The following is a 57341-nucleotide window of genomic DNA, read 5'->3' as shown; positions in this document are numbered from 1 at the left end:
CCGGAGCCTTAGTCACAGCCTTCTTGGCCGGAGCCTTAGTCACAGCCTTCTTGGCCGGAGCCTTAGTCACAGCCTTCTTGGCCGGAGCCTTAGTCACAGCCTTCTTGGCCGGAGCCTTGGTGGCAGCCTTCTTGGCCGGAGCCTTGGTGGCAGCCTTCTTGGCCGGAGCCTTCTTGGCCGCCGTCTTCTTGGCCGCGCTGGCAACCACGCCGCGCTTCACTGCGGGGCCTTCGGCCGGGAGCTTTTGTGCGCCAGCCACAACGGCTTTGAATTGAGCTCCGGGACGGAACGCCGGAACAGACGTCGGCTTAACCTTCACCGTCTCACCGGTGCGCGGGTTGCGGGCTACGCGAGCCGCGCGGCGACGCTGTTCGAAGACACCGAAACCGGTGATGGTGACGCTGTCGCCCTTGTGGACGGCGCGCACAATCGTGTCGACGACATTCTCGACAGCGGCGGTCGCCTGCCGACGGTCTGAGCCCAATTTCTGTGTGAGCACATCTATGAGCTCTGCTTTATTCATCCAACCCTCCGAGGCCAGTGGTCCTCTTTTGGAACCGACTAGTGCACTACGGTAAACCCTCAACTGGCAAATTGCCAAGAGCCACGCGCAATTTCAGGCCCCAATTGCCGGCGCGAGGCGGCCATTTCGGCAATCCGATTGCCTCCCTTGGCCGCTGGCGCCGCCGCAAAATGGCCCCGGATTGGCGCGCGAATTCGTCGTTTGCCGACGCTTCAGGAGGTCGGCAAAGTTCGCGGTTTCCACGCCGGGCGGGTCGCCTCGAACGCCTCGATTTTTTCGAGTTTCTGCAGCGTAAGGGCTATATCGTCTAGTCCGTGCAGCAACCGGAAGGCGGTGTGATCGTCAATCCTGAACGGCAGCACCGCTGTTCCTGCCGTGACATTTCGATCTTGTAGATTGACAGTGATTTCCAGCCCGGGGCTCTGCTCGATGAGCTTCCACAGAAGCTCGATGTCATCTTGGGCTACTTCGGCCGCCAACAGCCCCGCCTTGCCGGCGTTGCCGCGAAAGATGTCAGCGAACCGGGATGAGATAACCACCCGGAATCCGTAGTCCATCAGCGCCCAGACCGCGTGCTCGCGCGAGGATCCCGTGCCGAAATCCGGTCCCGCAACCAAGACCGAGCCACGGTCAAAGGGGCTGAGGTTGAGCACGAATGACGGATCTGACCGCCAGCTCGAGAACAAGCCGTCCTCGAAACCAGTTCGGGTGACGCGCTTCAGGTAGACCGCGGGAATGATCTGATCGGTGTCGACATTGGACCGCCGCAGTGGGACGCCGATACCTGTGTGGGTGTCAAAGGCTTCCATGCTCTTCCCCTAATCCTCGATGTGAATTCAAATCGGCTAGTTCAAATCCGCCGGCGCGGAAAGCCTGCCGCGCACCGCGGTAGCTGCCGCGACCGCAGGCGAAACCAGGTGCGTACGACCGCCCTTGCCCTGCCGCCCTTCGAAATTGCGGTTGGACGTCGCGGCGCAGCGCTCACCCGGGGCAAGCTGATCGGGATTCATCCCCAGGCACATCGAACAGCCCGCCTGCCGCCACTCGGCCCCAGCGGCGCTGAAGATCTCGCCGAGGCCTTCGGCCTCCGCCTGAGCACGAACCCGCATCGAGCCCGGAACCACGAGCATCCGCACGCCCTCAGCGACCTTGTGACCACGCAGAATATCGGCCACCACCCGCAAATCCTCGATCCGTCCGTTGGTGCAAGACCCGACGAAGACGGTGTCGACGGCGATATCACGCATCGGCATCCCGGGCTGAAGGTCCATGTACGCCAAGGCTTTCTCGGCGGCCTGACGCTGCGCGTCATCGGTCATCAGCTCGGGATCGGGCACGGCGGCACTCAACGGCACCCCCTGGCCCGGATTGGTACCCCAGGTGACGAAGGGGCTCAGCGAGGCGGCGTCGAGGTACACCTCTGTGTCGAAAACCGCTCCGGGATCGGTACGCAGCTGCTTCCAGTAAGCCAGCGCCGCGTCCCAGTCGGCACCGGTGGGCGCATGCGGGCGGCCGCGCAAGAATTCAAAGGTGGTCTCGTCCGGCGCCACCATGCCGGCCCGCGCGCCGGCCTCGATGCTCATGTTGCAGATCGTCATCCGGCCTTCCATGGACAGCGATTCGATGGCGCTGCCCCGGTATTCGATGACATGTCCCTGCCCGCCCCCGGTCCCGATTTTGGCGATCAGCGCGAGAATGACGTCCTTCGCCGTGACTCCGGCCGGTAAATCCCCGTCGACATTGACCGCCATCGTCTTGAACGGGCGCAGCGCCAGCGTCTGAGTGGCGAGCACGTGCTCGACTTCAGAAGTGCCGATACCCATGGCGATTGCGCCGAATGCCCCGTGGGTGGAGGTGTGAGAATCACCACACACGACCGTCATCCCGGGTTGGGTGAGGCCCAATTGCGGCCCGACGACATGCACGATGCCCTGTTCGATGTCGCCCATCGGGTAAAGCCGGACACCGAATTCGGCGCAGTTGTGCCGCAACGTCTCCACCTGCGTGCGGGAGACCGGGTCGGCGATCGGCTTATCGATGTCGACGGTCGGAACGTTGTGGTCTTCGGTGGCGATCGTCAGATCGGTCCGCCGCACCGGCCGTCCGGCGAGCCGCAGACCGTCGAACGCCTGGGGGCTGGTGACCTCGTGCACCAGATGCAGATCGATGTAGATCAGGTCCGGCGCCTCGTCGCCGCCAGGCACCACAACGTGGTCCTCCCAGACCTTCTCGGCCATCGTGCGCGGCCGGCCTGCAACGGGGTTGTGCGTCTGCGATGCCATCTTCAACTCGATTCGTCCGTTCGCGGCTCGCTGATCCGTCGGGGCTGTCTTCTCACTATGCGAGACGCTAGTATCTCTTTGTGAGACAGCATAGCGGCATCGGAGTCCTCGACAAAGCCGTCGGCATACTGCACGTGATCGCGGAATCTCCCTGCGGGCTGGCCGAACTCTGCGAACGCACGGGCCTGCCCAGGGCCACCGCCTACCGCTTGGCCGCGGCGCTGGAGGTGCATCGCCTGGTCGGTCGCGACGAGGAGGGCCGGTGGCGGCTGGGACCCGCGGTCACCGAACTCGCGGCGTACGTCAGCGACCCGCTGCTGGCCGCGAGCGCCGCGGTGCTCCCCCAACTGCGGGAGACCACCGGCGAAAGCGTGCAGTTGTATCGCCGCGAGGGAACTTCCCGTGTCTGCATCGCCGCCCTGGAACCGCCTGCGGGCCTTCGCGATACCGTCCCGGTCGGAGCCCGGCTGCCGATGACCGCCGGCTCAGGCGCCAAGGTGCTGTTGGCTCACAGCGACGCGGCTACCCAGAAAGCGGTGCTGCCCAAGGCGATGTTCACCGACCGGGTGCTCGCCGAAGTCCGCAAGCGTGGCTGGGCGCATAGCGTCGCCGAGCGCGAACCGGGCGTGGCAAGCGTTTCCGCCCCGGTACGCGACGGGCGCGGGGTGGTCATTGCCGCGATCTCGGTCTCGGGTCCGGTGGACCGGATGGGCCGGCGACCGGGCGCGCGCTGGGCCGCTGACCTTCTGGCCGCCGCGGAGGCGCTGACGCGGCGGCTGTAACCCCCGAGGCGCGGAATCGAGCCCGCGGCCAGGGTCAATAATGGTTGCTTGGGCCGAGCCTGAGCGCAGCGTCGGCGCCACCAGAGCAGAGTCGGCGCACAACCACCTGACAAACTGACGCCATGGGAACGAACCAACGCGCGAGCATCGTCATGTCCGAGGCCGAGATCACCGACTTCGTCAACAGCAGCCGGACCGGCACCCTGGCCACCATCGGGCCGGACGGACAGCCCCACCTGACGGCGATGTGGTACGCAGTGGTGGACGGCGAAATCTGGCTGGAGACCAAAGCCAAGTCACAGAAGGCCGTCAACCTCAAACGCGACCCACGGGTCAGCTTCCTGCTCGAAGACGGGGACACCTACGACACCCTGCGCGGCGTGTCATTCGAAGGCGTCGCCGAGATCGTCGACGACCCCGACGCGCTGCACCGGGTCGGAGTCAGCGTCTGGGAGCGCTATACAGGCCCCTACAGCGACGACATGAAGCCGTTCGTGGACCAGATGATGAACAAGCGGGTAGGGGTGCGCATCGTCAGCCGGCGCAGCCGATCCTGGGACCACCGAAAGCTGGGGCTACCGAGCATGCCGGTGGGCGGCACCACCGCGCCGGCCGCGAAGGCCGGCGGTCAGTGATTTTGTAGCCCCGATGGGATTCGAACCCACGCTACCGCCGTGAGAGGGCGGCGTCCTAGGCCGCTAGACGACGGGGCCGGACATGATCCGAGCAGTCAGCATAGCTCAACCCGGATACCCCACCTAATCGTTGCGACCGGTGGAGCTTTGCTGGGGTACCAGGACTCGAACCTAGAATGGCTGAACCAGAATCAGCTGTGTTGCCAATTACACCATACCCCATTTGCGGCCTGAAACTGCTGGTCAGAGCGCATTTCCCCGGGTCTACACCCGCGTCCTGGCGCCACTGGGGCCAACCGAGTCAAGCCTTTGAAGCCGCAGTGCACACTACCAAAGACTTCCGGCGCGCAACGCACGCCTACGGTGTGCCGACCTTCTCCCGCGCCGATCGCAACCGGCCCAGGCTGCGGTCACGCCCCAGTAGTTCGAGCGACTCGAACAACGGCGGGCTGACCGTGGTGCCGGTGGCGGCCACCCGAATCGGCCCGAATGCCTTGCGCGGTTTGAGCGCCAAGCCGTCGATCAGAGCGCTTTTCAGCGCGCCTTCGATGTGCTCCGTCGTCCAGTCGGTGATCCCGTCGAGCGCCGTGATGGCGGCGTCCAGCACCGGACCGGCGTCGGGGCCCAATTCCTTGCCGACGGCCTTGGGATCGAGCGCATACTCGTCGTCGTTGAAGAATTTCAGCAGGTCCCAGGCATCGCCGAGCACGACGATGCGGGTCTGCACCAGCTCGGCGACGGTCTCGAAAGCCGCGTCGTCCAAGGCAAGTCGATGGCCGTGGGTGTCCAGGTAGTCGCGCAGCCGGGCGGTGAAGTCCTCGAGCGTCAGCCGCCGGATGTGTTCGGCGTTGATGGCGTCGGCCTTCTTCTGATCGAAGCGCGCCGGGTTGGAGGTCACGTTGACGACGTCGAAGGCGGCGACCATCTCCTCGATACTGAACAGATCGTGGTCGTCGGCGATTGACCAACCCAGCAGCGCAAGATAATTCAGCAATCCCTCGGGAATGAAGCCACGGTCGCGGTGCAGGAACAGGTTCGACTGGGGATCGCGCTTGGACAGTTTCTTGGTCCCCTCCCCCAATACCGGTGGGAAGTGACCGAATTCCGGGGTTCGCTCGGCTACACCGATCCGGATCAACGCCTGGTACAGCGCGATCTGGCGTGGCGTCGAGGGCAGCAGGTCCTCGCCCCGCAGCACGTGGGTGATCTTCATCAACGCGTCGTCACACGGATTGACCAGGGTGTACAACGGATCCCCGCTGGCACGGGTCAAGGCGAAATCGGGCACCGAGCCTGCCGCGAACGTCATCGTCCCGCGCACCAGGTCTTCCCAGGCGAGGTCGGCATCCGGCATCCTTAGCCGCACCACGGGCTGGCGGCCCTCGGCCAGATATGCCGCACGCTGCGAGTCGGTGAGGTGACGGTCGAAATTGTCGTAGCCGAGCTTGGGATTGCGCCCGGCGGCCACGTGCCGGGCCTCGACCTCCTCCGGCGTCGAGAAGGCGTAGTAGGCCTCCCCGGCCGCGAGCAGCCGGGCCACGACATCGCGGTAGAGATCCCGACGTTGCGATTGCCGGTACGGCGCATACGGCCCACCGATTTCGGGGCCTTCGTCCCAGTCCAGCCCGAGCCAGCGCAGGGCATCGAGCAGTGCCAGATAGCTTTCCTCGCTGTCCCGTTCGGCGTCGGTGTCCTCGATGCGGAAAACGAAGGTGCCGCCCGTATGACGGGCGTAGGCCCAGTTGAACAGCGCGGTGCGAATCATCCCGACATGGGGTATGCCGGTGGGAGACGGGCAGAACCTGACCCGAACGTGCTCTGCGTTGGTCACGACTTTCCTTTGCGGACAACGGGGTTGGTAAGAGTGCCGATACCCTCGACGGTGACCGAGACGGTGTCGCCGTCCTCGATCGGCCCGACACCCGCCGGGGTCCCGGTGAGAATGAGATCCCCTGGCAGCAAGGTCATTACCGCCGAGATCCACTCGACGATGGCGCCGACGTCGTGAATCATCAACGAGGTACGGGCGTCCTGCTTGACTTCGCCGTTGACGTCGGTGCGCAAGGCCAGGTCAGCCGGGTCGAGGTCGGTGACGATCCACGGCCCGACCGGGCAGAACGTGTCGTGCCCCTTGGCCCTGGTCCACTGGCCGTCGGACTTCTGCTGATCGCGGGCCGAGACGTCGTTGCCAATGGTGTAGCCGAGGATGTTGTCGGCGGCCTGGCTGGCGCTGACGTCCTTGCACGCCCGGCCGATCACCACTGCCAGCTCACCCTCGAAATGCACAGGCGATGCGTTGGCGGGCAATCGGATCGGCACATTGGGCCCGATGATTGCGGTGTTGGGCTTGAGGAACATCACCGGGTCGGCCGGCGCCTGGCCGCCCATCTCGGCAATATGGTCGGCGTAGTTCTTGCCGATGCAGACGACCTTGCTGGCCAAGATCGGGGCCAGCAGCCGGACGTCGGCCAGTGGCCACGACCGGCCGGTGAAGCTCGGCGTGCCGAACGGGTGCTCGGCGATTTCGCGGACCGTCATGCCGTCCGGGTGGTCCAGGTCTCCTTCGATGCTGACAAAAGCGACACCGTCCGGGCTGGCGATTCGTCCAAGGCGCATTCGGATGAGCCTAAAGCGTCCTGATGTAGCCGAACGCTTCGGCCTGCATGAGCAAATCCCGCAGAGCACGTCTGTCCAGCGAGAACGACCGGTGGGCGTTAGCCGCGTGATCCGCGGTTTGTTGGCCACTCGGGCAATTCGCGGCCGTCGCAGAGACCGCCGGGATGAAATCGATGTGTTAAATTCCGCCGGTGGAGGACCTTCACCGGCTCTGCGGTGACCTTGCGGACCGGTTGGCGTTGTTAGCGCCCGGCGAGGACGACTTTCGTTTCGACGCCTCTTCGGTCCCGTCGCTGCCGCGATCTCTGAGCACCGATGGCCTCGTCATCAACCGCGGTCGGCACGACTACAACGGTTACTGGCAGGTGGATGTACTGCACCTGTACGCCAGCCGAAAGACGTTGGCGAGGTTGGGTGTACTCGTATTGGCGTCGTTGTTCGCCACTCCTGGCAACGTCACCGACATCGCCATGACGCATCCCGACAGCGACATCCGCACCCTGCGATTGAGCACACCGCGGGAATTCACAGGCGCGTCGGTCATGCGGGCGCCGCCACTGTGGTGTGACTACTGCCCCAGCGAGCCGGCCAAGTTTCCTTGGTACACGGAGCACCCCGACCCCGTTGAGCTGCCCGCCGTGTACCTGACCGACGCTTCGGAACTCGGCTGGGACGAACCCAGTGGCACCACATCCGCAGAAAAGGACACGGTAGTCGGCTTCGGGAGCCAGGATGGCATTGCCCGTTTCGGGCAGCTGTTGCTCAATGTCGCTCACCCCGCCCACGAGGGCGTGGAGTACTGCCTCGAAGGAGAGGCGGGGTTCCGCGGGGTGGCACCGCAGAGCGCCGAGCTGCAGTTGTGGCTACCGGGCTCCTTCGATTGGCACAGCGAATATGGATTGAGCTGAACGCGCGTAGTTCTCGTGCAGCACGCTACTGTTCGGCCCCTGTGCAAGCATGAGTAGATGTCTCGCGGTCCGACCAGCGCGGTCGCACGCTGGACGATCGTCGCGGTCTCCCTGTTCGCGACGACGAGCTCCTTTCTTTTCATCAACGGCATCGCCTTCTTGATCCCAAGGCTGGAAGCGGCACGCGGAACGCCCTTGGCCCAGGCCGGTCTGTTGGCGTCGATGCCGAGTTGGGGCATGGTCGTGACCCTGGTCGCCTGGGGCTATGTCCTGGACCGCGTCGGCGAGCGCATCGTGTTGACCGTCGGCTCGGCGTTGACGGCCGCCGCCGCCTACGCCGCCGCGTCGGCCCACTCGTTGCTGCTGATGGGTCTGTTCCTGTTCCTGGGCGGGATGGCGGCGGCCAGCTGCAACACCGCCGGCGGCCGGTTGGTGTCGGGGTGGTTTCCGCCCGAGCAGCGCGGCCTGGCCATGGGCATCCGTCAGACCGCGCAGCCGCTGGGAATCGCGTTGGGCGCCTTGGTGATTCCCGCGCTGGCTGAGACCAGCGCGCATGCGGGTTTGATGTTTCCGGCGGTGATGTGTGGGATAGCCGCGCTGGTCAGCCTCGTCGGTGTGATCGATCCGCCACGCAAGTCCCGGCAGACGGCCAGCCACGCAGAACTGGCCAGTCCCTATCGCGGCTCATCGGTGTTGTGGCGAATCCACGCGGCGTCGGCGTTGCTGATGGTGCCGCAGACGGTGACGGTCACCTTCATGCTCGTCTGGCTGATCAACGAGCATCACTGGTCGGTTACGGCCGCCGGCGGTCTGGTGACCATCTCGCAGCTGATCGGCGCGGTCGGCCGCATCATGGTCGGACGCTGGTCGGACCGGGTCGGCTCGCGGATGCGCCCGGTGCGCATCATCGCCGTCGCGGCCGCGCTGGCCCTGTTCCTGCTGTCGTTCAGCGACCGAGTCGGGTCCCGCTTCGATGTCATGTTGATGATGACTGTCTCGGTGCTGGCGGTGCTCGACAACGGGCTGGAAGCCACCGCCATCACCGAATTCGCCGGACCCTACTGGAGCGGACGCGCGCTGGGCACCCAGAACACCACGCAGCGGCTGATGGCCGCCGCCGGGCCGCCGATGTTCGGCGCGCTGATCAGCGCGGCCGCCTACCCGCTGGCCTGGGGGTTGTGCGCGTTGTTCCCGCTGGCCGCGGTGCCGTTGGTGCCGACCCGGGTTTTGCCGCCGGGCCTGGAAACTAGAGCCCGGCTGCAATCCGTTCGCCGACACCGCTGGTGGCAGGCCGTTCGTCACCGCGAGTCGCCAGATAGGCCGCAACCGCGCGATCTACCCGCGCAGCCGCCTCGTTCTCGCCTAGATGGGCCAGCAGCAACGCCACCGACATGATCGCCGCGGTCGGGTCGGCAATGCCCTGCCCGGCGATGTCGGGGGCACTGCCGTGCACCGGCTCGAACATCGACGGATTGGTCCGGGTGGCGTCGATATTCCCGCTGGCCGCCAATCCGATGCCGCCGCACACCGCGGCGGCCAGGTCGGTGATGATGTCGCCGAATAGATTGTCGGTGACGATCACGTCGAATCGTCCGGGGTCGGTGGCCAAGAAGATGGTCGCCGCGTCGACGTGCTGGTAGGCGACCTCGACGTCGGGGTACTGCTCACCGATCTCCTGCACGGTGCGCAACCACAGTCCGCCGGCGAACGCCAGCACGTTGGTCTTGTGCACCAGCGTGAGGTGTTTGCGGCGTTTGGCAGCCCGCTCGAAAGCGTCTTTGACCACCCTGCGCACGCCGAAAGCGGTGTTGACGCTCACCTCAGTGGCGACCTCGTGGGGCGTGCCGACGCGGATCGCCCCGCCATTTCCGGTGTAGGGTCCCTCGGTCCCTTCGCGCACCACGACGAAGTCGATGTCAGGGTTTCCGGCCAGCGGACTCTGGACGCCGGGATACAACCGGGCCGGCCGCAGATTGACGTGATGGTCCAGCTCGAAGCGCATGCGCAGCAACAGCCCGCGCTCGAGCACGCCGCTGGGTACCGACGGGTCGCCGATCGCGCCGAGCAGGATGGCGTCGTGCTGGCGCAGCTCGGGTACCACCGATTCCGGCAGCACCTCGCCGGTGGCGTGGAAGCGTCGGGCGCCCAGGTCGTATTCGGTCGTCTCCACCCCGGGCAGGACGATGTCGAGGACCTTGATCGCCTCGGCGATGACCTCCGGACCGATCCCGTCGCCGGCGATGACGGCGAGCTTCGTCACGAGAAATCAACCACTTCGAGTTTGTTCGCACCCACCGACTCGGTGATCGCCGACCGCACTTCGGCGGGGACGTCCTGGTCCAGGCGCAGCACGACGGTGGCGCTCGGGCCCTCGGTGTCCTCTGACAGCTGCGCCGCCTGGATGTTCACCCCGCCCGCGCCGAGCAGCGTCCCGATCTTGCCCAGGGCACCGGGCTGATCGGCGTAGTTGATCACCAGGTTGATGCCCTCGGCGCGCAGGTCGTAGCTGCGGCCGTTGATCTGGACTATCTTCTCGACGAGCTGCGGGCCGGTGAGCGTGCCCGCGACATTGACCACCGAGCCGTCGGCGCCAACGGCCCGCACGTCCACCACGCTGCGGTGGTTGGGGCTTTCGGTGGCCTTGCTGATCTCGGCGGTGACGCCGCGTTCGGCGGCCAGCGCCGGCGCGTTCACAAAGGTGACGGGCTCGTCGATGACGGCCGAGAACAGGCCGCGCAACGCCGACAGCTTCAGCACCTCAACGTCCTCGGCCGCGAGCTCGCCGAGAACCTGTACCGATAGCGACGCGGGGAACTCGTCGGATAGTGCTGAGGCCAGCACGCCGAGCTTGCGGACCAGGTCCAGCCACGGGGCGACCTCTTCGTTGACCACGCCACCGCCGATGTTGACCGCGTCCGGGACGAACTCGCCGGCCAGGGCCAGCCGCACGCTCTCGGCGACGTCGGTGCCGGCCCGGTCCTGAGCCTCGGCTGTCGAGGCGCCCAGGTGCGGCGTGACAACAACCTGCGGCAGCTCGAACAGCGGGCTGTCGGTGCAGGGTTCGGTGGCGAACACGTCCAGGCCCGCGCCACGCACGTGGCCGCTGGTGATGGCCTCGGCCAGGGCGGCCTCGTCGATCAGGCCACCGCGGGCGGCGTTGACGATGATGACGCCGGGCTTTGTCTTGGCCAGCGCTTCCTTGCCGATCAAACCCGCCGTCTCCGGCGTCTTGGGAAGGTGCACGGAGATGAAGTCGGCACGTCCCAGCAGCTCGTCCAGCGGCAGCAGTTCGATGCCCAGCTGAGCGGCGCGAGCATGCGACACGTACGGGTCGTAGGCCACGAGGTGTGCGCCGAAGGCGGCGATCCGCTGGGCGACAAGCTGCCCGATGCGGCCCAGGCCCACCACGCCGACGGTCTTGCCGAAGATCTCGGTGCCGGAGAATTTGGAGCGCTTCCAGGTGTGCTCGCGCAGCGTGGCGTCCGCGGCCGGGATCTGGCGGGACGCGGCCAGCAGCAGCGCGATTGCGTGCTCGGCGGCGCTGTGGATGTTGGACGTGGGGGCGTTGACCACCAGCACGCCGCGCGCGGTTGCGGCGTCGACGTCGACGTTGTCCAGGCCGACACCGGCGCGGGCGACGATCTTGAGCTTGGGGGCCGCGGCCAGCACTTCGGCGTCGACGGTGGTGGCCGACCGGACCAGCAGCGCATCGGCCTCGGGCACCGCGGCCAGCAGTTTCTCGCGGTCGGGCCCGTCTACCCAGCGCACCTCAACCTGGTCTCCCAGGGCAGCGACGGTTGATTGGGCGAGTTTGTCGGCTATCAATACAACAGGCAAGTTCACGCGGACAGCCTAACGGTGCGACGATGCGGGCCCTACGGGCCCGTTGAGGAGCGCCGCCATCGGGTCCCGCGGGGATCGCGAGCGCGGCGCAGCCGGGCGAAGCGGGTCCCCGCCATCAAGCCCCGCGGGGATCGCGAGCGCGGCGCAGCCGGGCGAAGCGGGTCCCCGCCATCAAGCCCCGCGGGGATCGCGAGCGCGGCGGTCGGCTGTAGTCACTGCGCGGCGGTCGGATCTAATCAGTAGATGGATGTCACCGTCGTCGGCAGCGGGCCCAACGGGCTGAGCGCCGCCGTGATCTGTGCCCGTGCGGGACTGAAAGTGCGGGTTCTCGAGGCACAACCCACCTTCGGTGGCGGTGCGCGCACCGCTGCCGACACCAAATTTCCCGGCGTCTCACACGATGTGTGCTCCGCGGTACACCCCCTCGCGCTCGCATCGCCCTTCTTCGCGGAATTCGATCTGCGTGGGCGCGGGGTCGCGTTGACCGTGCCGGAGATTTCCTATGCCAACCCGTTGCCGGGGCGACCTGCGGCGATCGCCTATCGCGACCTCTCGCGAACTTGCGCTGAGTTGGACGAGGGCGAGTCCTGGCGACGCTTCCTCGGACCGCTGGTGTCGAATGCTGACGCGGTCGTGGCATTCCTACTCGGCGATAAACGGTCGGTGCCCAAGTCCTTGCCCACCGTTGTCCGCCTCGGGTTGCGGATGTTAGCCCAAGGCACCCCGGCGTGGGGCGCACTGGCCGGCGAGGACGCCCGCGCCTTATTCACCGGCGTTGCGGCGCATGCGATTACACCTTTGCCGTCGCTCGCCTCCGCGGGCGCGGGGCTGATGTTGGCGACGCTCGCCCATTCGGTCGGATGGCCCATTCCGGTCGGCGGCACTCAGGCGATCTCCGACGCGCTCATCGCTGATCTGCGCGCCCACGGCGGCGAGCTCACTGCCGGCGTGGAGGTCACCGAGGCGCTCGACGGTGTCACTGTTTTCGACACCGCCCCGACCGCGCTATTGGAGGCTTACCGTGACTCCATTCCGGGTCGGTACGCTAATGCATTGCGTCGCTACCGGTTTGGCTCCGGAGCGGCCAAGGTGGATTTCGTCCTGAGCGACGACATCCCGTGGTCGGACCCGCGGCTCAACCAGGCACCGACCCTTCACCTCGGCGGCACCCGGCAGCAGATCGCACAGGCCGAGTCGGACATCGCGGCCAGACGTCACGCTGCCACGCCGATGGTGCTCGCCGCTCTGCCGCACCTCACCGATCCCGGCCGAATGGATGCCCAGGGGCGTCGCCCGTTCTGGACTTACGCGCACGTGCCCGCCGGATCATCGCAAGACGCAACGGAATCGGTGACGCGGGTAGTGGAACGGTTCGCGCCGGGTTTTCGTGACGTCGTGCTGGCGGCTCGCAGCGTGCCGGCCGCACGGATGAGCGACCACAACGCGAACTATGTCGGCGGCGACATCAGTGTGGGCGGCAACTCGGCGGTGCGTGCGCTGGCCGGGCCCACCCCACGGTTGAACCCTTGGAGCACACCGATCCCCAAGGTGTACCTGTGTTCGGCGGCCACGCCGCCCGGCGCCGGTGTGCACGGCATGGCCGGTTACTACGCGGCCCGGACGCTACTGCGTCGCGAATTCGGCATCCGGGAAATGCCCGACCTGGCTCCGTGATTCCTTGACGCGAGGTGGCCGGTCCAGCGACGTGAGCTCCGCGGGAAACCCTTACTGTTCGAGCATCTCGACGTGACAATTGGTGGCATAAGTCGTCATGCACGCGTTGCGCCCGAGAGCGGACTCGGCGGCCAAGAGTTGTCGTACCCCTCTGTGATGATGGGGTTATGTCGGTGACCTACCCGGTGAGCTTTGCGGAGCGGCCTCCTGTCAAGCGGTTGGAGGTGTTGTTCGAGGAGTTGGCAGAGTTGGCCGGGCAGCGCAACGCGATCGATGGGCGCGTTGTGGAGATCGTCGCGGAGATGGAGCGCGACGAGTTGTGTGGGTCGACGGGCGCGCGCTCGGTGGCGGCGTTGGTGGCCTGGAAGCTGGGGGCGTCTTCGGGCAACGCGCACACGATCACCACGGTCGCGCGGCGGGTGCAGGAGTTTCCCCGCTGTGTGGAGGGGTTGCGGGAGGGGCGGCTGTCGCTGGATCAGGTGGGGGTGATCGCCGCCCGAGCGGCGGACGGGTCTGATGCGCACTACGAGCAGCTGGCGCGTCATGCCACGGTCAACCAGCTACGCACCGCGCTCAAGTGCGAACCGCGCCCCACACCCGATCCGCGGCCTCAACCGGCGATCACCAAGACCACCAGCGAAGACTCCACAAGTTGGCGGATCACCCTGCCGCACACCGAAGCAGCCAAGTTCGAGGCGGCACTGTCCTCGCACCGGGAGGCCCTGATCGCCCAGTGGAAGCATGAGCGCGGCGCAGAGGTCTCGGAGTCCGCCCCGCCAATGCCAGACACGATGGATGCGTTCATGAGCTTGGTCGAGGCCGGCTGGGATGCCGCCGCTGCCCGCCGCCCACACGCCGCGCACACCACGGTGGTGGTGCACGTCGATGTCGAACAACACACCGCCGCGCTGCATCTGGGTCCGCTGCTGACCGAGGCCGAACGCCAATACCTGACCTGTGATGCCACCTTCGAGGTGTGGTTTCAACGCGACGGCCAGCCCATCGGCGCCGGGCGAACAACCCGCCAGATCAACCGGCGGCTACGCCGCGCCCTGGAACACCGCCACCCCACCTGCGCAGTGCCCGGCTGCGCGGCCACCCGCGGCCTGCACGCCCACCACATCCGGCACTGGGAACACGGGGGCCCCACCGAACTGATCAACCTGATCCTGCTCTGCCCCTATCACCACCGCCTCCACCACCGCGGAGAGATCACCATCTCCGGTGACGCCGAGCACCTCACCATCACCGACAGCGACGGAGACCTGCTGCACCCCGGCTCCCTGGCCCGACCACCCACCACCACCCCACCCCAGGTCCCGGCCTACCGCGGGCCCAGCGGCGAACGCGCCCAATGGAAGTGGTACGACCCCTTCCAACCAAAGGCGCCACCCACCACCAACTAGGGCGATTTTCGCAGCCTCGCCTTGAGGCTGAAACGTGTTGCAGCGTTGTGGATGTCTGCCCGATACCCAGCGCTCGTATCAAGAGCGCAGCCGTGCACGCTGGGGTGACCAAGTCGTGTTTACTTGAGCACCCGTGTGATTCAAGGTTTTTTGACTCGGACATGAAACTGATCGGGCAATCATCCAGACGGGCTAGGCGGACTCTGGTGGAACGTCTCTCGCCAGGTTTCCGCGACGTCGTGGTGGCGGCCCGCTGCGTGGCGGCCGCGCGAATGGGCGACCACGACGCCAACTACGTCGGCGGCGACATCAGTGTGGGCGGCAATTCGACGGTGCACTCGCCGGCCCCACCCCACGGCTGAACCCTTGGAGCACGATGATTCCCGAGGTGTGCCTGTGTTCGGCGGCCACGCCGCCCGGCGCCGGCGTGCACGTGATGGCGGGTATTACGCGGTTCGCACGTTGCTGCGACGTGAGTTCGGGATCCGGGACGTCCCGAGCCTGGCTCCATGATTCGATCAGGCTCCCAGACCGCATGTCACCGAAGTAAGGCACTGCATCCAAGACGTGGCAGACGCTGCCCCGGTCATAAATGGTCGACCTGGGCCTCGCCGCGGCGTTGTCCGATGACGAAGAGGGCGGATGTCGACATTGCGGGGTGCCCATTCTTGGTGCGCACGCTCGTTTTGGAGATCTCTTCTACCCGTTAGCGCCCTTGGGTCCGCCGATTTCCAGCAGATCAAGAGCGAACACGTGCGAGGCCCAGGCCCAGTAGCCACACCGCCCGGAACGGAAAATTCCTGATGTCAGCGTCCGGAATTCCGTGTCTGATAACCACAATCCTGGGAATTGCGTGACCGCTGACAGACACGATCGGACACAAGCCGGCCGAGCACACTGGACAGACCCGGAAACGCGCCCCGCAGCACATACCGCGGACAGGGCGCGGGCTATTGGCCCTGAATGCTGGATGTGTTTGTCGGCGGCAACGCGAAGTCGCTCATGACCATCATCGAGACGATGTCCTCAGATTGAGGACCGCGACTCTGATTGCGTAGTGCCAAAGGCGGTTCAGCCGATCCCACTGGTGAAGTGCGAGCGTCGAAGAGGGCGGCTACGCTGCCGCCGTGCAGCAGCATCTCCTCGTCGATCCCGGTGCTGTGCAGACTCTGACCACCCGATGGGGCGCGTTGGTGGACGACCTTAACCAGACGACGGCGCCGGCGGGGCTGGATTTCTCGTGTCAGGCCAGCGCTGCTGCAGTCAGCGGCTCCTACTGCGATGTCAAAGCATTTTCAGCGGCGCTGGCCGCTCGTGTGGACCTCCGGGCCGGCTACGTCGCCGAGGCTGACACCGTCTACCTGGCCAACGAGGCCGCTTCGGCGAACATGCTGGCCGCTGTGGCGCAGCCGGCGAACCGCGACTAGCAATGTCGGCGGTCTCTGCGTTTCCCACCCTTGCGCGGCTGTTGGCCTGGCCCACCGAACATCTCACCGAGGCCGCTGACCATTGGGAGGCTGTCGCCGGACGCTGCTACGGGGTGGCCAACCAGGTCTGGCGAGACGCGCTAGCAGTGGATTGGCAAGGCGCAGCAGCCGATGGGCTTCGCGCCGAGACGCATTCCGACATGCTCACCACCAGCGCGGCGGCCGATCAGTTGCATGAGGCGGCCAAGGTGGCCCGCAGTGGAGCCTCAGACTTGTATGCGGCGCGCTCGCGGGTGCGTTACGCGGTCGAGGATGCCCGCACCGCCGGATTCGATGTCGGCGAAGACCTTTCGGTCACCGACCGCTCCAGGAGCGAGTCGACCGCGCAGCGCCTCGCCCGCCAAGACCAAGTGCAAGCCTTCGCCGGCGAAATTCGGCAGCGTGCCGCTCAACTGGTCGGAGTCGATCAGCGCGTGGCCGGTAACGTCACCGCTTCCGTAGCTGGCATCCGCCACGTCTTTCCGCCGATACCTGCCCGCGCTATCCCGCCAAAGCACCGCGTCCAGGCCGTCGACCACCACTAGAAACAGGAGCCAGCGCCGGCACCCACGCCAGGGCCGAGACCGGCCAACGGCCCAACTGCCGACGATATCCGCCGAGTGCTGGACAAACTGCCACAAGGTGGGAATCCGCGGGTCAGGGAAGTCCGTTCACCGGCGGATCTTGAAAACCTGTGGAAGTGGGCCCAACAAAACGGGGTGGAAATCCCGAACGGCTACGGCGATCCCAACAAGGGGATTCGATACCGACTACCCGACGGAACCGTCATCGGACAACGCTGGTCCGCCGAGTCGACTGGACAGCCCGTCATTGATGTCCGCTACCCGAGCAAGGGTGACTACACAAAGGTGCACCTAAACCCCAGGGGCGGCGTACCCGACATTCCCGCACCCCTCATGCCGGCGCCACCCGCGACACCACGGGCCGCACGCCGGTCGAACCCCCAACCGCTACACGTCCACCCGCCGCGCCGGCGCCCGGCCGCGCACCGCCAATAATCGGTATCGGCCCGGTACCGCCAGAATCCGTCCCACACCCTGTTCACCCACCGCACAGCCACCACGGACCCCCGGTGCTGGGCAAAGACGAGCTTCCCGACTTGGACGAATTCACCCCGGGATGACGCCAACGCCGTTGACTTCCCTTGGTCCCGCAACCACGACAGCCTAAACACAGTGCCCAAGCATGGAGAATCATGACGCAACCCGATCAGAACAGGCACGCAGCGAGCCAGCCTGGATCGACCGTACAAGACAGGCTGCGCGCCGAGCTGCTCACCAGTGCGCTCTACGATCTGGTGCCGCTCGCGGAGGTTGAATCGGTGATCATCCACGACAACCTCGCTGCGACCCTTTCGGCCCGACAAGAGTTGGCTTTGCGAACCATCCGATCGCTCCTGGAAGAGGAGCTGATGCAACTCGGGGACCTCCCCTACCCGGGCGAAAAATTCGCAGGATGGGACCTCTCGATCGACGCCGCGATGGGCCGCGTCCACGATCTCTTCGTCGGCAAGTACGAACAACCTGATCTCTGGGAATTCACGATCTGGCTGGGACTGACTCCCGCTGGAGAACGCCAAGCCCATAGGCTCAAGGGTGAAGCAGCCAATTAATGCGCCTAACCCCCCGAAGGGTTACCGCGACGGTTTCGCCCTCCGCGTTGTCGACAGCGTGTCATACACCGGCGTCAACTAGTTCTTGTCGGTGACTCCCGCGGCGGCGTTACGGCATATCTCGCGGCGGTCGGGGTTGGGCTCTTTGTTGTCGGTGATACATCCCGGCCACGCAAACCACATCACCGCCGCTCAACACAGCCGTCGCCGAGGTTGAGGGCAATCCCGCCACCAATAAGATCGCCTTGAGTCACCGGCTCATATCGGTTGATATCACCGACTGATAAGTGACGTGCTGATCCGCGATGTTCCTGACGATGTGCTTGCTGGGCTCGATGCGCGGGCTGCCGAGTTGGGCTGTCGCGCGTTGAGTACATTCGCCGTCGCCTTGCTCAAGACGCTCGCACGCCACATGTGTCGGTCACGCGCGAAGACCTACATCGGATGGGGCGTACCGTCGCGGGCCTCGCCGACGACGACCTGATGCGCCAGGCCTGGCGATGACGGAAGCGTCATGGCTGATCGACAAGTCGGCCCTGGCGCGCCTCGCGCATAGCCACGAGCCAGAGATCTGGGGCAAGCGAATCGAGCGCAGCCTGGTCCATATCAGCAATCTGACCCGTCTGGAATTCGGGTATTCGGCTCAGTCCGGTGACGTCGCTCGACGTGAGTTCCGCGAATCGCCCTTGGCTGCAATGCCCGTCGAGTATCTGACGCCGAAAATTGAAGACCTCGCGTTGGAAGTCCAACTGCTGCTAGCAGATCGCGGCCAACACCGGGGGCCGTCGATCCCCGATCTCATCATCGCGGCCACCGCCGAGCTGGCGGGATCGACCGTCCTGCACGTCGACACAGACTTTGACACCATCGCCGCGATAACTGGACAACCCGTAACGCGGCTTGCCTACACCAGCAGCAGTCCGTAACTGGCGACCGCCGGCTTCGCCGAATCGCGGCCAGAACAGGAAGGTCATGACATCACGCGGCCTTACCCTGGGCGAGGAGACGCTATCCGACATGGGACTGGCTGAAGCGATCGAATGCCCGATTGAATCAACCGCTTTCTGCTTGTTCGCCAGATTCGTAGCCCCTCCGCGTACACCATGAAGGCGTACCGGCAAGACTTTCCGGCCATCGCGAGTCTGATCACCGCCGGCCAACCAGCGAGCATGAATGTAGTTGACGTAAATAGAGATTCGATACGGGATGCGTTCGCCGCTCTACGCGCAAGGGCACTAAGCGGCCACGACTGCGACTGACTATCAACGTATTCGGGCCCGGGCAGGGGGATCGCGGGCGCAGACTGCCCTCGAACTGCCGAGGACCGGTTCATCTAACAGGCCGAGCATGCGGCTGAGCTCGGAGCCACCGGTCTGCTTAGGCTGAGCCCATGACGAAACTCGCGATCATCTACTATTCCGCGACCGGCCACGGCACCTCCATGGCCAAACGCGTCGCCGCGGCCGCCGAAACCGCCGGCGCCGAAGTCCGAGTCAGGCACATCGCCGAAACCCGCGACCCCGCGTCGTTCGCACAGAACCCGGCCTGGATAGCGAATTACGCAGCGACCAAGGATCTTCCGGCGGCCACCGGTGCAGACATCGAGTGGGCCGACGCGGTGATCTTCGGCTCCCCCACCCGCTTCGGCTCGGTCGCCTCGCAGCTGCGGGACTTTCTGGACGGGCTCGGCGGACTGTGGGCCGCGGGCAAGCTCGCGGACAAGGTTTATGCCGGCTTCACGTCGAGCAACACGCTGCACGGCGGCCAGGAGACCACGCTGCTGACGCTCTACGTCACGCTCATGCATTTCGGCGGCATCATCGTGCCGCCCGGATACACCGACCCGTCGAAGTTCGTCGACGGCAACCCGTATGGGGCGAGCCTGGTTTCGACGCACGACAACATCACCGAGTTCGACGAGGCCACGGCCGACGCCCTGGACCACCTCGCCCGCCGGGTCGTCTCGATCGCCGACCGGCTCATCTGAGGCTACGCGAGCAGACGCAAAAGCCCCTTGGAACGCGCGTTCCAAGGGGCTTTTGCGTCTGCTCGGCCTACTAGGCCGTCTCGGTGATCGGCCGGTCGACCCAGCTCATCAAGTCGCGCAGCTTTTTACCGGTGACCTCGATGGGGTGCTCGGCGTTCTCCTTACGCAACTGCTCGAGCTGCTTGTTGCCGCCCTCGACGTTGGCCACCAGCTTCTTGACGAAGTCGCCATTCTGGATGTCGCGCAGAATCTCCCGCATCCGCTCCTTGGTGCCGGCGTCGATGACGCGCGGGCCCGACAGGTAGCCACCGAACTCCGCGGTGTCGGAGACCGAGTAGTTCATCCGGGCGATGCCGCCCTCGTACATCAGGTCGACGATCAGCTTGAGCTCGTGCAGCACCTCGAAGTACGCCATCTCCGGCGGGTAGCCCGCCTCGACCATCACATCGAAGCCGGTCTTCACCAATTCCTCGGTGCCACCGCACAATACGGCCTGCTCACCGAACAGGTCGGTTTCGGTCTCGTCCTTGAAGGTGGTCTTGATGACGCCGGCGCGGGTGCCGCCGATGGCCTTGGCGTAGGACAGCGCCAGCGCCTGGCCATTGCCGGTCGGATCCTGCTCGACGGCGATCAGCGCGGGCACGCCCTTGCCGTCGACGAACTGACGGCGCACCAGGTGGCCGGGGCCCTTCGGCGCGACCATTGCGACGGTGACGTCCGCGGGCGGCTTGATCAGGCCGAAGTGGATGTTGAGGCCGTGGCCGAAAAACAGTGCGTCGCCGGCCTTCAGGTTGGGCTCGATGTCGCCTGCGAAGATTTCGGCCTGCGCCGTGTCGGGCGCGAGCAGCATGATCACGTCAGCCCACTTGGCCACCTCGGCCGGGGTGTCGACCTCAAGGCCCTGCTCCTCGACCTTGGCGCGCGACTTCGAGCCCTCCTTCAGGCCCACCCGAACTTCGACGCCTGAGTCACGCAGGCTCAGCGAGTGCGCGTGGCCCTGGCTGCCGTAACCGATCACACCGACCTTGCGGCCCTGAATGATCGACAGATCAGCGTCGTCGTCGTAGAACATCTCTAATGCCTGCGGCACGGGTATTACTCCTTCTTGTCAAACAGCTGGAAATTACTTGGCGGTGCCGATGCCACGCGGCCCGCGAGCCATCGACACCACACCGGACTGCACGATCTCGCGGATACCGAACGGCTCCAATACTCGCAACAGCGCCTCGAGCTTGCCGCGGTTTCCGGTGGCCTCCACGGTCAATGACTCTGGCGATACGTCAATCACGTTGGCGCGGAACAGGTTGACCGCCTCGATCACCTGGCTGCGGGTGCCGGCGTCGGCGCGCACCTTGATCAGCGCCAGCTCCCGGTCCACCGAGTTGTCGGCGTCCTGCTCGACGATCTTGATCACGTTGATCAACTTGTTGAGCTGTTTAGTGATCTGTTCGAGCGGGGTTTCCTCGGCGGAGACGACGATCGTCATCCGCGACATGTCCTTCTGCTCGGTGGCGCCGACGGCTAGGGACTCGATGTTGAACCCCCGCCTCGAGAACAGCGCTGCCACGCGGGCGAGGACACCCGGCGTGTCCTCGACGAGAACCGAGAGTGTGTGCGTCTTCGGCGAACCGTTGGTCATCAGGCGTGCCCTTCGGTGATGTCGTCGAACAGGGGACGGATGCCGCGTGCGGCCTGGATCTCGTCGTTGCTGGTGCCGGCGGCGACCATCGGCCAGACCTGCGCGTCGGCGCCGACGATGAAGTCGATCACCACCGGCCGGTCGTTGATCTCGCGCGCCCGGTTGATCATCTCTTCGACGTCTTCCTCACGCTCGCAACGCATTCCGACGCATCCCAGCGCTTCGGCCAGCTTGACGAAATCCGGGATGCGGTGCGAGTGGGTGGCCAGGTCGGTCTGCGAGTAGCGCTCTTCGTAGAACAGCGTCTGCCACTGCCGCACCATGCCCAGGTTGCCGTTGTTGATCAGCGCCACCTTGATCGGGATGCCCTCGATGGCGCAGGTGGCCAGTTCCTGGTTGGTCATCTGGAAGCAGCCGTCGCCGTCGATCGCCCACACCTCGGTGTCCGGCAGGGCGATCTTGGCGCCCATAGCCGCCGGGATGGCAAAGCCCATGGTGCCCAGTCCGCCGGAATTCAGCCAGGTACGCGGCTTTTCGTACTTGATGAACTGCGCCGCCCACATCTGGTGCTGACCGACGCCGGCCACGTAGATGGCGTCCGGACCGGCGATCTGACCGAGCTTCTCGATCACGAATTCCGGGCCCAGGCTGCCGTCGCTCTGCGGGTCGTAGCTCAGCGGGTAGGTCTTGCGGACGCTCTCCAAGTATTCCCACCAGTCCGCCATGTCGAGGTTGCCGGGAGTGTCATAGTGCCGCAGCATCTCGATGAGGTCGGTGATGACGTTCTTGACATCGCCGACGATCGGCACATCGGCGTGCCGGTTCTTGCCGATCTCGGCGGGGTCGATGTCGGCGTGGATGACTTTGGCTTCGGGAGCGAACGACTCGAGCTTGCCGGTGACCCGGTCGTCGAATCGGGTGCCCAGCGCGATCAGCAGGTCACTGCGTTGCAGTGCGGCCACCGCGCCCACCGTGCCGTGCATGCCGGGCATGCCCATGTTCAGCCGGTGACTGTCCGGGAATGCGCCCCGCGCCATCAGCGTGGTGACCACCGGGATACCGGTGAGCTCGGCCAGCTGCAGGAGTTCCTGGGTCGCCTCGCCGCGGATTATGCCGCCGCCGACGTACAGAACCGGCTTGCGCGCGGCCGCGATCAGCTTGGCGGCTTCACGGATCTGCCGGTTGTGCGGTTTGGTGTTCGGCTTGTAGCCAGGCAGTTCCATCCGCGGCGGCCAGCTGAACGTGCACTGGCCCTGCAGAACGTCTTTCGGGATGTCCACCAGCACCGCGCCCGGGCGCCCGGACGCGGCGATGTGGAACGCCTCGGCGATCACCCGGGGAATCTCGTCACCGGTGCGGACCAGAAAGTTGTGCTTGGTGATCGGCATGGTGATGCCCGAGATGTCGGCCTCCTGGAAGGCGTCGGTCCCGATCAGCTGCCGTCCGACCTGGCCGGTGATGGCCACCACGGGGATGGAGTCCATCTGCGCGTCGGCCAGCGGAGTCACCAGGTTGGTGGCGCCCGGGCCCGAGGTCGCCATGCACACCCCGACCCGGCCGGTGGCATGCGCGTAGCCGCTGGCGGCGTGGCCGGCGCCCTGTTCGTGGCGGACCAGAACGTGGCGCAGCTGCTGGGAGTCGAACAGCGGGTCGTAGACCGGCAATACCGCGCCACCCGGGATGCCGAAGATGACATCGACGTCGAGTGCCTCCAACGACCGGATGACGGCTTGAGCACCAGTAAGCTGGTGCGGCGCAATGCGTTTCGGTTGGCCAGTGGCCGGCTTGGCGGTGGCTTTCCCGGCGTCCGAGGCGATTTCGGCCGCCTCTTGCGAGGCGGGCGTCGCGTCCGGTGCCGCTGGCTTGGTGGGTGCGCTCACTGTTTCCTCTTCGGTTTTTTCGTGTGTGGCGTCTCGGGGCATTAAAAAACCCCCGTCAGCTCAGCTGCTGTACGAGGGTCGCGTTGGTGCTCGATAGAGCTAGTCAGGCACCAACGCGCCGACTAATTACTACGAGCATTCCGAACTCCATAGCGTCCGACGGTAGCCTTCGCACTGCTCAACCGTCAAATCCGGTCCGCTCCGTGACCCGCGCCCGCGCGCGGTGCAATGATGCGAGGGTGGTTACCGAGTCGCCCGTCGTCATCAAGCTCTCGCCGATGGCGCATCTCGCCGTCGGGTTTTTGACCCTGTGCCTGCTGGTCCCGGTGACGGCCTTCCCGTTCACCGCCCCGATATTGGTGATTCCGGTGTTGTTGTCCGCCTTGATCATCCGATTCCGCACGGTTGCCGACGACCGCGGCGTGACGGCGCGCACGCTGCTGGGCAGCCGGTCGGTAGCCTGGGAGGACATCGATGGATTACGGTTCCACCGCGGCAACTGGGCACGCGCGCACCTGAAAGACGGATCGGAGCTGCGCCTGCCTGCGGTCACCTTTGCCACGCTGCCGCAGCTGACCGAAGCCAGCGCGGGCCGGGTGCCCAACCCCTACCGCTGACCGATCGCGCGAGCATCAGGCCAGCGGGTTCACACCGTTCAGCAGTACCCACACGGCGATTCCCGCGGCGATACCGGCCAGCAGCGCCACGAACGACCCGATGAAGGGTCGGTGGGCCCAGCCACGACCGGCGTCCAGGCCGTAGCGCCCCGGACCGGCCAAGATGACGGCGACGGCCATGACGATCAAGCTGATCTGGTACTCGTGCCCGTCCGGCAGGAAGTAGGTGAAGGTGTTGGTGCGCGGCCGCGCTGAGGCGGACGCGAGTAGACCGTTGAGCAGGAAGGCCAGCGCTCCCGCGGCCGCGATCGGGGTGAAGAGCCCCAGCACCAGCAGCACCCCGGCGACGATCTCACCGCCCGCACTGACGTAGGCCAGGATGTCGGCGTGCTGGAAGCCGATGTCGTGCAGCGAGTTTCTGAATCCGTGCAGGCCGGACCCGCCCCACCAGCCGAACAGCTTCTGCAACCCGTGCGCGATCAGCACCGCGCCGAGTCCGACGCGCAGGACCAGCAGGCCGAAGTTCTGGGTGCCGCGCCGGCCGGCGGCGCGCTGGCGCTCCTCTTCCTCGTCGATGTCGATAGCGACGGGAGCGGCCGGGATGTGCCGGCTGGCCGGTTGTGGTTGCACGTACGGCAACGGCTCCTGCGCGTCCAGCAAGTTGTAGGACGAGCCGCCGGTCTGAGGTTCGTACGGCGGGATGATCGTCGTGGTGCCGGTGTTGGCGAAGTTGCCCGAGTATCCGGCGGGGGTGAGGTCGTCTTCGGGGTCGACCAGGCTTGCCGAGGCAGGACGGCTGGAGGTTGGCACCGCGGGACTGTCCGGCCGCTGCCAATGCGAATCATTCGAACTGGTCACTCGTGTCAGGGTAAGGGCAATTCGGCCTGAAGCTGGGATTTGAGCGGCGCTTTCGCCGGTTAAATCCGCAGTTGGACCACTGGAAGGTTTCGATACGCCCCAGAACCGACCCGCTATCGGCCAAACACCGGCATTCCGGCGGTCCGGCCGATTGCTGCCGGACCCTGCGGAACCGCCGGGCAGGCCCCGGTGACGCAGACGCCGCCGCACCGGGGAGACCAGTGACAGCCCTTACGTCGCCGCCCTGAACACCGCGGATCACCCGCGTACTCAGCGAGGCATAACGTCGCGGTGAACGGCCCGTTCCGGCGGCAGGTGGCGGCCCTGACCGCAGATTCCGTAGCCTGTCGGTCATGCGGATAAGGCGGTCGGTTCGGTGCGCGCTGGCTGCGCTGTGTGCGGCGGTGCTGGTGTCGAGCGGCTGCGCGCGGTTCAACGACGCCCAGTCCCAGCCGTTCACCACCAATCCGGAACTCAAGCCGCAGCCCAGCTCCACGCCTCCTCCGCCGCCTCCTCTGCCGCCCACGCCATTTCCCAAGGCATGCCCGGCGCCCGGGGTGATGCAGGGGTGCCTGGAAAGCACCAGCGGCCTGATCATGGGCGTCGACAGCAAGACCGCCCTGGTCGCCGAGCGGACCACCGGCGCCGTGAAAGAGATCTCCGTCAGCGCCGAACCCAAGGTCAAGATGGTCATCCCGGTCGATCCGTCCGGCGACGGCGGCCTGATGGACATCGTGCTGTCGCCCACCTTTTCCCAGGACAGACTGATGTACGCCTACATCAGCACGCCCACCGACAACCGTGTCATCCGCATCGCCGAAGGCGACGTCCCCAAAGACATCCTGACCGGAATCCCGAAAGGCGCCACCGGGAACACCGGTGCCCTGATCTTCACCACCCCCACGACGCTGGTCGTGATGACCGGCGACGCCGGCAACCCGGCCATGGCCGCCGACCCGAGATCGCTGGCCGGCAAGGTGTTGCGCATCGAGCAACCCACCACCCTTGGCCAGGCGCCCCCGACGACGGCGTTGTCGGGCATCGGGTCGGGCGGGGGCATGTGTATCGATCCCGTCGACGGATCGCTGTACATCGCCGACCGCACGCCCGGCGCCGACCGGTTACAGCGCGTCACCAAGAAGTCCGAGGTCTCCACGGTGTGGACCTGGCCCGACAAGCCCGGGGTGGCCGGCTGCGCGGCGATGGACGGCACCGTGCTGGTGAACCTGATCAATACGAAGCTGACGGTGGCGGTGCGGCTCGCGCCGAAAACGGGCGCGGTCACCGGCGAGCCCGATGTGGTCCGCAAGGACACCCACGCGCATGCCTGGGCGCTGCGGATGTCGCCGGACGGCAACGTCTGGGGCGCGACGGTGAACAAGACCGCGGGTGACGCCGAGAAGCTCGACGATGTGGTGTTCCCGCTGTTCCCGCAGGGCGGCGGCTTCCCCCGCAACAACGACGACAAGACCTGACCGGGTCCGCTCGCGAGCGCCTCAGACCGGCGCGCTCCTCAGAACGGTGCGTTCAGCGTGAACCTCATGCCGTACTTGGGTTGCGCGGCGGTCCGTTCACCGGTGTACAGCCCCTGCGGCGCTTCCTGGCCGGGCTCGTACTCGTCGTCCAGATCGGACAGATAGAGCAGCTCGTCGGCATTCTCGGGCGCCCAGGCGGCGACCGGCTCCAGCAAATAAGCCACATGGTCGGCGACGGGGCTGCGGCTGACCGTCCGACCGACGAACCACGCGGCCGCGTCGTCGAGGATCGGCATTCCCAGCGGACCGGCGCGCCAGGAGCAATGCGCGAACGGGTCTTCGGATCGGTTGCCGAACAGTTCGGCCAGCACGTGCTGGCCGCGCGGCAACACGTGCACCGCCACGTATTCGGACCGGCTGCCCACCTCGTGGGTGGAGCTGTCACACGGCAGACCCACCATGAAGCTCGGGGGCTGCACGCTGGTCTGGGTGCCGAAGGCGACCAGACACCCCGACGCGACACCGTCGGCCGCGGTGGTCACCACAAACACAGGAGAGTCCAGCATCGACATCAGGTCGTCGAACGGTTCACCGATCACCCCACCATGATGGGTCCGCCGGAGCCGTCGCGGGCTCTTTCCGGTCCTTTTCCTACCGAAGTCCTACGCGGTCACGCGTGGTGGCCGGGATCCATACCCCTGACGTCGGCAAACCGAATCGGTTCGTCGTCACCTGCGGCGGACCACGCGTCGACGGGCTGCAGCAGATAGCCGACGTGATCACCCATGTCGAACCGATCCAGCGCCGCACCCACCATCCAGGCCAGCGCATCGTCGAGGATGGGCATGCCGGCGGCGCCGGTGTGCCACGCGCAGCGATCGAACTTGTCGATCTCGTCTTCGGTTTCGCCGCCGAACAGCTCGGCCAGAGCAGAGTCGCGGTGCGACAACACGTGCACCGCAAGGTGATCCGATCGGCTTGCCACACCGAATGTGTGGTTGGCGCGGGAGATTCCGACCAGCAACCGCGGCGGGTGGATGCTCGCCTGAGTCGAGAAGCCGACCAGGCACCCTGCGCGCTGCCCCTGGGCTGCGGTAGTCACCACGAGCATCGCGGTGTTCATCGTCTCGGTCAGCCGCTCCAGCCAGTCGCCGCCCACGCCACCATGATGAACCAGTTGACAGGCATACTCGAATCGGGTGCCGAGCATGCCGGGGAACTATTCATGGCAATACGGTCCATCAACGTTATGGGTGATGGCCGGGTCGCAGGCCGCTTCCACCGACCGCGATGGTCGCGCCGACCAGGTCGCCACCCCACTCCCGGTCGCCGTGACCGCGGCCGGGTTGGTCTCCGCCGTCCACGTCGGGCCCGAGGCGGCGCGTAGCGTCCCACCGCAGATCGCGCAGTGGGACGCCATCCGCAGCCATTACCCGGCAGTGGCCGACTGGATAGACGGCGATGCCGCCGGCCGACAAGCCGCGGCCGCGGCAACGGACGTTCCCGCCGGCAGGATGAGTCGTGCCGGCGTCGTCGACTACCTGGGGACAGTCAACAGCAGCGCCGACGCCGTCCGCTGGCTGACGACCAGGCCCGACTACTGGGTTACCGCCGGATCATCCGTCGACGTCGCCTCAATGGCGGTCGCCGAGTTCCGGCAGGACTACGAACACGCGGCGATGATCGGCCCCATCAACATTTATCGCCGCTGCGCACCGGGGCGTCAGGCCTGACCGCAGGCCGCCAACACCAGTTCACGCACCCGGGCCGCATCCGCCTGCCCGCGAGTCGCCTTCATCACCGCGCCGACGATCGCGCCCGCCGCGGCCACCTTGCCACCCCGAATCTTTTCTGCGACATCCGGGTTGGCGGCCAGCGCCTCGTCCACCGCGGCCTGGGTGAGCGAATCGTCGCGCACCAGTGCCAGCCCGCGAGCTGTCATCACCTCTTCGGGTCCGCCCTCCCCGGCCAGCACACCTTCGACGACCTCACGCGCCAGCTTGTTGGACAACTTGCCCTGGTCCACCAGTACGATCACCTCGGCGACCGCAGCCGGCGTGATGGCCAGTTCGTCCAGACCGATACCGGCCTCATTGGCCTTCTGCACCAAATAGTTTCCCCACCAGGAACGCGCTTCCTTGCTAGGGGCCCCGTGCTTGACGGTCTCGGCGACCAATTCGACGGCACCCGCGTTGACGAGGTCACGCATCACCTCGTCGGAGATCCCCCACTCCTGCTGAATTCTCTTGCGGCTCAACCACGGGAGCTCAGGAATGGTCTGTCGCAGCCGCTCGACCAGCTCGCGGCTGGGTGCGACGGGTTCCAGGTCGGGCTCGGGGAAGTAGCGGTAGTCCTGGGCGGTCTCCTTGGCGCGGCCGGGGCTGGTGTAGCCGGCCTCGTGGAAATGTCTTGTCTCCTGGACGATCTCGCCACCGGCAATCAAAACGGCTGCCTGGCGCTGCATTTCGTACCGGACCGCAACCTCGACGCTCTTCAGCGAGTTGACGTTCTTGGTCTCGGTGCGGGTGCCGAATTCACCCGCGCCCTTGGGCATCAGCGATACGTTGGCGTCGCAGCGCATCGAGCCCTGATCCATCCGGACATCGGAGACGTCGAGCCCGCGCAACATGGCTCGCAGCGCGGTCACGTAGGCCCGGGCGATCTGCGGGGCGCGTTCCCCGGCGCCCACGATGGGCTTGGTGACAATCTCGATCAGCGGCACCCCGGCCCGGTTGTAGTCGATCAGCGACGTGGTCGCGCCGTGGATCCGGCCTGTTTCACTGCCGATGTGGGTGAGCTTGCCGGTGTCCTCCTCCATGTGGGCACGCTCGATTTCCACCCGCCAGGTGGTGCCGTCCTCGAGCGGCGCTTCCAGGTAGCCGTTGATGGCGATCGGCTCGTCGTATTGGGAGATTTGGTAGTTCTTCGGCATGTCCGGGTAGAAGTAGTTCTTCCGGGCGAACCGGCACCATTCGACGATCTCGCAGTTCAGTGCCAGGCCGATGCGGATCGCCGACTCTACCGCCACCTGGTTGAGCACCGGCAGGGAACCCGGTAGGCCCAGGCAGACCGGGCACACCTGGGTGTTGGGCTCGCCGCCGAAGGTGTTGGCGCAACCGCAGAACATCTTGGTGGCGGTGGACAGTTCCACGTGAACTTCGAGTCCGAGCACCGGATCGAAACGTTCCATGACCTCGTCGTATTCGAGCAGCTCAGCACCAGCAACCGTCATAGGTGTCGATCCTAGTGGTGCTGGCGTGCCTGCTCTCAGGACGCCGGTTGCCGGGTGGGGAACGTGCGCGCCAGCGCGGCCGCCATCTCCAAATACGAACGTCGGCTTTCTTTGCTCAGCCGTTCCAGCCCGATCTCGTTGCCTTGATGCACGTGCCGATCGAACGGCAGCACCACGGTCGCCGACACCAGATTGGACAGGTCGTGAAGTTCTTTTTCCGCCAACGTGCTGACCTTGGTCCGCTCGACGTGGTTCACCGCCAGCACCGTCGACCCGAGCAGTCTGCGATATCCGTTTTGGCGCAACCACTGCAGCGTGGTGTGAGTCTTCTGGATCGCATCGATCGAGGTACTCGTGACGACCACGAGGGCGCGGGTTTCGGGCAGCACTGCCTGCATCACGCCTGACTTGAGGGTCTTGGGACAGTCGACCAGCATCAGTGCGTAGTGGTTTCGCAGGATCGAGAACGCTTTGACGAAATCCTCGCGAGTGGGAACCCAGTGACTGCTCGCGTAGTCCGGGGGCCCCAGTGCCTCCAGCCCCGAACTGTTCTTATAGGTGTGGGCCCGCACGTCGTCGTATCGCGTCACATGGCCATCCACCAGAAGGTCGGCCAGACTCAGGTTGTTTCGCCGGCCGTGCCGGTCAGCCAGGTCACCGGCGTCGATGTCGACGGCAATGACCCGGTCGGAACGCAGCCCGGCGAAAGTCGAGCCGAGCGCTTCCACCACCGCCGTCTTGCCGACGCCGCCCTTGAGATTCAGGACGGCAATCGAGTGCACGCCCCCCAGCGGCGCACGGATCTGCTCTTTCAGGGCATTTTCGTGCGCCGTTTCTTTGCTAGGTCCCAGATCGAGCCCGGTGTAGCGATGCACCAGTTCGCGCCAGCCAGGGCGCGCAGGGGCCTCGGGTTCGATGGCGTCCAGCGCCGTCCCGCCCGGGATGCGCTCGCGGCGCGTCGGCTGCGCAGCGGGGGGCGCGGGCACAGCCGGCCCGAAACGGGCCGCAATGCGATCCCGCTGGAGCGCAGCATTGTCTGGACGGCGTTTCTGGGGGATTGTCGCGTCTGGGTCGCCGGTGCTCACTCGCCAGCTCGGCTGAACCGGACTGCATTGCGTCCAAGCCGGTGAATCGGGCCGCTCAAGGACTCCGCGATGCACACCGCGGTTATTCATATTCGACGTATAGCCGATTCTTGAACTCGAAAAACCTGCGAATCGGTGAAGACCCGGCAAACGTCAGCCGAAGAATGCGGCGGCGTCGTCGTAGCGGCTTTCGGGCACCAGCTTGAGTTGGCGCACGGCGTCGGCGAGCGGTACCCGACCGATGTCCTGCCCTCGCAGCGACACCATCTGCCCGTACTCGCCCGCATGCGCCGCGTCGGCCGCGTTGACCCCGAACCGGGTGGCCAGCACCCGGTCATAGGCCGTCGGTGAACCGCCGCGCTGGACGTGACCCAGCACCGTCACCCGGACGTCCTTGTTGATGCGCTTTTCCACTTCGGCCCCGAGCTGGGCGGCCACACCGGTGAACTTCTCGTGGCCGAATTCGTCGAGTCCGCCTTCGCGCAGCGCAATCGAGCCCGCCACCGGCTTGGCCCCTTCGGCGACCACACAGATGAAGTGGGAGTCGCCGCGCTGGAAGCGACGCTTGACCAGCCGGCACACCTCCTCGACGTCGAAGGGCTGTTCGGGGATCAGGGTCATGTGCGCGCCGGACGCCAGGCCCGCGTTGAGTGCGATCCAGCCGGCGTGGCGGCCCATCACCTCGACCAGCATGACGCGCTGGTGGGATTCGGCGGTGCTGTGCAGGCGGTCGATGGCGTCGGTAGCCACCGTCAGCGCGGTGTCGTGGCCGAAAGTCACGTCCGTGCAATCGATGTCGTTGTCGATGGTCTTAGGCACCCCGACCACCGGGACATTCTCCTCGGAGAGCCAGTGCGCCGCCGTCAGCGTGCCCTCGCCGCCGATCGGGATCAGGACGTCGATGCCGTTGTCGTCGAGCGTCTGCTTGATCTGATCGAGCCCCGCCTTGAGTTTGTCAGGGTGCACGCGCGCGGTGCCGAGCATTGTTCCGCCCTTGGCCAGCAACCGGTCGTTGCGGTCGTCGTTCTTCAGTTGCATGCGCCGGTTCTCCAGCAGCCCGCGCCACCCGTCCTGGAAGCCGACCACCGACGAGCCGTAGCGGGCGTCGCAGGTGCGCACTACCGCCCGGATGACGGCGTTGAGGCCGGGACAGTCGCCACCGCCTGTGAGAACTCCGATCCGCATAACCTCATCTTGCCCTGTGACCTCCGACCCGGCGCGCGCAGACGCAAAATCCCCCGAAACCGCATATGTTGGTGCTTTTGCGTCTGTTCGCGCCCCTCAGATAGCGGTCGGCAGCGCGCCGCGGGCCGCCTCGTAGGCCGCTCCCACGCGGTACAACCGGTCGTCAGCCAGGGCGGGGGCCATGATCTGCAGGCCCACCGGCAGTCCGTCGTCCGGGGACAACCCCGCCGGCACCGACATACCGCAGTGACCGGCCAGGTTCAGCGGTAACGTGCACAGGTCGAACAGGTACATGGCCAGCGGATCGTCGACCTTCTCCCCCAACCGGAACGCGGTGGTCGGCGTCGCCGGCGACACCAGCACGTCGACGGACCGGTATGCCTCGTCGAGATCCCGGGCGATCAGCGTCCGCACCTTCTGGGCCTGGTTGTAGTAGGCGTCGTAGTAGCCGGCGGATAAGGCATAGGTGCCGATCATGATGCGCCGCTTGACCTCCGGGCCGAAACCGGCCGCCCGCGTCATCGCCATCACCTCTTCGGCGCTGTGCGTGCCGTCGTCACCGACCCGTAGGCCGTAACGCATGGCGTCGAACCGGGCCAGGTTGCTCGACACCTCCGACGGCAGGATCAGGTAATACGCCGGCAGCGAATAGTCGAAGTGCGGACAGTCGACCTCGCTGACCTGGGCGCCCAGCGCCTTGAGCTGCTCAACGGCGGCTTCGAACGAGGCCAGTACGCCCGGCTGGTAGCCCTCGCCGGTGTGCAGTTGACGCACCACCCCGACCCGCACGCCGGTCAGGTCGCCAGCAGCGCCCGCCCGAGCAGCGCCGACGACGTCGGGCACCTGCGCGTCGATCGAGGTGGAATCGCGAGGGTCGTGGCCGGCGATCACCTGGTGCAGCAGGGCGGTGTCCAGGACGGTTCGCGCGCACGGACCGCCCTGATCCAGCGACGACGCGCAGGCGATCAGCCCGTAGCGCGACACCGTGCCGTAGGTGGGTTTGACGCCGACGGTGGCGGTCAGCGCCGCCGGCTGCCGGATCGAGCCGCCGGTGTCGGACCCGATGGCCAGAGGCGCCTGGAACGCGGCCAGGGCCGCCGCGCTGCCGCCGCCGGACCCACCGGGGACCCGCTCGACGTCCCACGGGTTGCGGGTCGGGCCGAAGGCGGAGTTCTCCGTCGACGAGCCCATGGCGAACTCGTCCATATTGGTCTTGCCCAGAATCGGGATGCCCGCCGCGCGCAGCCGTACCGTCAGCGTGGCGTCATACGGCGACTGCCAGCCTTCCAGGATCTTGGAGCCGCAGGTCGTCGGCATGTCGGCGGTGGTGAAGACGTCTTTGAGTGCCAGTGGCACTCCGGCCAGGGCCGACGGGAGCTGCTCACCGGCGGCCACTGCCTCGTCGACGGCCGCAGCCGCCGCCAGGGCCTGGTCGGTCGCTACGTGCAGGAACGCTCCGTAGCGGTCGTCTGTCGCCGCGATCTGGTCCAGGCAGGCCCGGGTGACCTCGACCGACGAGACTTCCTTGGCGGCGATCTTGGCGGCCAGGGTGGCGGCATCGAGCCGGATGATGTCGGTCACTGGCTCTCCCCCAGGATCTGCGGGACCGCGAAGCGCCCGTCGACCGCCGCCGGCGCCGCAGCGAGCGCCTGCTGCTGAGTCAGGCAGGGCGCCGGTTCGTCCGGACGGGTCACGTTGACGTCCTTAAGCGGGTTGTCGGTGGCTTCGACGCCGGTGACGTCGACGGCCTGAATCTGGCTGACGTGGCTCAAGATGGCGTCAAGCTGGCCGGCGAAACTGTCCAGCTCGGTCTCGGTCAAGGCCAGCCGGGCCAGCCGGGCCAGGTGGGCCACCTCGTCGCGGGAGATCTGGGACACGAGCGAAAAGCCTAACGTGCCGCGCGTGCGAAGCTGGCTTCACGCTCGTCTACCAGCGTCAAGGCGACTTCATGCTGGCTTACGGCGACCGTCCGGGGGCAGCGGCCGACATGCCGCCCGCGCGTCGCTGTGCAACAGTGTTGGCCGTGCCGTCGTATCTGTTGCGCATCGAGTTGGTCGACCGACCAGGCAGTCTGGGGTCGCTCGCCGTCGCGCTCGGTTCGGTGGGTGCCGACATCCTGTCGCTGGACGTCGTGGAGCGCGCCGCTGGATACGCGATCGACGACCTGGTGATCGAACTGCCCCCGGGAGCGATGCCGGACACGCTGATCACCGCCGCCGAATCGCTACCCGGAGTCCGGGTGGACAGCGTGCGCCCGCACACCGGCCTGCTCGAGGCACACCGGGAGCTGGAACTGCTGGACCGCGTCTCGGCGGCTGGCGACAACGCGTCGCGGCTGCAGGTTCTGGTCGACCAAGCGCCCAGAATCCTGCGGGTGAGCTGGTGCACCGTGCTGCGCGACCACCAGGGCAGGCTGCAGCGGCTCGCCGGCAGCGCCGGGGCACCGGAAACGCGGGCCGATTCGGCCCCCTGGTTGCCGATCGAACACGCCTTGACGCTGGACGGCAGTGCCGAATGGGTCCCGCAGGCCTGGCGCGACATGGACACGACCATGGTCGCCGCGCCACTGGGCGACTCACACACCGCGGTGGTGCTGGGCCGGCCGGGCCCCGAATTCCGGCCGTCGGAAGTGGCCAGACTCGGTTACCTGGCCGGCATCGTCGCCACCATGCTGCGCTGATACGCAATCCGGCCACGCAGCGAATTCGCCACGATATATTTAGATCGCTACCGCCAGTACGAACGCGTTGTCGGGGTCCGCAACGGACCGCTTTCAGCAAACTAGCTCGAAGACAGAGATGCAAAGCCACACTCCCGCAACCAGTTTGCACGCCATCATCACGACGGTGGCCACCAAACTGCTGGGCGCCACCAGCAATACGGCCGTGGCGAGCAGCACCGAGGTCCTGGCCGAGCTGGTGCGTTACCTGGACGTCGACGTGAGTTTTCTGCGGCACAACGACCACACCGTCCGGGCGACCGTGCTGGTTGCCGAATGGCCGCCGCGGCCGGATGTACCGGACCCGGATCCGTTGCACACCATCTATTTCGCTGATGCCGACCCGGTGTTCGCGCTCGCCGAGAACGCGAAGGAACCGGTCATCCTGCGTCCCGAATCCCAGAACGAGGAGTATCAACAGACCATTTCCGAAGCCAGTGGCATCCCGGCGGTCTCGCTGGCCTCCATTCCGTTGCTCTCCGGCGAGGTCACCACCGGGACGCTCGGCTTCGTCAAGTACGGCGATCGCAGATGGAGCGACGAGGAGATCAACGCACTGACGGTGGTCGCCACGATGTTGGCCCAGGTCCAAGCTCGGATCAGCATCGAGGATCAGTTGAGCTATCAAGCCAGCCACGATGACTTGACCGCCCTGCCGAACCGGCGCGCTCTGGTGCATCACCTCGACCAGCGCCTGGCCACAGGTCAGCCCGGCCCGGTGACCGTGTTGGTCTTCAACCTCGACCGGCTTAAGGCGATCAACGACTATCTCGGGCACGAGGCCGGTGATGCGTTCATTCGCGACTTCGCGGCCGAAGCTGGCGCGGCAATGGAGGGGCAGGGCCTGATCGCCCGGACCGCCGGCGACGAGTTCGTCGTCGTGCCGGCCGGGCCGATGGACGTCGTGACGGCCAGACGGTTGGCCGAACATCTCAGTTCACGGCTCACCGACCACGTTGCCATCGGCGGAGAAGTTCTCAACCGCACGGTGAGCATCGGCGTCGCGACCGGCATGCCCGGCAAAGACTCCAGCCTGGACCTGCTCAGGCATGCCGATGACGCACTGCAGTGCACCAAAGGTACCGGCGCACAACGGATTGGCGTCATCTCCACCGACGTGATCAACCGGCGCAAGGTTCGCGCAGACATCGAGCTGCACCTGCCGGGCGCCATCGAGACCGATGCGCTGACGGTGCTGTACCTGCCGGAAATCGACATGCTGACCGGCAAGATCCTGGCGATCGAGGCGCTGGCGCGCTGGCAGCACCCGACCCGGGGACTCTTGCTGCCAGACGTGTTCATCCCGGTCGCCGAATCGCTCAATCTGGCCGGCGAACTGGGCAAGTGGGTACTCAACGCGGCTTGCGCCGATCTGTCCGGGTGGCGCGCCGACGGCGTCGGTCTCGACACCATGCTGCGGGTCAATGTCTCCCCGGCTCAGCTGGTGGCGCAGGACCTGGTCAACACCGTGAGTCAGACGGTCGGAAAGTTCGGCCTCAGCGGGATGACGCTCGGGCTGGAAATCACCGAGAGCATGCTCATCAGAGACGTGGCGAGCACCCGGGCCACCTTGAGTGCGCTCACCGACCTCGGGATCGACATCGCCATCGACGACTTCGGCACCGGCTTCAGCGGAATGGGACTGCTGCGAACCTTGCCGGTGAGCACCCTGAAGATCGACCGTGGGTTCGTCCGGGATCTCGACGTCAGCGCCGACGATCTGGCCATCGTTCGGGCGGTCATGGGACTGGCCGAGGCGTTGGATCTCAACGTGGTCGCCGAAGGTGTGGAGAGCGAGGGCGCGGCCCGGACGCTGCTGAAGGAAGGGTGCGTGCGGGCTCAGGGATTCCTGTTCTGCCGGCCGCTGTCCGCGACGGCAACCCGGCAGCTACTCGCCAGAGGCACCCTCGACACGGGATTGCGTTAGTGCCGTTGGGGTTTCACCACCGGATCGTCGTCTTCCCACAACAGCAGTTGCCGGACCGCCGGGCGAGGGCCGTACGGCCGTAGCATCTGGCTGGCCGGTCGCGGGCGCACACGTTGCGGCCACCAGAACCAACGTCCCAGTAGTGCCGCGATCGACGGGGTCATGAATGACCGCACGATCAGCGTGTCGAACAACAGACCCAACCCGATCGTCGTCCCGATCTGACCGAGCACCTGGAAGCCGCTGAACAGGAAGGCGCACATGGTGACGGCGAAAACCAGGCCCGCCGAGGTGACCACGGAACCGGATCCGGCCATCGCCCGGATAATTCCGGTGTTGAGTCCGGCGCCGATCTCTTCGCGGAATCGGGAAATCAACAGCAAGTTGTAATCCGAACCAACGGCCAGCAGCAGGATCACCGCCAGCGCGAGCACCACCCAGTACAGCTTGATCCCGAACATGTACTGCCACACCAGTACTGACAACCCGAATGACGCGCCGAGCGAGAGTGCCACCGTGCCGACGATCACCAACGCGGCGACCAGACTGCGGGTCAGCGTCATCATGATCAGCAGAATCAGGCTCAGGGCCGCGATTCCGGCGATCATCAGATCGTATTTGGCGCCGTCCTGGATGTCGGCGTAGGTGGCCGCGGTGCCGCCGAGATAGAACTTCGCCTCGGCCATGGGCGTGCCCTTCACGGCTTCGTGTGCGGCGTTTCTGATCGGCTCGATATGGGAAATGCCCTCCGGAGTGGCCGGGTCACCTTCGTGGGTGATGATCATTCGGGCGGCCTTGCCGTCGGGTGAGAGGAACAGCTTGAGCCCGCGTTTGAAGTCGGGATTGTGGAAGACTTCCGGTGGCAGGTAGAAGGTGTCGTCGTTCTTGGCGGTGTCGAAGGCACGCCCCAGCGCCGTTGAGTTCTCGATGGCCGCGGCGGTCTGGGCGTAAATGCCGGACAGGGTGGCGTAATTGGCCATCGTCAGGTCGTGATTGGTTTCCTGGCTGGCGATCTGCTGCGGGATCAGGGCCACCAGTTTGGGCTGCAGCGCATCGAGTCGCTCCAGGGTGGCCGTGAGGTCCTGGAACCGAGACGTGAGTTGATCGATCCCATCCAGAGCGTCGAGGACCGAGCGAATCGCGAAGCAGGCCGGGATGTCGAAACAGTGTTTCTCCCAATAGAAATAGCTCCGGATGGGCCGGAAGAAGTCGTCGAAATTGGCGATCTTGTCGCGCAGGTCGTTCATGATGGCGACGGTGTCCCGGAAGCTCTGGGCTTCGCTGTGGGTGGTGGCCGCGAGTTCCTGCTGCAGGGTGTACTGCTGGCGCAGGATGTCGATGCCCTTCGACAGCTCCCCGGCCTGCCGCAGCAGGTCGTCCGCGCGATCTCGTTGGTAACGGAGGTTTTCGGTCTGGTTGGCGCTCTGTGCGCTGATCTGAAACGCCAGTGAGGTGTGGTTGAGCGGAGTGCCCAACGGTCTGGTGATGGATTGCACCTGCGCGATGCCGGGTAGGTGGAACACCGCCTTGGCCACCCGGTCCAGGATCAGCATGTCGGCTGGATTGCGCATGTCGTGATCGCTTTCCAGCATCAGCAACTCCGGTTCCAGGCGGGCCCGGGAAAAATGTCGCTCGGCGGCGGCGTATCCGACGTTCGCCGCCGCACTGGCCGGCATGTAGGGGCGGGTGTCGTAACTCGTCTTGTACCCGGGCAGGGTGAGCAGTCCGATGAAGGCCAGCGTGCACGCCACCGTCAGCACCGGACCGGGCCACCGGACGATGGCCGTGCCGATGCGCCGCCAGCCGCGGGTCCGCATGGCGCGTTTGGGTTCGAAGATGCCGACCTGGGCGCCCAGAGTCAACACGGCAGGCGCCAGGGTGAGAGCGGCGACCAGGGCGACCAAGATGCCCAGTGCGGCCGGGATACCCAGGCTCTGGAAGTACGGCAGCCGGGTGAAGCTCAAGCAGAACACCGCGCCGGCAACGGTCAGGCCCGACCCCAGGACAATGTGAGCCGTGCCGCGGAACATGGTGTAGTAGGCCGTATCTCGGTCTTCACCGGCGGAGCGGGCTTCCTGGTAGCGCCCGACAACGAAGATCGCGTAGTCGGTCCCGGCGGCGATCACCAACAGGGTGAGCAAGTTCGTCGCATAGGTCGACAATCCGATGATGCCGGCGTTGCCCAGAAAGGCGACGATGCCGCGGGCGGCGGCCATCTCGACCAGGACGGTCACCAGCACCAGCAGCATCGTCAAGAAGGAGCGGTACACGAACAGCAGCATCAACGCGATCACTCCGACGGTGATGCCGGTGACCTTGGCGGTCCCCTTGCTACCGACGTCGAACTGGTCCGAGATCAGCGGTGCCGCGCCGGTCACGTAAGCCTTCACACCCGGCGGAGGCGGGACGCGCTCAATGATTTGCCTTACCGCGCCGACGGATTCGTTGGCCAGCGCCGAACCCTGGTTGCCGGCGAGGTTGAGCTGCACATAGGCGGCCTTGCCGTCGGTGCTCTGCGATCCGGCGGCGGTCAGCGTGTCGCCCCAGAAGTCCTGGACGTGCTCGACGTGCTTGCGGTCGGCTTCGAGTTTGTGGATCAAGGTGTCGTAGTACCGGTGGGCGTCGGCGCCCAGCGGCTGATCGCCTTCCAGGACGACCATGGCCGTGCTGTCGGTGTCGAACTCGTGGAACTTCTGTCCGATGCGCTTGGTCGCCTGCAGCGACGGCGCATCGGCCATGATCAGCGCGACGTTGTGGGTCTTACCGACCTCTTCCAATTGCGGCACCAGGGCATTGGAGACCCCCGCCAGCACCACCCAGAACAGCAGTATCGGCACCGAGAGCCGGCGGATGGTGTGCGGAATTCGCGGCAGTTGCTCGTTGCTCATCCAGATTTGTCCAGACAGAAGGTGTAGGCATAGGGCGTGTTGACCGTGCGTTCGTCCTTGACGTCGCCGTTGACGGTGATCCGGCAGCCGATCGTGTCGCCGCTGCCTTGTGCCACAACGTTTCCCAACACGGCCGGCTCCGTGGTGGTGATGGTGAACGACCATGGCAGCGCGGCATCGACGACCTGCTGCGGTTGGGCGTTGACGTCGAGATAGTTGATGGTGGCCGTCGCACCCGGAGCACCGAAAACCTCCAGGACGACGTGTTTGGGATTGAACGGGACGATCTGGTTGGAAAGGCCGTGGCCGTTCGACGCGACCTTGCCGGAGTCGAACATGCCGTGCAAGCGGTAGATGGCAAATCCCGCCGCGGCTATGACAACCACCGCGACCAGCGCCATCCATCCCCGCCTCAGCAAGGATTTCCGCGAATTAGCCTTCACCCGTTGACCTTTCGATGATCGGGCAATTCGACCGGGACACCGGCGCGATCCTTGGGTATGACAGTACGGTACTGGACCGTACTGCACAAGAGACGCGCGCGTGCACTTTCACCCCGCGCGACGGCTGGCCGGCGCTAGCCCGATCGGGTCAGACCGGGCAGGATGAAACCATCCACCAGCGTCCGCACGGTGCGGCTGTCCGGCGGCCGGTTCGGAATGATGGACCGGTAGATGAGGTATCCCGGCAGCAGATCCCACAACTCGTCGGTGATCACTTGCTCGGTAATCTCGCCCCGGTCCACGGCTTGCCGTAACACCCCGTCAATCAATGCTTTTCGCTGATCCAGGAACCGATGCTGCATAGCGTCGCTGAGCGCCGGGTGGCGTGACACTTCCACAAGTACGGCCCGGATCGTGCTGGACTGCCGGGCGGCGTGCTCGCAGATGGTCTCACCGATTTTCACAAGATCGCTTCGCAGCGCGCCGGTGTTGGGCGGTAGCGCAACCTGGCAGACGCCCTCGATGAACGCCGCCAGGACCAACTCGGCCTTCGACGGCCAGCGCCGGTAGACGGTGGCCTTGCTGGCCCGGGCGGTGTTGGCCACGGCGTCCACCGTCAGACCGTCATATCCGTGCTCGGCCAGCAGCTCCAACGTCACCGCCAGCAACTCGGCCTCACGCGGCGACCACGGTGATGCGTCCCCGGGAGACTCCGCCGTCTGGGCCATAGCGCCCACCATAGGACGCCACCACTAGTACGGTCCAGTACCGTACCGATCCGCGGACCGCGTCACTCCTGCTCCGCCTAGGTTTCCGGCGGGCCCTCGGCCAGCAGCTTGCGGAACCCGTCCTCGTCGAGGATCGGGACACCGAGCTCGACGGCTTTGTCGTACTTGGACCCGGGTGAGTCACCGACCACGACGAAGGAGGTCTTCTTCGATACCGAACCGGCCGCTTTGCCGCCGCGACTGACAATCGCCTCCTTGGCGTCGTCCCGCGAAAAGCCGGCCAAGGAGCCGGTCACCACGATGCTCAGCCCCGCCAGGGTGCGGGGGGTGCTGTCATCGCGCTCCTCGGCCATCCGGACACCGGCCGCGCGCCACTTCTCGATGATGTCGCGGTGCCAGTCGACAGTGAACCAGTCGGTGACCGCGGCCGCGATCGTCGTTCCTACTCCTTCGACGGCAGCCAGCTGTTCGGTCGTGGCGGCAGCGATCGCATCGAGGCTGCCGAAGGCGGCCGCCAGCGCGCGCGCCGCCGTCGGGCCCACATGCCGGATGGACAAAGCCACCAGCACGCGCCACAGCGCAGCCGTCTTGGCCTTGTCCAGATTGGCCAGCAGACGTCTGCCGTTGGCCGACAAGTCGCCCGCCTTGGTGCGGAACAGGTCCGTGCGCAGCAGTTCCTCTTCGGTGAGGCCGAACAGATCGCCCTCGTCGGCGATCGCCCCGGACTGCAGCAGCGCGGCCCCGGCCTCGTAGCCGAGCACCTCGATGTCCAGCGCGTTTCGGCTGGCGACATGAAAAACGCGCTCGCGCAACTGCGCCGGGCACCGGCGGGAGTTGGGGCAACGGATGTCGGCGTCGCCCTCCTTCTCCGGCGCCAGGGGTGTGCCGCACTCGGGACATGTTGTGGGCATGACGAATTCGTGTTCGGTGCCGTCACGAAGATCGACCACCGGCCCCAGCACCTCGGGGATCACGTCGCCGGCCTTGCGGATCACCACCGTGTCGCCGATCCGCACGCCTTTGCGCTTGACCTCCGAGGCGTTGTGCAGCGTGGCCTGCGCCACCGTCGAGCCGGCCACCTTGACCGGCGTCATGAACGCGAACGGGGTGACCCGCCCGGTGCGGCCGACGTTCACCCGGATGTCGAGCAGCTTTGTCTGCGCCTCCTCCGGCGGGTACTTGTAGGCGATCGCCCAGCGCGGGGCGCGCGAGGTGGAGCCCAGTCGGCGCTGCAACGCCACCTCGTCGACCTTGATCACCACGCCGTCGATCTCGTGGTCCACCTCGTGGCGGTGCTCGCCCCAGTAGTCGATCCGCTCCTGGACGGCCGCCAGCCCTGTGACGACAGTGGTGTGCCGGGAGACCGGCAGTCCCCACTCCTGCAGCGCCAGGTAGGCCGCATGCTGGCTGACCGGCCGAAAACCCTCGGTGTGCCCCAGGCCGTGACAGATCATCCGCAGTTTGCGCCGGGCGGTGACAGCGGGGTCTTTCTGCCGCAGCGAGCCGGCGGCGCTGTTGCGTGGATTGGCGAACGGCGCCTTGCCCTCCTCGATTAGGCTGGCGTTAAGAGCCGCAAAATCCTCGATCCGGAAGAAGACCTCGCCGCGCACCTCGAGAACGTCGGGCACCGGGTACTCCTCGCTGGCAGACAACCGCAGTGGCACGTCGTCGATGGTGCGCGCGTTGAGCGTGACGTCCTCGCCGGTGCGGCCGTCGCCGCGGGTCGCCGCGCGGACCAACCGTCCGTCGCGGTAGACCAACGACAACGCGACACCGTCGATCTTGAGCTCGCAGAGGTAGTGCGCCTCGTCACCGACCTCGGCGTGCACCCTGGCCGCCCAGGCGCCGAGTTCCTCGGCGCTGAACGCGTTGTCGAGGCTGAGCATCCGCTCGAGGTGTTCGGCAGCCTCGAACTCCGTCGCGAACCCGGCGCCGCCGACCAGTTGGGTGGGTGAGTCAGGCGTGCGCAGTTCGGGGTACTCGGCCTCCAGCGCCTCCAGTTTGCGTAGCAGCTGATCGAATTCCGCGTCGGTGATGATCGGCGCATCGCGCACGTAGTAGCGGAACTGGTGCTCGCGTACCTCCTCGGCCAGCTCTTGCCACGCGCGCATGACTTCGGGGCGCAGCACCTCGGGAGACGTCACCTTGGCAGGCTATCGAAGCGGGCCGACGCGCCCTCGCCGACATTGCCGCAGTGGTCGCGCTCAGGGCGAAACCACAACCCTCACGGCAATCTCGCCGCACGGGCCCTATTCCTCGACGCTCGCGCGCCGACGCCGAAACGCAACTAAGTGGTTGCGCAAAACTCTAGATCGCGTCGGGATCCTGGGCGAATGCCTCCGCGGCGTCGCGGGCCAACCCTACGGCGATGCGCGCCCACTGCGGCGTCGCACCCGCCAGCCCGCACGCCGGACTGACGCCGACTCGCCCGCGCAACGGGGAGCGCCCGAAACCCAGGCGGTCGGTCACCCCGACCACCCTGGTGGCCACTTCTTCGATCGACGGCCGGCGTTCGGGTGCACTGCCGTCGACGACGCCGAGCACCACCGTGCGCCCCGTCTCCATGAACGCAGCAATACCGTCCAACTCTGCGGCCCGCAACTTGTTGACGTCTATCGCGATAGCATCGATTCCCGTGCGCCCCAACATATCCCATGGGAAATCCGGAGCGCAGCTGTGCAGCGCGATGTCAGCGCCCACCACCTCGACGCAGGTCTTGAGCAACGCTTCGGCGACCGCCTCGTCGAGCGAAGGCACGGGACTCAGGGCGGTGACCCCGGTGAGCCGACCGCCCAGGGCGGCCGGCAGCGTCGGTTCGTCGAACTGCACCACCACCGGGGTGTCGAGCCGACGGGACAGGTCGGCACGGTGGGCGGCGACGCCTTCGGCCAGCGAGGCGGTCAAATCGCGCAGCGCTCCCGCATCGGTGATCGCGCGGTGGCCATTGCTGAGCTCCAGACCTGCCGCCAGGGTGACCGGACCGGGTGCCTGCACCTTGACCACCCGGTCGCCGCCCCGCAGCCCTGCGGTCTCCCATGCCTCTTCGAGGGCGTCCATGTCCTCGTCGAGCATGCTGATGGCCCTGCGCGTCACCGCGCCGGGACGGGAGACGATGCGGTAGCCGCGTGGCACAGTGTCCAGGGCCACGTCGACGAGCAGGGCGGCGGCGCGCCCGAGCATGTCGGCACCCACTCCCCTGGCCGGCAACTCGACCAGATGGGCCAGCGCGCCGCCCAATTCGCCGACGACGACTTCAGCGGCCCGGCGCGCCGAGGTACCGGGCCAGGACCCGATGCCGGTACCACGTGCGAAAGCACTCATCCGGCAACCGTATTCGCCTCACCCGACAGGCCACCGGCCAGGGGTGTTTAGCACCGTTTCACGCGGGTAAGTTCGAGCCGGAAGGGCGGCACATGGCGAAAATGACACGGTTGCTCCTGTCGTGTTGCGCGGTGATGCTGGCGACGTCATGCACTCGCGTGGTGAGCGGGGAGGCGTTGCCGGCCTTCGGCGCGGTGCCGTTGGACGTGCTCGATGCGGGCACGGTGCTGTTAGACCAGTCGCGCATGCGATCGATCACCGGTGCGGGCGAGCACCTGACGATCATTCCGTCGATGGACGGCCGGTACCCCGTGGACATCGAAGACCTTGCGGCGACCGCGCCGGCGGAATGCCGGTTCGTGTTCGCCGAGACCGCGACTTTCGGGCCCGAGGTCAAGGCATTCCACAAGACGACCTTCCAAGACCCACCCGGCGGCCGGTTGATCTCCGAAGGCGCCGCCAGCTACCACGACGCCGCTACCGCCCGGCGCGCTTTCGAGGGGCTGGTGTCGACCGTCAAGGGCTGCGCGGACAGTTCGATGGGCTGGCTGTTCGTCAACTCGTGGGACGCCGACGCTGACTCGCTGCACATGCGACCGGGGTCGTGCGGGCGCGATTACCGGGTGCTCTCCGTGGCGTTGCTGGAAGTCACCTTCTGCGGTTTCCCGGAATCGGTTTCCGACATCGTGATGACCAACATCGCCGCCAACGTACCGGGCGGTTAGGCCCGTCCGGTGCCGGCGATGGTGGCGCTGCCGATCACCTCGTCGCCGTCGGGATCGGGGCGATACAGCACCAGCGTCTGGCCGCGGGCCACGCCGCGCAGCGGCGCGCGCAACTGCACGACAAGTTCGCCATCGACCAATTCCGCGACCGCATCGGCGATTTCGCCGTGTGCACGCACCTGAACCGCGCATTCGACGGGACCCGAGGGGGCTGCTCCGGCGGTGAAAACCGGTGCCCGGCCGGTCAGTGTGTGCACGTCGAGATCGGTCACGCTGCCGACCCGTACGGTGCCGGTGTCGGCGTCGATCGCCGTCACGTACCGCGGCTGACCGTCGGGCCCCGGCCCGGCGATGCCCAGGCCCTTGCGCTGGCCGATGGTGAAGCCGTGCACGCCGTCGTGTTCGGCCAGCACCGCTCCGTCCGTATCGACCACTGCCCCACGACGGACGCCGATGCGCTCGCCGAGAAAGGCCTGGGTATTGCCGGACGGGATGAAGCAGATGTCGTGGCTGTCCGGCTTTTCGGCGACCGCCAGACCCCGGCGGGCCGCCTCGGAGCGGATCTGTGGCTTGGGGGTATCACCGATCGGGAAGGCCGCATGCCGCAACTGCTCGGCGGTCAGCACGGCTAGCACGTAGGACTGGTCCTTGTCCCGGTCGACGGCGCGGCGCAGCCGTCCGTCGGACAGTCGCGCATAGTGCCCGGTGACCACCTGATCGAACCCGAGGGCCAGTGCGCGTGCCGACAGGGCGGAGAACTTGATCTGCTGATTGCAGCGAACGCAGGGGTTCGGTGTTTCGCCCCGCGCATAGGACGACACGAAATCGTCGATCACGTCCGCCTGGAACTTGTCCGCGAAATCCCAGACGTAGAAGGAGATTCCGAGGACGTCAGCGACCCGCCGGGCATCGGATGCGTCTTCTTTGGAGCAGCAGCCTCGCGACCCGGTGCGCAGGGTGCCCGGCGCCCTGGACAACGCCAGATGCACGCCCACCACGTCGTGCCCGGCGTCGACCATGCGCGCGGCGGCCACCGACGAGTCCACACCACCGCTCATCGCGGCGAGAACCTTCACTGGGCCGACCCGGCGGCGGCCAGGGCGGCCCGTCGCGCCCGCGCCACGGCACGAGGCAACACCTCCAACGCCGCATCCACATCGGAGTCGACGCTGTTGTGGCCGAAGGAAAGTCGCAGGGATCCGCGGGCGCTGGCCGGATCGGCGCCCATGGCGATCAACACATGCGACGGCTGCGCCACACCGGCGGTACACGCCGATCCGGTGGAGCACTCGATTCCGTTGGCGTCCAGCAGCATCAACAACGCGTCGCCTTCGCAACCGCGAAAGGTGAAGTGCGCGTTGCCCGGCAGCCGGAGCGGGTCGCGGGCGCCGTTGATGCGGACATCGTCGATCTGCGCCAGCACGCCCGTCACCAGGCGGTCCCGCAGTTCCCGCAGCCGTGTTCCGTTGGCGTCCAACCCGTCCACTGCGATCCGGGCCGCCGCGGCCATGCCCACCGCACTGGCGACATCCGGTGTTCCGGAACGGATGTCGCGCTCCTGCCCGCCTCCGTGCAGCAGCGGTACGCACGCGACGTTGCGGCGCAACAACAATGCACCCACTCCCGGCGGGCCGCCGAACTTATGTCCGGCCACGCTCATGGCAGAAAGCCCGCTGGCACCGAAGTCGACCGGTAGCTGCCCGATGGCCTGCACCGCGTCGCTGTGCATCGGGACGCCGAACTCGGCGGCGACGGCGGCCAGTTCGCCGGTCGGCATGATGGTGCCGACCTCGTTGTTCGCCCACATCACCGATACCAGTGCCACGTCGTCGCCGCCGTCGAGCGCCTCGCGCAAGGCAGCAGCCGACACCGAACCGTCGGATTCGGTGGGCAGCCAGGTGACCTCGGCGCCCTCGTGCTCGACGAGCCAGTTCACGCTGTCCAGAACCGCGTGGTGTTCCACTTCGCTGGTGACAATGCGGCGGCGGTCCGCGTTCTCGTCGCGGCGCGCCCAGTACAGGCCCTTGACGGCCAGGTTGTCGCTCTCGGTGCCGCCCGCGGTGAAGATCACCTCGGAAGGGCGCGCACCGAGCTTGTCGGCGATCGACTCCCGGGATTCCTCGATCCGCCGGCGCGCCGCGCGGCCGGTGGTGTGCAGCGACGACGCGTTGCCCACGGTGCCCAGCACAGCGGTCATCGCCTCGATGGCGGCGGGGTGCATCGGGGTGGTGGCGGCGTGATCGAGGTAGACCATGACTGGCTTCACGATACCGGCCGGTCGAGTGGCCCCAAACTTCCGCGACCTGCACCACGCGGGCCGGCGGCACGGCAACCGCGACTCCTTTTCGCGCAGCCGCTCCACTTGTGAAATCGACCACTTAATGAACCGCAGGCGCGAGTCAGAATTTACAGTTTGAGCGGATTTCAGAGGAGGTGATACAGGATGCGTAAATTGACACTCAAGCCAACTGTCGTGGTTCGTGCAGACCGAGGCGCCGCGGTTCCATTTTTCTACCGCGAGAAATAAGCTGCTGGTGACCGCCATTGATTGATTGAATCGGTGAGCGGTCGCCCTCTTCTGATGCGACCAGGAGTCACTGACCGATGCGGCTCAGGCGGCGGCGATGTCTATCGTGCTACTGGCTTGACAGTGCTTTCGTGCTTCACCCTTATCCGCACCTACCGCCCGTCGAGTTGCATCCGGCGGCCATCGAAATCCTCGCGGCTTTCGACAACTGGATCGAAATCGACACCGCCATATCGAATCTTCTCGACCATGATCGCGCATCAATTAGCGATGCGGTGGCAGTGCTCCGAGATCAAGGGCTGTTACTTGCGGAGGGCTCCAAGGAGGCCGACCAGGACGAAAAGATCGTCACCCAGTGGGGACCATGGGCACCTGAAGCGTCGCTCTTTCACTATGCGACGCAGGACGAGGACTACGTTCCTACCAGCCTTGGTCCGGAATGCGTGGAGTGGCGCGGTGATGCGATCTCATCCGCCGTCGGCGAGCATCGTGTCTACACGCTGTTCACCGGTTATCCGGAAGCCGATCGGTTGCTGCTGCCTCGCGGCCTGACCGGGTTACCGGAGCCATTCGAACAAGTCTTGTACCGGCGCCGGACCCATCGTGACTTCTCTGATCGACCCGTGCCGCTGGAAACGCTTTCGACGCTGCTGGCAACGGTGTTCGGGCCGGTCGATTACCTCGACTCCGGAGTGCACGCATTGATACGGCGCACCAGCGCTTCTGGGGGCAGCCGCCAGGAAATCGACGCCTACGTCGGAATACTGAACGTCGACGGTGTACCGGCGGGCATCTACCACTACAACGCTCTCGAGCACTCGCTGGAACTGCTCGACGCCGGACTGTCCCCGCAACGCGTTGTCGATTTGTGCGGAAGGCAGGAATGGACCGGCACGGCGGCGTTCATCGTCGTCCTGTGCATGACGGTCGACCGCATGCTCAGCAAATACCGTACGCCGCGCGCGTACCGCATATGTCTGATCAACGCCGGCCATTTGGGCCAGACTTTCGCGCTCACCGCCACGGCACTGGGACTGGGCCCCTTCCAGACTGCGGCATTCTCCGACTCACACGTGGCAGAGGCTTTCCGGTTGGACAATATCGCGCAGACGCCGCTCTATATTTTGGCTGCGGGTTATCCCGAGGCGAACCCCGCGATGCCCCCGCGCGCGGGTCTGGACGCGTTCCGCAGGACATCGCTGTACGGACTCGGCGACCGCCCAGCCGATTAAGCCCGCACCAGCGTGGGATCCCACGCACCCTCGGTGCCCAGGCCGAAACCGCTGGCGCAGCGATCACCGAACTAAGTGGTAGTTTGTGAACAAGTCGTCCAGCATCTTGACAGTAGAGGCCATGATCGCGCTGCCGACACAGCCGGAGAACGCATGAGCGCCGACATCCGGCGGTGGTGCTTCGCCGATCAACTCGGCCCACACTTCCTGGACGACCCGGCCCAACCGGTGTTATTGATCGAGTCGCGGGCCGTGTTCGGCCGTCGCCGGTTCCATCGCCGCAAGGCCCACCTGGTGCTGTCGGCGCTACGCCACCGCGCTGCGGAACTCGGCGAGCAGGCGGTGTTCTTGCAGACGAGCACCTATCGGGAGGCACTCGATCAGCTCGGCGAGCCGGTCAGCGTGTGCCAGCCCACCTCGTGGTCGGCCGACCGTTTCGTGCGGTCCCTGCCATCGGTCGATGTCGTCCCCGCTCGAGGATTCTGCACCAGCCGAGAAGATTTCGAGGAATGGGCGAAATCACAGCGCACCCTGCGGCTGGAGAACTTCTACCGCACCGCGCGCCGCCGCTTCGACCTTTTGATGGACGGTGACCAGCCCGTCGAGGGCCGATGGAATTTCGACGCCGACAACCGCGAGCCGGCCCCCAAAGGCACCGGAAACTTGGGCGTTCCGCCGCCCTGGCAGCCACAGGAGGACGAGATCGACGAACAGGTCCGCGCCGACCTGGACCGCTGGGAACGTGACGGCGCGGTGTCGTTCGTCGGATGTGACGGGCCACGCGAATTCGCCGTCACCGCAGCCGAAGCACAGCAGGCCCTCGCGGCGTTCCTGCGAGAACGGTTGCCGCACTTCGGCCCGCATGAGGACGCCATGCTCACCGGCGACCGGTTCATGGCGCACAGTCTGCTGTCGGCGCCGATGAACCTGGGCCTGCTGGATCCCTTGGATTGCGCCTACGCCGCCGAAGACGCCTATCGCAGCGGCGCGGCACCGATCAGCAGCGTCGAGGGATATATCCGTCAGCTGATCGGCTGGCGTGATTACATCTGGCACGTGTACTGGCACTTCGGTCGAGAATACCGTCACCGCAACGTATTACGTGCCACAGCCGCACTGCCGGACTGGTTCGCCGAACTGGACGCCGAAGCAGTGGAAGCCAACTGCCTCTCCGACGTGCTGGCGCAGGTCCGCGATCACGGCTGGGTTCACCACATCCCCCGCCTGATGGTGCTGTCCAACTTTGCGCTGCAACGGGGTTGGGACCCGGCCGCCGTCACCGACTGGTTTCACCGGTCTTTCGTCGACGGCTACGACTGGGTGATGGTCGCCAACGTGGTCGGGATGTCGCTGCATGCCGACGGCGGGCTGATGGCGACCAAGCCGTACGCGTCGGGCGGCGCCTACATCAACCGCATGAGCGACTACTGCGGCGGATGCAGATACAAACCGAGCCAACGAGTCGGTGAGCAGGCCTGTCCGTTCACCGGCGGCTACTGGTGGTTTCTGGCCCGCAATACCGAGCAGCTGGGACGCAACCGGCGGATGGCGCAGCCGATGGCCGGGCTCGGCAGGCTGAAGGATCTCGACGAGGTGGTGGCACAGCAGCGCCGCCTCGGCGACAACGCGCCGTAAACCTACCGAGCCCGCAGGAGCTTCTCGATCCGCCGCAACGCGATCTCACACACCACCAGGTAGGCCGGCGCCCACCGGGGCACGCCGAAGGTGATCCGCGCGCCGTCGCCCTCCGGATCCACCCGGTGCCAGGTGGCGGGGATCCCGGCCACTCTCCAGGCCCAGCAGCTGCCGGGCTCGAACTCGGTGATGACGAACGGCACCCGCACCAGCAGAGCCGTCCGGACCGTGCCGGTCACGCCCGGACCCAGCCGCTGATACGGCGGATCCAATTCGGCCCCGTTGATCGACGGGCCCCAGCGCGGCCAGGCGTCCAGGTCGACCAGCAGGTCCCACGCCGCCTGCGGTGGTGCAGCAACGAACCGATTCACACTGAACGTCATCGCTCCAGGTTTCCCATTCCCCGGCTACCAACCCATCGATCCCGGAATTCCCTTGAACGGGCCCTTGATCCAGCTGGTGATCCATCCCCCGTAGAACCCGCCAGGTTGTGGAAGCGCCTCTTCACCGTTGACCGTGCAACGATCCACCTGGGCCGCCATCACCGCGACCGCATTCGCGATCGGCGTGAACCCGGCCGTGGGCCGCTGGTAGGTCCAGGCCGCGCGCGAGGCCACCCGGTCCGGCGTCACCAGGTCGTAGTAGCTCGCCTGACCTTTCCATTCGCACCACGACGAACCGGCGGCCGGCCGCAGCACAGCCTCCACGAAGGCGTCCTGGGGCAGGTAGTAGGTCGGCGGGTGACTGGTCTCCAGCACCCGCCAGGCGCGCTGCGTCGAGGCGATCCGCCGACCACCCAACTCAATGGTGATCGAACCGGCGAATTCTTCCAGTCGTGGCGGGCGGGGGTAGTCCCACACCGACTCCTGCCCGGGACCCGCGACATCCGGCTTCGGCCAACGACTCATGAGTACCTCCGCGCTCGGTTGACGCCCGACCAACTGCATTGTCCACCGAGGCGCGCAGGGGCTTCAGGCCACCAGCGCGTGATCCAGATTCGCCGGTGCGCCCGAGCGCACCGCGGACTGGCACCGACGGGCCAGGGTGCGCCGGTCGGCGCCCGGCAGCTGCAGCGACTCGACCCGGACCCGGGCCACGGTGCGGCGCGCGCAGACCACCCGGTAGACCGACCGCAGCAAGGTGTCCCGACCGACGTAGGCCGGCGCGGTGGACATCCGCCCGTCCAGGTGGTGGTAACTCAGGCACAACGGCTGCACGGGGCGCCCGGCGTCGATCGCGGCCTGGAACATGGCCGGGTAGAAGCTGCCGAACGCCACTCCGCACCAGGTGGTCCCCTCCGGGAAGGCCACCACCGTCTGCCCGGCCCGCAGGCGCCGGGCTACCGCGTCCACCACGGCGGGCAACCGTCGCAGACTGGCCCGCTCGATCGGAATGATCTTCAGGATCCGCGCCACCATCCCGCTCGCGGGCCCGGTGAACATGTCGGCCCGCGCGACGAATGACCCCGGCAGCACGGCGCCGATCGCGAAGACATCCAGCCACGACACGTGAGTGCTGACCACCAGCACTCCGCGCAAATTGCGAATGGGACTGCCCAACACTGTAATTCGAACGCCGAGGCTGCGCAGCATCAACCGGCAGTAGGCGCGCTGCAGGTGGGTGGAACCCGGCAGCGGGATGCCCAGCAACGGTAGGCCGGGGACCAGTAGCACTACCAGCCCGATGCGCAGCACGGCGCGCAACCGCACCGCCGGCCCGGACACCGGCGCGGCGTCCAGGCAACCGACGTCACACGATGCGCGGGGCAGCCAGGAGTGTCCGGGCGTGTTCACCGGGGCGCGCCCCCCATTTCGGCGGCGACCGACACCGACCGCAGGCGCTTGAGGTAGCGGGTGTCGGCTTCGCCCTTACCGAGCAGCACGCAGAAGTCGCCGACGGCGAAATCCGGGTCATGGGCCGGCTCCCCGCAGGCCCGGGCCCCGAGCCGCAGATAGCCTCGCATCAACGGCGGAATCGAAGGGCGGGCCGGCGGCGCGATGTCGTCGAGCGGCCTGCCGTCGATGCGCACCGGCCGATAGGGCCGCACCCGGTACCGTGCCGGGTGCCGCTTGAGCACGAAGTCGCGCACACCCCGGATCCGGCTGCCCGCAGCCTCGCCCTCGGTCTCGACCGGCACCGACACGCAGCCGGTCACATAGTCGTAGTCGCAGCGATCCAGGTAAGCCAGAATTCCCGCCCACATCAGCAGCACGACCGCGCCGTTGCGGTGGCCGTCGCGCACCACGGCGCGGCCCATCTCCACCAGCGACGGCCGCAGCGCGTCGAAGGCTCGGACGTCGAATTCCGTTGCTGTGTATAGCCCACCGGCGGCGATGGCGCCCGAAGGCGGCAGCATGCGGTAGCAGCCGACCAACTCGCCGGTGTCGTCGTCGCGGACCAGGAGGTGGTCGCAGTACTCGTCGAACTCGTCGACGTCCAGGCCCGGGGGGCCGTCTACGGGCAGGGAGAAACCGGGGTGTTGCTGAACACGTCGTAGCGCAGGCGCTGTGCCGCTTCGATGAGGCTCGGATCGGTGGACAGCAACAGGGAATAGTGCGGTCCGGACGACGACCGTGTCGCCGGGCCACGAGGCTTGTCGCTGGGTATGAGAACGGATGCGATGCTCATGGGCACCAACGTGGCGCAGCCGTTCAGCTAACCGGCATCGGCGCGCTGACGCGTCGGTGCACGTCAGGTGACGAAATGTGGCAACAGAACACTTGATGACGAGAACCCGAATGTTGTGCTACCACTCGGGGCCAGAATGGTTATGCCGGCGGATGGCGACCAGGAAGGTGCAGCAAATGATCGACGGCGCTTTCAACCCGTCTCGTTACCGATGGAAAGAGGTGACCGGACGGCCCGACTCGAGGCACAAGATTCATCACGACTACACCGTTTTGGGTTACGACCGAAACGCTGCCACCCTCGATATGGTCGTGCGCTGGCACAGCGATGGTGGTCATTGCCCGATTCACCGTCACGCGGCGACCACCAGCGTCATCGTGCTCGCCGGTGAGCAACATCTCTGGGATGTCGAGCAAGACGGATCGGTCGGTAACCACCGTTTCCGCCGCGCCGGTGAATACGCGCTGACAGGCAACGATCAGAAGCCCCACCTGGAACGCGGCGGCGCCGACGGCGGCTTGGTCTATTTCGGCGCTCGACCCGACTCCCCGACCGGCCTTCTCTATGAAATCTATGACGCCGACATGAACATCGTTGCCGGCATCACCATCGATTCGCTGGTGGCGGATTTCGCCTCGGGAGCAATGGACGACTGAACCGGAAATTGTTGCCGCGCAGCGGCTCACGCGCTGTGGTTACCGGGCGTGCGGGCGCCGTAGTCCACCTGCCAGTGCTTGATGCCGTTGAGCCACCCCGACCGCAGGCGCTCCGGGGGGGAGATCGGTTTGAGGTTTGGCATATGGTCGGCAATCGCATTGAAGATCAAGGTGATCGTCAACCGGGCCAGGTTGGCCCCGATGCAGTAGTGGGCGCCGGTACCGCCGAAACTCACGTGCGGATTCGGGGCGCGCAGGATGTCGAAGGTGTAGGGGTTGGCGAAAACCTCGTCGTCGAAATTGGCTGACCGATAGAACATTACGACGCGTTGGCGCTTCCGGATCGGTACCCCGGAAAGCTCGGTGTCCGCCAGTGCGGTGCGCTGAAACGCGGTGACCGGAGTCGCCCAGCGCACGATCTCGTCCGCGGCGGTTTCCGGACGCTTACTCTTGAACAGCTCCCATTGGTCCGGATAGTCGGCAAATGCCATCATGCCCTGGGTGATCGAGTTGCGGCTGGTCTCGTTGCCGGCCACCGCCAGCATGAGCACAAAAAACCCGAATTCGTCGTCGGACAACTTCTCTCCGTCGATGTCGGCCTCGATCAACTTGGTGACGATGTCCTCGCCGGGTGTCTTCGACTTGACGTCGGCCATCTGCATCGCGTAGGCCAGCACCTGCATCGAGGATGCTTCGGCGTCGATGTCAGCGTATTCCGGATCCTCGCTGCCGGTCATCTCGTTGGACCAGCGAAACAGCTTGGCGCGGTCATCCTGTGGCACTCCGAGCAAACCGGCTATGGCCTGCAACGGCAATTCACACGCAACCTGCTCGACAAAGTCCCCTTTCCCTTGCGCCGCAGCGCGGTTGACAATCTCGTGGGCGCGGGCACCGAGCTCGTCCCGCAGCCGCCCGATGGCGCGCGGGGTGAATCCACGCGAGATGATTTTGCGCAACCGGGTGTGGTGCGGCGCGTCCATGTTGAGCAACACTGCGCGCTGCATGTCGATGTTCTCCCGCGGGATATCGTCGGGAAAGCGTGGTATCGCCGTGTTCTGAAATGTCGAAAAGATGTCACTGCGCAGCGAAATCTCTTTGACGTCTTTGTGTTTGGTGACGACCCAATACCCGCCGTCGTTGAACCCACCCGTGCCGACGGGTTGTTCGTTCCACCAGATGGGCGCCACCCGGCGCAGTTCTGCCAACTCCTCGACGGGTAGCCCTTCTACGTAGATGTCCGGGGCGGTGAAGTCGAAACCCGCAGGAAGATTAGGACATACCATGCTTTGGACTCCCCTCACCATCCTGATCCCCGAATCAATCGGTTGATCAGGACGATGATGGTGCGCGTGCGTACCCACGTCAAGGCCGGAAGGGACAGCCGCAAGCCAGCTTATTTGTTCTCAGCGAGCACAAGATCCGTCGACAACGCCCGCCGGGACTCCTCGCGAGCATTGCGCTCGCGGCATGGGTGCGGTGCCACAAGTTGTGCGGTCGCGTCCACGACGCAAAGCAAAAGCCCCCGCACGTGGCGGGGGCTTTCACATAGAACGCGATCAGCCCTTGCGGGCCTTGACGCCCTCGGTCACTTGTGGGGTGACCTTGAACAGATCGCCGACCACGCCGTAGTCGGCGATCTCGAAGATCGGCGCCTCTTCGTCCTTGTTCACCGCGACGATGGTCTTCGAGGTCTGCATGCCGGCCCGGTGCTGGATCGCCCCGGAGATGCCCAGCGCGATGTACAGCTGCGGCGACACGGTTTTGCCGGTCTGCCCCACCTGGAACTGCCCCGGGTAGTAACCGGAGTCCACGGCGGCACGCGAGGCGCCGACGGCACCGCCCAGCGAGTCGGCCAGCTCCTCGACCACGCTGAAGTTCTCCGCGCTGCCCACGCCACGCCCACCGGAGACCACGACGCTGGCTTCCGTCAGCTCGGGACGGTCGCCGGCCACGGCTGGCTCGCGGGAGGTGATCTTGGTCGCGTTCTCGGCGGGAGCCGGGACCTCGACGTTGACCTGCTCACCGGCGCCGGCCTTGGGCTCGGCGTCGATGGCGCCGCCGCGCACCGTGATCACCGGGGTGTCGCCGTTGACCTGGGACTCCACGGTGTAGGCGCCACCGAAGATCGAGTGCAACGCCTTGTTGCCTGCGCGGACCTCGACGACGTCCACCAGCAGACCCGATCCGATGCGCGCGGCCAGCCGGCCCGCGATCTCTTTGCCGTCGGCGTTGGCGGCCAGCAGCACCGCCGCGGGCGCGTTGGACTCGGCCAGCGAGGCCAACACGTCGACGAACGGGGTGATCAGGTAGTCCTTCGCCACGTCGGACTCGGCGACGTAGATCTTCTCGGCGCCGGCCTCTTTAAGCCCGTCCACCAGAGGTTCGGCGGTGCCGGGCGCACCGATGACGACGGCGGCCGGATCGCCCAGGGCGCGTGCGGCGGTGATCAATTCGGAGGTGACCTTCTTCAGGGCCCCTTCGGCGTGCTCGACTAGCACCAGAACTTCAGCCATGGTTTATTCGCTCTCTACGTGGGGTGGGCTCAGATGATCTTTTGGCCGACCAGGTACTTGACGATCTCGCTGCCGCCCTCGCCCTCGTCGGTGACCTTCTCGCCTGCGGTCTTCGGCGGCTTCGGCGTGGAGGACAGCACCGACGACCCGGCGTTGTCCAGGCCCACCTCGTCGGCCTCGACGCCGATCTCGGCCAGCGTCAGGACGGTCACTTCCTTCTTCTTGGCGGCCATGATGCCCTTGAAGGACGGAAAGCGGGGCTCGTTGATCTTCTCGGTGACGCTCACCACGGCGGGCAGCGTGGCCTCGAGGCTGAACAGGCCGTCGTCGGTCTCGCGCTCAGCCGTGATCTTGCCGCCCTCGACGGACAGCTTGCGTACGTGGGTGAGCTGCGGCAGGCCCAGGTACTCGGCGATGATGGCCGGCACCGCGCCGCCCGAGCCATCGGTGGACTCGTTTCCGGCGATCACCAACTCGGTGCCTTCGATGGTGCCCAGCGCGCGGGCCAGCGCCCACGCGGTCTGCACCACGCACGAGCCGTGCAGGCCGTCGTCCTTGAGGTGGACGGCCTTGTCGGCGCCCATGGACAGGGCCTTGCGGATCGCCTCGGTGGCGCGCTCGGGACCGGCGGTCAGCACCGTGACCGACCCTTCGCCACCCTCCCGTTCCCGGATCTGCAGCGCCTCTTCCACGGCGCGCTCGTTGATCTCGTCCAGGACCGCGTCAGCGGCCTCGCGGTCGAGCGTCCAGTCGCCGTCGGAGAGCTTGCGCTCCGACCAGGTGTCCGGAACCTGCTTGATCAGGACCACGATGTTCGTCATGAGTGTGGTTCGTCCTCCTCGAAGGAGTCCCGCAGCGGTCAACTGCAGGACCTCGGTCACGCGTGTCGCAACCGCATACGCCATGTTACTAGTGGGTAACTTCTCCCGGTTTGCCATCCCACCATAGCGGGTGCTTGCAGGGACGATTCGCCCCCTCCTCCCCTTCCGCTTCCGCTGACGGCATCGCCGGCGGGCGGGACGATTGCCCAGCTCTGCCCCCTTGATCCCCGGTCCGGTTCGCGAATCAGAGGCCAGGCATTAGCCTGCCTTAGCAATGAGTGCAATCGGCCCCAATACTCCGGACCGGATCGACCACGCGGTGGATCCGGGTTTGACGCTGACTGGCGAGCGCACCATCCCCGATCTCGACATCGAGAATTACTGGTTCCGCCGGCACGAGGTGGTCTACGAGCGCCTGGCGCCGCGCTGCGCGGGACGTGAGATCCTGGAAGCCGGCTGCGGCGAGGGTTACGGCGCCGACCTGATCGCCGGCGTCGCCCGGAGGGTGGTCGCCGTCGATTACGACCAGTCCGCCGTCGTCCACGTCCGCCACCGCTACCCCCGGGTGCAGGTGCTGCACGCCAACCTGACGGAGCTGCCGCTTCCCGACGCCTCGGTGGATGTCGTGGTGAACTTCCAGGTCATCGAACATCTGTGGGACCAGGGCCAGTTCATCCGCGAGTGCGCGCGGGTGCTGCGACCCGCCGGGTTGCTGATGGTGTCGACGCCCAACCGGATAACCTTCTCCCCCGGTCGCGACACTCCGATCAACCCGTTCCATACCCGCGAGCTCAACGCCGACGAACTCACCGAGCTGCTGCTCGAGGGCGGTTTCGGCGAGGTATCGATGAG

At 66.3% G+C, this 57341-nt stretch carries 51 protein-coding genes, 2 tRNA genes and 4 pseudogenes (2 of these 57 only partly in view); 23 read left to right on the top strand and 34 right to left on the bottom strand.

Annotated elements, in window-relative coordinates:
• The 3 genes from JX552_RS09840 to leuC form a co-directional block, all read right to left on the bottom strand.
• A protein-coding gene (locus tag JX552_RS09840) for an HU family DNA-binding protein (RefSeq protein WP_205877147.1) crosses the window boundary here: on the bottom strand, positions 1–523 show its 5' portion. The gene continues 134 nt to the left of window position 1, outside the view; 523 of the gene's 657 nt are visible here — the first part of the coding sequence; the start codon lies at positions 521–523; its stop codon lies off the left edge, out of view.
• A 212-nt stretch (positions 524–735) separates the two neighbouring features.
• A complete protein-coding gene (gene leuD / locus JX552_RS09835; protein WP_205877146.1) occupies positions 736–1332 on the bottom strand; it encodes a 3-isopropylmalate dehydratase small subunit in 597 nt (198 codons plus the stop codon).
• A 36-nt stretch (positions 1333–1368) separates the two neighbouring features.
• Positions 1369–2805: a 3-isopropylmalate dehydratase large subunit gene (gene leuC / locus JX552_RS09830; RefSeq protein ID WP_205877145.1), complete on the bottom strand. Its 1437-nt coding sequence runs from the start codon at positions 2803–2805 to the stop codon at positions 1369–1371.
• A gap of 80 nt (positions 2806–2885) precedes the next feature.
• Here leuC and JX552_RS09825 point away from each other — a divergent pair, with 80 nt between their 5' ends.
• Together JX552_RS09825 and JX552_RS09820 are read left to right on the top strand one after the other, a co-directional pair.
• Positions 2886–3587, top strand: a complete 702-nt coding sequence (locus JX552_RS09825; protein ID WP_205877144.1) for an IclR family transcriptional regulator — start codon at positions 2886–2888, stop codon at positions 3585–3587.
• 122 nt (positions 3588–3709) lie between these two features.
• Positions 3710–4222 (top strand): PPOX class F420-dependent oxidoreductase, encoded by a 513-nt coding sequence (locus JX552_RS09820; protein WP_205877143.1) that lies wholly within the window; start codon positions 3710–3712, stop codon positions 4220–4222.
• Positions 4223–4227: 5 nt separating this feature from the next.
• Here JX552_RS09820 and JX552_RS09815 read toward each other — a convergent pair.
• From JX552_RS09815 to JX552_RS09800, 4 genes are all read right to left on the bottom strand, one after another.
• Positions 4228–4300 (bottom strand) — tRNA-Glu (locus JX552_RS09815).
• Positions 4301–4372: 72 nt separating this feature from the next.
• Positions 4373–4444: transfer RNA gene (locus tag JX552_RS09810), tRNA-Gln, on the bottom strand.
• Between the two features lie 136 nt (positions 4445–4580).
• Entirely contained in the window at positions 4581–6053 is a 1473-nt protein-coding gene (gene gltX, locus JX552_RS09805; RefSeq protein ID WP_205877142.1) for a glutamate--tRNA ligase, read from the bottom strand.
• A complete protein-coding gene (locus JX552_RS09800) occupies positions 6050–6838 on the bottom strand; it encodes a fumarylacetoacetate hydrolase family protein (RefSeq protein WP_205877141.1) in 789 nt (262 codons plus the stop codon). The genes gltX and JX552_RS09800 overlap by 4 nt, the downstream gene beginning before the upstream one ends.
• A gap of 191 nt (positions 6839–7029) precedes the next feature.
• Here JX552_RS09800 and JX552_RS09795 point away from each other — a divergent pair, with 191 nt between their 5' ends.
• Positions 7030–7746, top strand: coding sequence for a hypothetical protein (locus JX552_RS09795; RefSeq protein WP_205877140.1), 717 nt, complete (start codon positions 7030–7032; stop codon positions 7744–7746).
• A gap of 57 nt (positions 7747–7803) precedes the next feature.
• Positions 7804–8859, top strand: a pseudogene (locus JX552_RS09790) (MFS transporter); the annotation flags it as partial.
• A 133-nt stretch (positions 8860–8992) separates the two neighbouring features.
• Here the strand turns inward: JX552_RS09790 and JX552_RS09785 are convergent.
• Together JX552_RS09785 and serA are read right to left on the bottom strand one after the other, a co-directional pair.
• Positions 8993–10006, bottom strand: coding sequence for a 3-isopropylmalate dehydrogenase (locus tag JX552_RS09785; RefSeq protein WP_205877139.1), 1014 nt, complete (start codon positions 10004–10006; stop codon positions 8993–8995).
• Complete coding sequence (serA, locus tag JX552_RS09780) at positions 10003–11589, bottom strand: phosphoglycerate dehydrogenase (protein ID WP_205877138.1); 1587 nt, start codon at positions 11587–11589, stop codon at positions 10003–10005. The genes JX552_RS09785 and serA overlap by 4 nt, the downstream gene beginning before the upstream one ends.
• 243 nt (positions 11590–11832) lie before the next feature.
• On the opposite strand from serA, the gene JX552_RS09775 reads away from it, so the two are divergent.
• From JX552_RS09775 to wrbA, 9 genes and pseudogenes are all read left to right on the top strand, one after another.
• A complete protein-coding gene (locus tag JX552_RS09775; RefSeq protein WP_205877137.1) occupies positions 11833–13263 on the top strand; it encodes a phytoene desaturase family protein in 1431 nt (476 codons plus the stop codon).
• 167 nt (positions 13264–13430) lie between these two features.
• Positions 13431–14669: an HNH endonuclease signature motif containing protein gene (locus JX552_RS09770; protein ID WP_205877136.1), complete on the top strand. Its 1239-nt coding sequence runs from the start codon at positions 13431–13433 to the stop codon at positions 14667–14669.
• Between the two features lie 209 nt (positions 14670–14878).
• A pseudogene (locus JX552_RS09765) lies at positions 14879–15182 on the top strand (dehydrogenase); the annotation flags it as partial.
• Between the two features lie 614 nt (positions 15183–15796).
• A complete protein-coding gene (locus JX552_RS09760) occupies positions 15797–16096 on the top strand; it encodes a hypothetical protein (RefSeq protein WP_241010992.1) in 300 nt (99 codons plus the stop codon).
• Between the two features lie 2 nt (positions 16097–16098).
• Complete coding sequence (locus JX552_RS09755; protein ID WP_205877135.1) at positions 16099–16680, top strand: hypothetical protein; 582 nt, start codon at positions 16099–16101, stop codon at positions 16678–16680.
• Positions 16681–17351: 671 nt separating this feature from the next.
• Positions 17352–17768: a hypothetical protein gene (locus JX552_RS09750; protein ID WP_205877134.1), complete on the top strand. Its 417-nt coding sequence runs from the start codon at positions 17352–17354 to the stop codon at positions 17766–17768.
• Positions 17769–18125: 357 nt separating this feature from the next.
• Positions 18126–18272 carry a hypothetical protein gene (locus JX552_RS34060; RefSeq protein WP_431195974.1) on the top strand — a complete coding sequence of 49 codons (147 nt, stop codon included), beginning with the start codon at positions 18126–18128 and terminating at the stop codon, positions 18270–18272.
• Positions 18269–18694, top strand: coding sequence for a PIN domain nuclease (locus tag JX552_RS09745; RefSeq protein WP_205877133.1), 426 nt, complete (start codon positions 18269–18271; stop codon positions 18692–18694). The genes JX552_RS34060 and JX552_RS09745 overlap by 4 nt, the downstream gene beginning before the upstream one ends.
• Positions 18695–19158: 464 nt before the next feature.
• On the top strand, positions 19159–19755 hold the full coding sequence (gene wrbA, locus JX552_RS09740) for an NAD(P)H:quinone oxidoreductase (protein WP_205877132.1): 597 nt from the start codon (positions 19159–19161) through the stop codon (positions 19753–19755).
• 70 nt (positions 19756–19825) lie between these two features.
• Here wrbA and ilvC read toward each other — a convergent pair whose 3' ends face one another.
• The 3 genes from ilvC to JX552_RS09725 are packed head-to-tail and all read right to left on the bottom strand — an operon-like array spanning position 19826 to position 23274.
• Positions 19826–20827: a ketol-acid reductoisomerase gene (ilvC, locus tag JX552_RS09735; RefSeq protein WP_205878348.1), complete on the bottom strand. Its 1002-nt coding sequence runs from the start codon at positions 20825–20827 to the stop codon at positions 19826–19828.
• Between the two features lie 51 nt (positions 20828–20878).
• Positions 20879–21394, bottom strand: a complete 516-nt coding sequence (gene ilvN / locus JX552_RS09730) for an acetolactate synthase small subunit (protein WP_205877131.1) — start codon at positions 21392–21394, stop codon at positions 20879–20881.
• Positions 21394–23274 (bottom strand): acetolactate synthase large subunit, encoded by a 1881-nt coding sequence (locus JX552_RS09725; RefSeq protein WP_205877130.1) that lies wholly within the window; start codon positions 23272–23274, stop codon positions 21394–21396. Before JX552_RS09725 ends, ilvN begins: the two co-directional genes overlap by 1 nt.
• A 278-nt stretch (positions 23275–23552) precedes the next feature.
• On the opposite strand from JX552_RS09725, the gene JX552_RS09720 reads away from it, so the two are divergent.
• On the top strand, positions 23553–23891 hold the full coding sequence (locus JX552_RS09720; protein ID WP_205878347.1) for a PH domain-containing protein: 339 nt from the start codon (positions 23553–23555) through the stop codon (positions 23889–23891).
• A gap of 15 nt (positions 23892–23906) precedes the next feature.
• Here the strand turns inward: JX552_RS09720 and JX552_RS09715 are convergent, their stop codons facing one another.
• The gene (locus tag JX552_RS09715; RefSeq protein ID WP_205877129.1) at positions 23907–24749 is read right to left on the bottom strand and encodes a DoxX family protein; all 843 of its coding nucleotides are present in this window, start codon (positions 24747–24749) and stop codon (positions 23907–23909) included.
• Between the two features lie 353 nt (positions 24750–25102).
• Here JX552_RS09715 and JX552_RS09710 point away from each other — a divergent pair, with 353 nt between their 5' ends.
• Positions 25103–26224 carry a PQQ-dependent sugar dehydrogenase gene (locus JX552_RS09710; protein ID WP_205877128.1) on the top strand — a complete coding sequence of 374 codons (1122 nt, stop codon included), beginning with the start codon at positions 25103–25105 and terminating at the stop codon, positions 26222–26224.
• Positions 26225–26262: 38 nt separating this feature from the next.
• Here the strand turns inward: JX552_RS09710 and JX552_RS09705 are convergent, their stop codons facing one another.
• Both JX552_RS09705 and JX552_RS09700 read right to left on the bottom strand, forming a co-directional pair.
• Complete coding sequence (locus tag JX552_RS09705) at positions 26263–26796, bottom strand: flavin reductase family protein (protein ID WP_205878346.1); 534 nt, start codon at positions 26794–26796, stop codon at positions 26263–26265.
• A gap of 98 nt (positions 26797–26894) precedes the next feature.
• A complete protein-coding gene (locus tag JX552_RS09700; RefSeq protein WP_205877127.1) occupies positions 26895–27434 on the bottom strand; it encodes a flavin reductase family protein in 540 nt (179 codons plus the stop codon).
• A gap of 46 nt (positions 27435–27480) precedes the next feature.
• On the opposite strand from JX552_RS09700, the gene JX552_RS09695 reads away from it, so the two are divergent.
• The gene (locus JX552_RS09695) at positions 27481–27957 is read left to right on the top strand and encodes an MgtC/SapB family protein (RefSeq protein ID WP_241010990.1); all 477 of its coding nucleotides are present in this window, start codon (positions 27481–27483) and stop codon (positions 27955–27957) included.
• Here the strand turns inward: JX552_RS09695 and gatB are convergent.
• The 5 genes from gatB to gatC all read right to left on the bottom strand — a co-directional run bounded on the left by gatB (position 27948) and on the right by gatC (position 33603).
• Positions 27948–29456 carry an Asp-tRNA(Asn)/Glu-tRNA(Gln) amidotransferase subunit GatB gene (gene gatB, locus JX552_RS09690; RefSeq protein ID WP_205877126.1) on the bottom strand — a complete coding sequence of 503 codons (1509 nt, stop codon included), beginning with the start codon at positions 29454–29456 and terminating at the stop codon, positions 27948–27950. The two genes, JX552_RS09695 and gatB, sit on opposite strands and share 10 nt — an antisense overlap.
• A 35-nt stretch (positions 29457–29491) precedes the next feature.
• On the bottom strand, positions 29492–30541 hold the full coding sequence (locus JX552_RS09685; protein ID WP_241010989.1) for a MinD/ParA family ATP-binding protein: 1050 nt from the start codon (positions 30539–30541) through the stop codon (positions 29492–29494).
• A 153-nt stretch (positions 30542–30694) separates the two neighbouring features.
• Positions 30695–31726 carry an ATP-dependent 6-phosphofructokinase gene (locus JX552_RS09680; protein ID WP_205877124.1) on the bottom strand — a complete coding sequence of 344 codons (1032 nt, stop codon included), beginning with the start codon at positions 31724–31726 and terminating at the stop codon, positions 30695–30697.
• A gap of 96 nt (positions 31727–31822) precedes the next feature.
• Positions 31823–33307, bottom strand: a complete 1485-nt coding sequence (gene gatA / locus JX552_RS09675; protein WP_205877123.1) for an Asp-tRNA(Asn)/Glu-tRNA(Gln) amidotransferase subunit GatA — start codon at positions 33305–33307, stop codon at positions 31823–31825.
• Positions 33304–33603, bottom strand: coding sequence for an Asp-tRNA(Asn)/Glu-tRNA(Gln) amidotransferase subunit GatC (gatC, locus tag JX552_RS09670; protein WP_205877122.1), 300 nt, complete (start codon positions 33601–33603; stop codon positions 33304–33306). Before gatC ends, gatA begins: the two co-directional genes overlap by 4 nt.
• Positions 33604–33749: 146 nt before the next feature.
• Between gatC and JX552_RS09665 the strand changes: the two genes are divergently transcribed.
• Entirely contained in the window at positions 33750–34406 is a 657-nt protein-coding gene (locus JX552_RS09665; protein WP_205878344.1) for an ACT domain-containing protein, read from the top strand.
• Positions 34407–34524: 118 nt separating this feature from the next.
• Positions 34525–36372: a putative bifunctional diguanylate cyclase/phosphodiesterase gene (locus JX552_RS09660; RefSeq protein WP_205877121.1), complete on the top strand. Its 1848-nt coding sequence runs from the start codon at positions 34525–34527 to the stop codon at positions 36370–36372.
• Here the strand turns inward: JX552_RS09660 and JX552_RS09655 are convergent.
• From JX552_RS09655 to JX552_RS09635, 5 genes are all read right to left on the bottom strand, one after another.
• Positions 36369–39260, bottom strand: a complete 2892-nt coding sequence (locus JX552_RS09655; protein WP_205877120.1) for an MMPL/RND family transporter — start codon at positions 39258–39260, stop codon at positions 36369–36371. The two genes, JX552_RS09660 and JX552_RS09655, sit on opposite strands and share 4 nt — an antisense overlap.
• Positions 39257–39703 (bottom strand): MmpS family transport accessory protein, encoded by a 447-nt coding sequence (locus tag JX552_RS09650; protein ID WP_277396053.1) that lies wholly within the window; start codon positions 39701–39703, stop codon positions 39257–39259. The genes JX552_RS09655 and JX552_RS09650 overlap by 4 nt, the downstream gene beginning before the upstream one ends.
• A gap of 134 nt (positions 39704–39837) precedes the next feature.
• Positions 39838–40443, bottom strand: coding sequence for a TetR/AcrR family transcriptional regulator (locus JX552_RS09645; protein ID WP_241010988.1), 606 nt, complete (start codon positions 40441–40443; stop codon positions 39838–39840).
• 65 nt (positions 40444–40508) lie between these two features.
• Positions 40509–42542, bottom strand: a complete 2034-nt coding sequence (ligA, locus tag JX552_RS09640; protein WP_431195973.1) for an NAD-dependent DNA ligase LigA — start codon at positions 42540–42542, stop codon at positions 40509–40511.
• A gap of 196 nt (positions 42543–42738) precedes the next feature.
• Entirely contained in the window at positions 42739–43752 is a 1014-nt protein-coding gene (locus tag JX552_RS09635) for a uroporphyrinogen decarboxylase/cobalamine-independent methonine synthase family protein (RefSeq protein WP_205877116.1), read from the bottom strand.
• A gap of 92 nt (positions 43753–43844) precedes the next feature.
• On the opposite strand from JX552_RS09635, the gene JX552_RS09630 reads away from it, so the two are divergent.
• A complete protein-coding gene (locus JX552_RS09630) occupies positions 43845–44477 on the top strand; it encodes a sensor domain-containing protein (RefSeq protein WP_205877115.1) in 633 nt (210 codons plus the stop codon).
• Here JX552_RS09630 and mnmA read toward each other — a convergent pair.
• Both mnmA and JX552_RS09620 read right to left on the bottom strand, forming a co-directional pair.
• Positions 44474–45553 carry a tRNA 2-thiouridine(34) synthase MnmA gene (gene mnmA, locus JX552_RS09625; RefSeq protein ID WP_205877114.1) on the bottom strand — a complete coding sequence of 360 codons (1080 nt, stop codon included), beginning with the start codon at positions 45551–45553 and terminating at the stop codon, positions 44474–44476. The genes JX552_RS09630 and mnmA overlap by 4 nt on opposite strands.
• Complete coding sequence (locus JX552_RS09620; RefSeq protein ID WP_205877113.1) at positions 45550–46731, bottom strand: cysteine desulfurase family protein; 1182 nt, start codon at positions 46729–46731, stop codon at positions 45550–45552. Before JX552_RS09620 ends, mnmA begins: the two co-directional genes overlap by 4 nt.
• Before the next feature lie 440 nt (positions 46732–47171).
• Between JX552_RS09620 and JX552_RS09615 the strand changes: the two genes are divergently transcribed.
• Entirely contained in the window at positions 47172–48236 is a 1065-nt protein-coding gene (locus JX552_RS09615; RefSeq protein ID WP_205877112.1) for a SagB/ThcOx family dehydrogenase, read from the top strand.
• 153 nt (positions 48237–48389) lie between these two features.
• Complete coding sequence (locus tag JX552_RS09610; RefSeq protein WP_205877111.1) at positions 48390–49871, top strand: cryptochrome/photolyase family protein; 1482 nt, start codon at positions 48390–48392, stop codon at positions 49869–49871.
• Positions 49872–49873: 2 nt separating this feature from the next.
• Here the strand turns inward: JX552_RS09610 and JX552_RS09605 are convergent, their stop codons facing one another.
• The 4 genes and pseudogenes from JX552_RS09605 to JX552_RS09590 form a co-directional block, all read right to left on the bottom strand.
• The gene (locus JX552_RS09605) at positions 49874–50254 is read right to left on the bottom strand and encodes an SRPBCC family protein (RefSeq protein WP_205877110.1); all 381 of its coding nucleotides are present in this window, start codon (positions 50252–50254) and stop codon (positions 49874–49876) included.
• A gap of 24 nt (positions 50255–50278) precedes the next feature.
• A complete protein-coding gene (locus JX552_RS09600) occupies positions 50279–50779 on the bottom strand; it encodes a DUF427 domain-containing protein (RefSeq protein ID WP_205877109.1) in 501 nt (166 codons plus the stop codon).
• A gap of 96 nt (positions 50780–50875) precedes the next feature.
• Positions 50876–51664 (bottom strand): annotated as a pseudogene (locus JX552_RS09595) (lysophospholipid acyltransferase family protein); the annotation flags it as partial.
• Positions 51661–52499, bottom strand: a pseudogene (locus tag JX552_RS09590) (GNAT family N-acetyltransferase). The pseudogenes JX552_RS09590 and JX552_RS09595, both read right to left, overlap by 4 nt.
• 176 nt (positions 52500–52675) lie before the next feature.
• Here JX552_RS09590 and JX552_RS09585 point away from each other — a divergent pair.
• The gene (locus tag JX552_RS09585; protein ID WP_205877107.1) at positions 52676–53155 is read left to right on the top strand and encodes a hypothetical protein; all 480 of its coding nucleotides are present in this window, start codon (positions 52676–52678) and stop codon (positions 53153–53155) included.
• Positions 53156–53181: 26 nt separating this feature from the next.
• On the opposite strand, the gene JX552_RS09580 is transcribed toward JX552_RS09585, so the two are convergent.
• From JX552_RS09580 to JX552_RS09570, 3 genes are all read right to left on the bottom strand, one after another.
• The gene (locus JX552_RS09580; protein WP_205877106.1) at positions 53182–54438 is read right to left on the bottom strand and encodes a cytochrome P450; all 1257 of its coding nucleotides are present in this window, start codon (positions 54436–54438) and stop codon (positions 53182–53184) included.
• 273 nt (positions 54439–54711) lie between these two features.
• The gene (locus JX552_RS09575; protein ID WP_205877105.1) at positions 54712–55668 is read right to left on the bottom strand and encodes an electron transfer flavoprotein subunit alpha/FixB family protein; all 957 of its coding nucleotides are present in this window, start codon (positions 55666–55668) and stop codon (positions 54712–54714) included.
• A 29-nt stretch (positions 55669–55697) separates the two neighbouring features.
• Entirely contained in the window at positions 55698–56489 is a 792-nt protein-coding gene (locus tag JX552_RS09570) for an electron transfer flavoprotein subunit beta/FixA family protein (RefSeq protein ID WP_205877104.1), read from the bottom strand.
• Between the two features lie 274 nt (positions 56490–56763).
• Here JX552_RS09570 and JX552_RS09565 point away from each other — a divergent pair, with 274 nt between their 5' ends.
• On the top strand, positions 56764–57341 hold the 5' portion of the coding sequence (locus tag JX552_RS09565) for a class I SAM-dependent methyltransferase (protein WP_205877103.1). Its footprint extends 220 nt past the window's final position; 578 of the gene's 798 nt are visible here — the first part of the coding sequence; it begins with the start codon at positions 56764–56766; its stop codon lies beyond the right edge, outside the window.

The sequence above is a fragment of the Mycobacterium gordonae genome, assembly GCF_017086405.1.
GTDB classification, from domain to species: Bacteria; Actinomycetota; Actinomycetes; order Mycobacteriales; family Mycobacteriaceae; genus Mycobacterium; species Mycobacterium gordonae_D.
Note: the sequence above shows the minus strand (reverse complement) of the source record. Positions and strands in the feature narration are given on the sequence as shown.

Coding starts and splice junctions, on each gene's coding strand:
- leuD (WP_205877146.1), bottom strand. CDS start 1,332: ATGGAAGCCTTTGACACCCACACAGGTATCGGCGTCCCACTGCGGCGG.
- leuC (WP_205877145.1), bottom strand. CDS start 2,805: ATGGCATCGCAGACGCACAACCCCGTTGCAGGCCGGCCGCGCACGATG.
- JX552_RS09820 (WP_205877143.1), top strand. CDS start 3,710: ATGGGAACGAACCAACGCGCGAGCATCGTCATGTCCGAGGCCGAGATC.
- JX552_RS09800 (WP_205877141.1), bottom strand. CDS start 6,838: ATGCGCCTTGGACGAATCGCCAGCCCGGACGGTGTCGCTTTTGTCAGC.
- JX552_RS09775 (WP_205877137.1), top strand. CDS start 11,833: ATGGATGTCACCGTCGTCGGCAGCGGGCCCAACGGGCTGAGCGCCGCC.
- JX552_RS09770 (WP_205877136.1), top strand. CDS start 13,431: ATGTCGGTGACCTACCCGGTGAGCTTTGCGGAGCGGCCTCCTGTCAAG.
- JX552_RS09755 (WP_205877135.1), top strand. CDS start 16,099: ATGTCGGCGGTCTCTGCGTTTCCCACCCTTGCGCGGCTGTTGGCCTGG.
- JX552_RS09750 (WP_205877134.1), top strand. CDS start 17,352: ATGACGCAACCCGATCAGAACAGGCACGCAGCGAGCCAGCCTGGATCG.
- JX552_RS09745 (WP_205877133.1), top strand. CDS start 18,269: ATGACGGAAGCGTCATGGCTGATCGACAAGTCGGCCCTGGCGCGCCTC.
- wrbA (WP_205877132.1), top strand. CDS start 19,159: ATGACGAAACTCGCGATCATCTACTATTCCGCGACCGGCCACGGCACC.
- ilvC (WP_205878348.1), bottom strand. CDS start 20,827: ATGTTCTACGACGACGACGCTGATCTGTCGATCATTCAGGGCCGCAAG.
- ilvN (WP_205877131.1), bottom strand. CDS start 21,394: ATGACCAACGGTTCGCCGAAGACGCACACACTCTCGGTTCTCGTCGAG.
- JX552_RS09720 (WP_205878347.1), top strand. CDS start 23,553: ATGGCGCATCTCGCCGTCGGGTTTTTGACCCTGTGCCTGCTGGTCCCG.
- JX552_RS09710 (WP_205877128.1), top strand. CDS start 25,103: ATGCGGATAAGGCGGTCGGTTCGGTGCGCGCTGGCTGCGCTGTGTGCG.
- JX552_RS09705 (WP_205878346.1), bottom strand. CDS start 26,796: ATGTCGATGCTGGACTCTCCTGTGTTTGTGGTGACCACCGCGGCCGAC.
- JX552_RS09700 (WP_205877127.1), bottom strand. CDS start 27,434: ATGCTCGGCACCCGATTCGAGTATGCCTGTCAACTGGTTCATCATGGT.
- JX552_RS09695 (WP_241010990.1), top strand. CDS start 27,481: ATGGCCGGGTCGCAGGCCGCTTCCACCGACCGCGATGGTCGCGCCGAC.
- gatB (WP_205877126.1), bottom strand. CDS start 29,456: ATGACGGTTGCTGGTGCTGAGCTGCTCGAATACGACGAGGTCATGGAA.
- JX552_RS09680 (WP_205877124.1), bottom strand. CDS start 31,726: ATGCGGATCGGAGTTCTCACAGGCGGTGGCGACTGTCCCGGCCTCAAC.
- JX552_RS09660 (WP_205877121.1), top strand. CDS start 34,525: ATGCAAAGCCACACTCCCGCAACCAGTTTGCACGCCATCATCACGACG.
- JX552_RS09655 (WP_205877120.1), bottom strand. CDS start 39,260: ATGAGCAACGAGCAACTGCCGCGAATTCCGCACACCATCCGCCGGCTC.
- JX552_RS09645 (WP_241010988.1), bottom strand. CDS start 40,443: ATGGTGGGCGCTATGGCCCAGACGGCGGAGTCTCCCGGGGACGCATCA.
- ligA (WP_431195973.1), bottom strand. CDS start 42,542: ATGCGCGCGTGGCAAGAGCTGGCCGAGGAGGTACGCGAGCACCAGTTC.
- JX552_RS09635 (WP_205877116.1), bottom strand. CDS start 43,752: ATGAGTGCTTTCGCACGTGGTACCGGCATCGGGTCCTGGCCCGGTACC.
- JX552_RS09630 (WP_205877115.1), top strand. CDS start 43,845: ATGGCGAAAATGACACGGTTGCTCCTGTCGTGTTGCGCGGTGATGCTG.
- JX552_RS09620 (WP_205877113.1), bottom strand. CDS start 46,731: ATGGTCTACCTCGATCACGCCGCCACCACCCCGATGCACCCCGCCGCC.
- JX552_RS09610 (WP_205877111.1), top strand. CDS start 48,390: ATGAGCGCCGACATCCGGCGGTGGTGCTTCGCCGATCAACTCGGCCCA.
- JX552_RS09605 (WP_205877110.1), bottom strand. CDS start 50,254: ATGACGTTCAGTGTGAATCGGTTCGTTGCTGCACCACCGCAGGCGGCG.
- JX552_RS09600 (WP_205877109.1), bottom strand. CDS start 50,779: ATGAGTCGTTGGCCGAAGCCGGATGTCGCGGGTCCCGGGCAGGAGTCG.
- JX552_RS09585 (WP_205877107.1), top strand. CDS start 52,676: ATGATCGACGGCGCTTTCAACCCGTCTCGTTACCGATGGAAAGAGGTG.
- JX552_RS09580 (WP_205877106.1), bottom strand. CDS start 54,438: ATGGTATGTCCTAATCTTCCTGCGGGTTTCGACTTCACCGCCCCGGAC.
- JX552_RS09575 (WP_205877105.1), bottom strand. CDS start 55,668: ATGGCTGAAGTTCTGGTGCTAGTCGAGCACGCCGAAGGGGCCCTGAAG.
- JX552_RS09570 (WP_205877104.1), bottom strand. CDS start 56,489: ATGACGAACATCGTGGTCCTGATCAAGCAGGTTCCGGACACCTGGTCG.